The organism is Synechococcus sp. H55.8, assembly GCF_047462375.1.
Taxonomy (GTDB): Bacteria; Cyanobacteriota; Cyanobacteriia; order Thermostichales; family Thermostichaceae; genus Thermostichus.
This window is the reverse complement of the sequence record NZ_JANSJC010000002.1, coordinates 1-55,592: the sequence shown is the minus strand read 5'-3', so window position 1 is coordinate 55,592 and position 55,592 is coordinate 1. Positions and strand designations below refer to the sequence as shown.

Below are 55,592 nucleotides of genomic sequence, written 5' to 3'. Positions count from 1 at the left end.
AATCCGCGAGGCGGGGGCGCGGGTGAAGCTGATTACCGATGGCGACATCTCGGCGGCCCTCTCGGCAGGCTTCAACGGCACCGGCATCCACGCCCTGATGGGGATCGGGGCGGCTCCCGAAGGAGTGATCTCGGCAGCGGCGCTGCGTTGCCTGGGCGCCCACTTCCAGGGGCGGCTGATCTACGATCCCGAAGTGGTGCAGGCGGGCACCTACCTGCCGCCGGTGGAGGAAACGCGGCGGGAACTGAAAGAAAAGGGCATCGAGGATCCCGACAAGGTGTGGGAATGCGAAGAGCTGGCCAGCGGCAAGGAAGTGCTCTTTGCCGCCACCGGCATTACCGATGGCGACCTGATGCGGGGGGTGCGCTTCTTCGGCGGTGGGGCCCGCACCGAAACCCTGGTGATCTCCAGCCAGTCGCGCACGGTGCGCTTCGTGGATACCATCCACATGAAAGACGGCCAACAGCCCCGCAGCCTGCAACTGCGCTAAACAGATCCCCTGCCGAAAAGATGAGGGCGACTTTCCCTTGGCGAAGGTCGCTCTTCTCGTTGGTCGAACGTTAAAAAATCTATCAAGTTGCAACCCGAAAAAACGTAATAACTCTTCAGCAAAATCCTGCGAAACCGGTTCGATACTGGTCTTAGGGTTTAGGTAGGCTGAGAAAAGTTACCTAAGCTTGCTGGAACCGAGACAAGGAACTGCCTTGACACCGGTCTCAGCTCAACCTTCCCGAAAAGGGATGATTTGCTTTTGTTCAGAGATTTTGCTTTTAATAACTGTTGCTGTACAGACGACGGAGAGGCATGTTTATCGCGGTTGTCGGTCTTAGCCATCGCACAGCTCCTGTGGAGATCCGGGAGCGCCTCAGCATTTCCGAGGCCGAGGTGGGAGAGAGGATCCAGCAGCTCCGTGCCCACCCCCACATTGAGGAAGCGGCGATCCTCAGCACCTGTAACCGGCTGGAAGTCTACATTGTCACCCCAGAAATGGAAAGCGGTGTCCAGCAGACGATGCAGTTTTTGGCGGAGGCAAAAGGGATCCCGCTGCCCCAACTGCGCCCGCACCTGTTTACGCTGCTCTACCAAGATGCGGTGACGCACCTGGTGCGGGTGGCCGCCGGGCTGGACAGCTTGGTGTTGGGAGAGGGACAGATCCTGTCGCAAGTGAAAAAAGCGCAGCAACTGGGGCAAGCCTGCAACGGCATGGATCGCATCCTCAACCGCCTCTTCAAGGCGGCCATCACCGCCGGCAAGCGCATCCGCACCGAGACGGGGATCGGCACCGGCGCCATGTCCATCAGCTCGGCAGCGGTGGAGTTGGCCTTGCAGGAGCAAGGATCCCTTTCCCAGGGCAAGGTGACCGTGGTGGGAGCAGGGAGGATGGCCCGCCTGTTGGTGCAGCACCTCCTGGCCAAAGGGGCGGTGGATATTACCGTGGTCAACCGCTCCTTGGAGCGAGCCGAGGCCCTGGCCAAACAATTTGAGCAGCCGATCCAGGTGTTGCCCTGGGAGGCGCTGTTGAGCAGTGTGGCCGAGTCCAACCTGGTCTTCACCAGCACTGGCGCCACCCAGCCGATCCTCACCTACGAGCAACTGGCGGGGGTGCTGCAGACGAATCAGCCGCTGCTGTTGGTGGATATCTCGGTGCCCCGCAACATTGATCCCGACGTGGAAAAGCTAAGAGGGGTACAGGTGTTCAACGTGGATCACCTCTCCCGCATTGTGGAAGAAAACCGCGCCCAGCGGCAAAAGCTGGCCCGGGATGCCGAAGACTTGGTGGAAGAAGAGGTGGAGCAGTTTATGGAGTGGTGGCGCTCTCTGGAGACGGTGCCCACCATTTCCAGCCTGCGCCACAAGGTGGAGTCTATACGCGAGCAGGAGATGGAAAAAGCCCTCTCCCGCCTAGGCAAAGACTTTGCCGAAAAGCACCTGGAGGTGATCGACGCCCTCACCCGCGGCATCGTCAACAAGATCCTGCACGATCCCATGGTGCAGCTGCGGGCCAAGCGGGACATCGAGGCGCGGCGCAGGGCTATGCAAATCCTGCAGGAGCTGTTTAACCTCGATCCCATGCCGTTTCAGGCGCAGCAGGAACGCTAGGGATCCCTGGGCAGTGTCAAATATTAAAGAATTGTAACAGCTCTCTCATCTCAGGGGAAGGGCTGCCCTTAGGATACAAAACGTAAGCTCTGGGAGTTGGGGGTATGTTCGGACAGTACGAAGTGTTCGTGCAGTTGGCGCTGCTGGCCTTGATCGTTCTGGCAGGGCCGGCGGTTATCCTGCTGCTCTACCTACGCGGCGCGGATATGTAGGCAACCTAGGCCGGTTGCCGGCGCAGTTGACAGGATCCCCTGAGGAGGGCCTGTCGGCGTCGGTGGGGGAGTTCGCTCTGTTGCTCCCCTATCTCTTAATGTAACGCTTCTTTGCGCTACAGTTATAGAAGCAGCCCTAGGGCAAGCTCGCCTATAGGGCGTTACTTTATGAGTTGATTATTTCTTATGTCACTCCCCATCCGCAACGTCGCCATCATCGCCCACGTCGACCACGGCAAAACCACCCTTGTGGACGCCCTGCTGCGCCAGGCAGGCACCTTTCGGGAGGGAGAGGACATTCCCACCTGCGTGCTGGACTTCAATGCCCTGGAGCGAGAGCGGGGCATCACCATCCTGGCCAAGAACACAGCCGTCCGCTACGGCGAAACCCTGATCAATATTGTCGATACCCCCGGCCACGCCGACTTCGGCGGAGAGGTGGAGCGGGTGCTGGGCATGGTGGAGGGCTGCTTGTTGATCGTGGACGCCAACGAAGGCCCGATGCCGCAAACCCGCTTTGTGCTGCGCAAGGCGTTGGAAAAGGGCCTGCGCCCGATCGTGGTGGTCAACAAAATCGATCGGCCTCGTGCCGAGCCCTACAAGGCCATCGACAAGGTGCTGGATCTGTTTTTGGAGCTGGGGGCCGACGAAGACCAGTGCGACTTTCCCTACCTCTTTGCTTCGGGGCTGCGGGGCTTTGCCCTGGAAGAAGCTGACCTGAAAGCTTTTCTGGAAGGAAGGTACAGCGGCCCGCTGGACATGAAGCCCCTCTTTGAAGCCATCCTCAAGCATGTCCCGCCGCCGATTGGGGATCCGGCCAAGCCGTTACAACTGCAGGTTACCACGCTGGAGTACTCGGAATACCTGGGTCGGATCGTGATCGGCAAGATCCACAACGGCACCATCCGCCTTGGGGATCAGTTGGCGGTGGTCAAAGAAGATGGGTCGATCGTCAAGGGCAAGGTAACCAAGCTCTTTGGCTTCCAGGGCCTGCAGCGCGTCGAGCTCACCGAGGCTACTGCCGGCCACATCGTCGCCGTGGCGGGGTTTGCCGAGGCCAACATCGGCCACACCCTCACCTCTCCCGAGAACCCGCAGGCTTTGCCGCTGATCAAGGTGGATGAGCCGACGCTGCAGGTGATGATCTGCGTCAACGACTCTCCCTTTGCCGGCCAAGAGGGCACCTTTGTTACTTCGCGGCAATTGCGGGAGCGCCTGCTGCGGGAGCTGGAAACCAACGTGGCGCTGCGGGTGGAAGAGACAGATTCCCCGGATCGCTTTTTGGTGTCGGGGCGGGGCGAGCTGCACCTGGGCATTTTGCTGGAGACCATGCGGCGGGAGGGCTACGAGTTTCAGGTGGGGCAGCCGAAGGTGATCTTCCGCGAGGTCAACGGCCAGCCCTACGAGCCCTATGAGTGTTTGGTGCTGGATGTGCCGGAATCGACGGTGGGCGCCTGCATTGAACGGCTGGGGCAGCGGCGGGGGGAGATGCAGAACCTGATGGTGGGCGCGGACGGGCGGGCCCAGTTGGAGTTTGTCATCCCGGCCCGAGGGCTGATCGGCTTCCGTGGGGAGTTTATCCGCATCACCCGCGGCGAGGGGATCATGAGCCACAGCTTTTTGGAGTATCGCCCCCTGACCTCTGAAATGGAAATGCGCCGCAACGGGGTGCTGATCGCCTTTGAAGAAGGGGTGGCCACCAGCTACGCCCTGAAAAATGCGGAAGACCGCGGGGTGTTCTTCATTACGCCAGGTACCCGCGTCTACAAGGGCATGATCGTGGGCGAGCACAACCGTCCACAGGACTTGGAGTTGAACGTCTGCAAAACCAAGCAACTGACCAACCACCGGGCTGCCAGCGGGGAAGAGCTGGTGCATTTGCAGGCGCCGGTGGAGATGAACCTGGAGCGGGCGCTGGAGTACATCGGCGAGGACGAGCTGGTGGAGATCACGCCCCAGTCGGTGCGGCTGCGCAAGGCGCAGTTGACGGCCTCTCGTCGCTAGTGGTCGGCTACCACCGTCGCAGGTAGAAGCGCAGGTTGGGGAAATAGAAGGCCCCCCAAATCCCCAGCAAGACAACTCCCAAACCCAACAAAGCCAGCCACAGGCGGGGACGGCTGTGGAGCCAGTCGGATCCCACTTGCACATAGGCCAGATCCACCCAGGCGGTGTTGCCGCGGCGGAACCAGCCCACCACCTTGACCCGCCGGCCCATGAGGCCGCGGAGCCGCTTTAGGCCGGAAAAGACATTGCCCACCGGTCCCAGGGGAGAGGTAAAGCGCAGCGGGATCAGCCCGGTGGCATCTTGCAGCTTCGGCTCCGCCCCCAGTTGATAGCCGGCTTGTCCCAAGCCCAGCAGCTCTCCTTCCAGCTCCACCGGCTGGCCACGGCAGGGATCCGCCTCAGGGTCAGCCAGCAACTGGAGCACATCGGTCGGCTGGGGCAAAAAGGCTCCGCGGTACATCAGTCCTGCTTTGGCCCACAGTCCCACCCCATAGCCCACTACCGCTGCCGCAGCAATGACTTTGGGATCGAGGCGATCTTGCAGCAGCAGGTAGAGGATCAGCCCCACCAGCCAACCGACGAGGATCCCGACCACTTCGGCAGCGTAGATGGCCAGATCCAGCCAGAAGCGAGCTGGCAGAGGAGCTGCTCCCCCCTTTGGCCTGCCCAAGCTCAGCTCCGGCGCCAGGCGCAGCCGTTGCGCATATTCCGCCAAAACCTGGAAGCGGTGCCCCGGCAACGGATGGCTGGAGTTGACTTGCATCCAGCGGGCCCAGGGGTTGAGCTGATCCCAGAGAAAGACTTGGCCGGCCTGGGCGGGATCCCGGAGACGGCTGGCTGCACTGGCGGCGGTGGTGGTTTTGAAGTCCAGGAGGCTGAAGAGGCGGGTGCAGTGCAGCAGCGAAGAGGGGCGGCGGTCGTTTTTGTGGGCCTCCTGCAGGCCGGCAGCCGACTTGAGCAGGGCAGCCACCAGCCCGTTGGGGTTGCCCGTGGCCTCCACCGCAAAGTGATCGGCGTGGTAGGTGCCCAGGCGAGAGAGGAAAAACAGCGGGTAGGAAAGCACTGTGTAGATCAGGTAGAGCAGTGGGGCCACATGGCCGATGAGATCCCGCCGTTTGTTCCCCAGTTGGCTCACCTGCTCCAGAGCCAAGTAAACCAGTTGAAGGGGGGATCCCAGCAGGGTCATAACCAGGATGTCGCCGTTGACGATGCGCCCCAGGGCTTGGGCATAGACGGCGGCAATCTCATCCGGGGCAAGCTGCTGCAACAGGGCCTGGGTGACCACGATGCGGCCGCCGTCGGGAAGAGTGCCGTAAACAAAAGCCAGCGGCCCCCCTTCCGGGATCACCCCCAGGCGGGGTTGTTTCAGTTGTTTTTGGGCGCAGAGGCGCTGCAGCAGGCGGGCCGCCTCGGGACTGTGGCGCTCAATTTCCCCCAAGGTGGCCCAGCGCAGCTTGTGCAGCCGCCGGTGCAGGTGATCCATCAGCCAGGGGGCAAAAAACAAAAGGCCGACGCCAAAGTTGACCGCCAGGCTGCCGGCTACCAACCAGCGCAGGCCATTGCGCAGCCAGGGCAGCAACCCTTGCAAAAACCAAAGTTGCCGCGGAAAACTCAGCCATCCGAAATCTAGGTGAGCGCCCACCAACACAAAACTCAGCCACCAGAGGAAGAGGATGCCCACAGCCAGGGATCCCCACTTGGCCCAGCGTAGAGAGCCGGCCCGCTCCGGCAGGGGGATCTTCAGGCCCAGTTGACCGGCCCGTTGGCGGCTGGAGAGCGGCTGAGCTTCAGGAGCCGGTTCTGGGGAGGGCGGGGAAGCAGCGGGTTTTTCCACCGTTTGGGGCAGGCGGGGCAGGATTTTTTGGGCCCAGCCTCGCGCCTGGGGATCCGGGTGCTGCAGCAGTTCCAGACAAAGCGCCCGCGCCTTCTCCGCCTCGCCCGCCAGATGGTAGGCCCGCACCAGGTTCATCTGGGCCTCCAGGGCCTGGCTGTCGGATGCGTCTGCCGGGATCGCTGCTGCTTCGCCCTGCTGGCGGGACTGCGCCAAGTAGGCTTCTAGCAGTTGGACGGCTTCTTGGAAACGGCCCTGCTGCAGCGCCTCCCTGCCGGCCTGAAGGGCATCGGGGATCATCAGCCTGCTCCGAGATCTGCCTGCTCCCCCAGCTTACTCAAGGATCTGGCCTTGCTGAGGTGGATCCCCCGAAAGGGGGTAGCGGAGCAAGCGCCGCCGCAGGCAATCCAGCGCCGTCTGGGCGCTCCACCAGCGCACCCCCTCGCGGCCCCGCAAGCTGCCGAAGCGGTACTCGTGGACTTCCACGTTCCCCTCCGGGTCGGCCAAGCCCAGATACACAAGGCCAACCGGCTTGGTGGGGGTACCCCCGTCTGGCCCGGCAATGCCGGTGATGCTCAAGGCCCAGTCGGAGCCGAGGACTTGCTTGGCCCCCAGCGCCATCTGGGCCGCCACCGGCTCGCTCACGGCCCCCTGCTGCTGCAGCGCCGCGGGATCCACCCGCAAGAGCTGCTCCTTGATGCGGTTGTCGTAGGCAACGATCCCCCCAACAAAATAGCGGGAGCTGCCCGGGATCCCGGTTACCAACTGCCCCAGCAGGCCACCGGTGCAGGATTCCGCCACCGCCAGGGTTTGCCCCCGCTGCAGCAGCAACTCCCCCACCACGCTGGCCAAGGTGGCCTCGTCGCTGCCGAAGTAGTCTTCCCCGGAAATCTGTAAAATCTGCTCCACCACCGGGGCAATCAATGCTTCCGCCGCCTCACGCGTGGGGGCGCGTCCGGTAACCCGCAGGCGCACCTCCCCCTGGCTGGCGTAGGGAGCCACGGTGGGATTTTCCCCCGCCAGCAGGGATCCCACCCGTTCGGCCAAGGTCGATTCAGGAATGCCCCAGTAGCGCAACACGCGGCTGTAAAACACTTCCTTGCCCCAGCCCAGGGAGCGCAAATAGGGCACAGCCGTCTCCTGCCACATCTGCTGCATCTCCCGCGGCACGCCGGGGAAGGTGAGAATGTGCAGGTCGGGCCGGGGCTGCCAGATGAGGCCACAGGCGCTGCCCAGGGGGTTGGGCAGGACGGTTGCCCCCTGAGGCAAAAAGGCCTGCTTGCGGTTACTGGGCGAGGGCTCCATACCTCGCTGGCCGTACTTTCGCAGAATCTCCTCCCAAACCTGCGGGTGCTCCACCATCTCCACGCCGAAAAAAGAGGCCAGTGCCGCGTGGGTCAGATCATCCGGGGTTGGCCCCAGCCCTCCTGTAATTAAAAGCAGGCTGGAGCGGTTGCAGGCCACCTCCAAAGCATGGTGGATGCGGGCTTCGTTGTCCCCCACCACCGTTTGGTAGTAGTGCGGGATCCCCAGCTTGGCCAGCTCGGCTGCTAGGTATTGGGCGTTGGTGTTGGTAATCTCCCCCAAGAGTAGCTCTGTGCCAATGCAGAGGATCTCAGCCCCCTGGGGAGTGACGGTTTGCGTTGGGCTCATGCTCGGCTCAACCTCGGCTCAGCCGCTAAGTATAGAGGTCTGGATCCCCCTTTCGCGCAGGGATCCCTGGGATCTCTTGCTCAAGAGGGGTAGGGATCCTCGGCCAGCCGAGCCAAAGCTTCCAGCTCAGCACCCACCACGCGGTGCAGGATCCACTCCGGATGTGGCTTGGCACCCAGGCGCCGGTAGAACTCAATCGCCGGCTGGTTCCAGTCCAAAACCATCCACTCCAGCCGCCCATATCCTTTGGCCACTGCCTCCTGGGCCACCCGCGCCAAGAGCGCCTTGCCAATGCCCCTGCCGCGAAACTCCGGCAACACAAACAAGTCTTCCAGGTAGATCCCCGGTCGGGTGAGGAAGGTGGAAAAGTTGCGAAAGTAGAGGGCAAACCCCACCGCTTGCCCCCCCACTTCTGCCAACAAGGCCGAGGCAAAGGCTTCGGGGCCAAACAGATGCTGTTGCAGCAGCTCGGCGGATCCCGTTACCAGGTGGCTCAGGTGCTCGTACTCGGCCAAAGCGCAGATGAGATCAAACAGAACGGGCACATCCTCAGGCGTGGCAGGACGAATTTTAACTTGCATAACCAGTTAAGTCTAAGTCAACCGGCCCACCGATCCCGCCACTTGACCGTTCCCTCTGGGGCCAGCAACCAGCGGCGGGCTACCAAGTTTTCCCGAATCGGCGAACGACCCTCTCGCAGCAGAACATACTTGTAGGCAATGGCTTTACCGGCGCTTTCGTTGAACGGGATCTCCCCAAACCACGTGTTGGCGTTGATGTATTCCAGCGGGTAGCCACGGGCAATGTCCCAGTAGCCTAACTCCGGGCAATCGCCAATGACCACAATCCATTCCCCCGGCTGCGTGTTGACTCCGTTGAGCTGTGCCCGCACGATCACCTGGCCCTTGACCCGCTCTCCCACATGGCTGAGCACGATGACGCCGCGGGTGGGCAACTCCAAATCGCGGATCTTCCCCTCTCGAACCGTAAACTTCTGCCGCGTCAGAATACAGGTGTGCTCCCCATCGGGAAACTCCGTGTCCACTTCTTCCAGACGGGTGGCCTCGCCGCGGTTGAGGGCGACAAAACAGCGGCTGTCGCGATAGCGCCGCGTGTAACACCAAACTTCCTCGGTTAAGTACTTACGCCACTGGCTGCCCAACGAGACCGCCGGGTTGAGACGGCGCAACCCCGACAAGAGACGAATCTGCCGGTAGAGTGGAGAGTCCGGATCCCACTTTTCCATCATCGGGCGGTTGTAAGGATCGTTACCGCCATCGGTGTCGTTGTGCAGGTACTGCTCGGTGCCGTAGTAGATACAAGGGATCCCCCGGCTGGTCATGATGATGGCGACTGCCACCGCGAGCATCTCCGGATCCGGATTGAGCGTTTGGAAGCGGCACATGTCGTGGTTGTCGATGAAGGTGATCAGCTCAGTGGCCCCGTCGTAGCGATAGTCTTTGGCAATGATGTCGTCGATGAGGCGAAAGCCCTCGGCAGCCCCTTGCCCCAAAGCCGCCCGAATGGCCACGCACAGGCCGAAATCCAGGATCGTCATGCCGGAATGGTTGGCAAACTGCACCGAAGCCTCTACATCCGGGCCGCTGTAGATCCACTCTCCAAAAACAAAAACATCCGGCTTGTGGGTTTGGATATCGGCAATGAACTCCTGCCAAAACCAAATCGGCATGTGCTTGACGGTATCCACCCGCAGCGCATCCACCCCTCGATCCAGCCACTGCTTGATGGCGGACTTGATGTAGTGGCGATAGTCGGGATTGTTTTCGTTAAAGGTTGCCAGCCCGGCCAACTCACAATTTTGTACCTGCCACTCATCTTCCCAGTTCGTCACTTCGCCGTAGTGGTGGTACCAGTTGTTGACATCGTTGTTGAAATCGGCAATGAGCTTCCCATCGTCAAACAACTGACCTTTGACACCTCCTGTATCCGGGCTACTGTGATTGCAGACAATATCGAGCACCAGCTTCATTTTGCGCTTGTGCATCTCCGCAATAAGTCGATCGAAAGTGGTGGGGGCCGGATTGTTGAGAGAGGGATCCTCCCCTTTGCCGATGTAGCGTGGGTTGATGCGCTTAAAATCTTTTGTCCAGTAGCCGTGCATCGCTGCACTTTCAATAAACAATCGTTCCACTTGCTCGAACAAAGGCGTGAGCCAAATGGCTGTGATCCCCATCTGCTGCAGATAGTCCAGCTTGTCGATCACCCCTTGCAAATCCCCGCCCCAGTATTTGCCCCAATCTTGCTTTTGGGGATCGTAAAGTTCTGGGTTTGGCCCTTCGTTGTTTTCGGGATCCCCATCAAAAAAGCGATCCACCACCAAGAAGTAGATCGTTTCCTGACGAAATTCAATATCGCGGGTGTAGAGAAACTCTAGATCCCCAGAGGATGCTAAAGACTCTACAATATCCACCCCCAGATCCAGTGGATCCATAACGGCAGCCCTCCCACCTTAAAGCAGCTCAACAGACACAAACACAAACTTAAAAAGGCTAGAGGTTGCTGCAAACCCAGCTCTTACCTCTAGCCCATGAAGAGAATACTCCTAATCCTCAAACCTTAAAACATCCTTTATCAGAGTAAAACTGCGAAAAGTGCGCCCGCGTCAGAAGGCTTACTCTGGCTGAGCAACTCAGTCTGCTCAACCCAATCAACCCAAAAGGTTGTCTACACCTTCTTTCACCGCATCTTTCAGATCTTCCTTGGCGTGCTGAGCTGCAGCTTCCATTTGCTTGGCCTTGCCTTCCAGTTTTTGCTTTTCATCTCCCGTGAGCTCTCCCACCGCCTCTTGGATCTTGCCCTCAAGATTCTTAGCTGTGGCTTCAATCCGATCCTGAATACTCACAGATGTACCTCCTGGCGTCTTAACAACAGCGAGCAGCCCACGCACTCTTTTGAATTGAGAAGCCTGCAACAGACCTGCAATTCAATTGCGCAAGGGCTCACGACGCAGATGCTAGCACAGAACTTTTAGACTGGCCTTGCTCTCATTGGCAACGTTCCAACCTGTTGGGCTACAGCGGGCGCTTACCCACTCCAGCTTGTAACAAACTCCCCGATCCACCAATGGCCAGGCACTACCGATTGTCCGATAGCTGATGGGCGGAGTCCCTTGAGAGCGCGACGTAATGAGGGCAGCGACAGGGGCCCAGGGGGTTCACGGCACAGGGCAGATAGGGTGAGCGAGAAAAGTAGCGGCAGGAGGGATCCCAGGCCGAGGTGGGCTGCAGCTCGCGGGAGGGAGTGGGCTCATCCCAGCTTGAGGGGCGGCAGGAGCCTCTCTTTTCCAGCAGAGGGATCAACTGGGCCAAGAACGTCAGTCCCAACCACAAACCGACTCCCATGATCAGCGCTTGCACCATTGCCCTCCTCCGTCGGCCAACAGCCTTGTCTTCCAACCAGAGCCAGCCTAGGCCAGTCGGCTACAGAGGGCCAGGGTTGGCAGACAGTTTCGCAACTGTCCTGCCCAGCGGGCGAAGACCCTGGAGAAAAACCGATTAGAGTGAAAAATAGAGCCGTTACTTCATTTTTGATGCCATGACCACCTCCACCCTCGATGCTGCCGCCATCCTTGAGGCGTTGCGCCCGGTTCAAGATCCGGAGCTGCGCCGCAGCCTGGTGGAACTGAACATGATCCGCGACATTCGCGTCGAGCCGGAGCGGGTGGCCTTTACCCTGGTGCTGACGACACCGGCCTGCCCCTTGCGGGAATTCATCGTCGAGGAGTGCAAGGCTGCCATCCGCCGCCTGGCTCCCGTTGAAACCATCGAGGTCACCGTTACAGCAGAAACTCCCCGCTCGCCCTCCCTGCCGGATCGCCAGTCTGTCCCCGGCGTGCGCAACATCATCGCCATCTCCAGCGGCAAGGGGGGGGTGGGCAAAACCTCGGTATCGGTGAATGTGGCGGTTGCCCTGGCCCAGAGCGGAGCGCGGGTGGGGCTGCTGGATGCCGATATCTACGGCCCCAATGTGCCGCTGATGCTGGGGTTGCAGGATCAGTCTCTGTTGGTGCGCAAGCGGGAAGACGGCGGCGAGGACATCTTCCCCCTGGAGAACTACGGCGTCAAGATGGTGTCGATGGGTCTCTTGGTGGGGCGGGATCAGCCGGTGATCTGGCGGGGGCCGATGCTCAACGGCATCATCCGGCAATTCCTCTACCAGGTGCAGTGGGGGGAGCTGGACTATCTCATCGTGGACATGCCCCCCGGCACCGGGGATGCGCAACTGACCCTGGTGCAGGCGGTGCCGCTGGCGGGAGCTGTGATCGTCACTACGCCGCAGTCGGTGGCCCTGCTGGATAGCCGCAAGGGCTTGAACATGTTTCGCCAGTTAGGGGTGCCCATTCTCGGCATTGTAGAGAACATGAGCTACTTCATTCCACCTGACCTACCGGATCGCCAGTACGATATCTTCGGCTCAGCCGGCGGAGAAACTACGGCCCGCGAGCTGGGGATCCCACTGCTGGGGCGGATCCCGTTGGAGATTGCCCTGCGCCAAGGGGGAGATGCGGGTCAGCCGATTGTGGTCGGCCAGCCCGAGTCGGCTTCGGCCCAAGCCCTGCGGCAAATTGCCAAAACTTTGGCGGGCCGCGTCTCCATGCTGGCTTTGGGGGCCGGCTAGAAGCGCTCTGCTTCCACCAACGAGACCCCGAAGCTGCGTCCCCCCAGCACGATGCCCTCTTGGGCCTTGCCGCGCACGGTTACGGTGCTGTTCATGGCCGGCAGGCCCCTGTCGGTGATGACCCAGAGGGAGCCGCTGTTGTCTTGGATCTCGTACACGCCCTGGCCAAACACGCCTATTTGATTGACCACACGACCGCGGACGTACACATTGGTGTAGCGGGAAGGATTTTGTTCGATCTGGGCGATGGGGGTTGTGCCGATGCCCAGCCGCGCCAACGGCCCACACCCTGCCAGGGCTAGGCTGACGCAGAGCAAGAGTACCCAAGATCCGCCGCGGAACGATTGGCCAAGTTGCCGTTTCATCGGTTGCTTCCCTCACGAGCACTTGCTCCCACCATAGCAAGCCGGCAGCAGATCCACCGCCAAGCTAGAACTTCTCGCCAATGCCAAAGTGCAGTTGGGCCTGGCCGGCCTCCCCTTGCCCGATTGCGTAGTCGATGCGCAGCGGCCCCAAGGGAGATTGGATGCGGATACCGGCCCCCAGCCCCAAACCGCTGCCCGGCTTGTTGCGCACCGCCGCAGGATTGCCGATGACCGCCGCGCCGCTGCCCAGATCGGTGCCGTAGTCGGCGAAGACCACTGCCCCCACCGGGTCGAAAAGGGGAAAACGCAACTCCGCCGTCGCCGTGGCAAAGCTGCGACCGGAGCCGACGCCACCCTCAAAAAATCCCCGCACCGAGCTGCCCCCGCCGATGGGGAAAGCGTCGTAGGGAGCCAAGTCGCCAATCGTGGTGCCCGCCCGCACGTCAAAGGCCAGCACCTGCGGTCGTTCGCTGCGGGTCTCGAACAGCTTGACGGGAATGAACTGGCTGTAGCTGGTCTCGAGGCGGTTGGCGTTGAGGCCATTCTCGAATAGACGTACCGACTGTTCGCTGGAGATGCGAAAGACGGATCCCTGGCTGGGGCTGTTGGGGTTGTCGCGGCTGTCGTTGACGAGGCCGAGCCGCAGGGTGGTGTAGCTGTCTTGGCCGCTGGCGCTGAAGGTAATCGGGTTGCCCAGCACATCAAAGCGCTCCTGCTCGCCGTTGCTGTTGCGGGCTTCCACAAATTGGACGCGGGTGCCCAAGCTGGCCCGCCAATTGCCCCCAATGGGACGCGAGAAGGTGACGCTGCCGCCCAGCCGGTTGATGCGCACGGGATCCCCGTTGGGCAAGGTCAATCCCTCGTTGAAAACAAAGCTGGAGCTCTGCTGGTTGGAGATGTTGACGTTGTAGGAGGTGGGGATCTCCAGCGTGGCAATGCGCGGGTCGGTGAAGTTCAAATCAAACAGAGTTTCGTTGGTGCCCAACTGCACATTGAAGCTGGCGCTCTGGTTGTTGCCGCCCAAGTTTTCTTCCGAGACGCTGAGGCCGGCAAAGACCCCTGTGGCCGAGCTGACGCCGATGGTGCCGCTCAAGGTGCCGGTGCGGCGCTCTTCCACGTTCACCACCACCACCACCTTGTCGGGATCCTGGCCGGGGTTGAGCCCCACATTTACATCCTGAAAGAGGTTGAGGTTGAAAACCGCCTGCAGGTCTTCCTGGATTTGGTTGCGGTTGAACACATCCCCTGGCTTGGACTTCAGCTCGCGGGTGATGATGAAGTCGCGGGTTTTGGTGTTGCCCTGCACGCGAATATCCTCGATCTCCCCTTCGGCAATTTCCAGGGTGAGAGTGCCATCTTCGGAGGAGCGCACATCTGTCACTTTGGCCAGCACGTAGCCCTTGTCGGCATACCACTGCTCAATCTCGGCCACCGCCGCTTGCAACTTGCCAAAGTTGAGCACCCGCCCTTCCTGGTCGGCAAAGGCCTTTTGGAGCACCTCCGGATCCAAAACTTTTGCCCCTTCCGTGCGCACGGCTTTGAGGGTGGGGTTGGGCTTGACTTCAAAGGTAACTCGCACCCCCAGAGGCGTATCGGAAGGCACCGCCCGCACATCGGCAAAAAAACCGGTGGCAAACACGGCGTTGATGTCTTCCCGCAGTTGGGAACGAGTGGAGACCTCGCCGGCGCGGGTGCGAATAGCCTTGTAAACCTGCTCGATCAGCTCTGGGTCGTCGGTACCCTCGACCACCACTTCTGCCACCAAAACTTCAACTTCTGGCTCGCCGGCGGCGGGGGTAGGTGTGGGGGTGGGTTGGGCGGGGGCATCGCCACCGGTGCGCAGATCCAGGGTGCCGGGTTGGGGCTGTGCCCAAGCTGCAGCGGTGTGTAGCACCATCCCACAGGTCAGGGCTGAAGCTAGCCAAGGGCAGAGTTGCCTGGAACAATTCATAGGGATCCCTCGCACACCACAAAGATTGGAAAGCTGGGCCAAGATTGCGCTAAAACCCTCTGCCGCCCAGCGGTGGACAATTGCCCTGAATTATATCAACCCCCATCCCTGCGGATCCGAGCATTGCCGCGAGCCGGATTGCGGGCTTGGGCAGTCTGAAGTGCAAGCAGCCGCCTCTTCTTTACGGCAGGCGCAGGGATCCCTGGCAGCGCTGGCCACAGGTCTGCGGCTCGGCTGCCTCGGCGGACAGGTTGGCTTGGGAGTTGAGGATCAGGATTGTGATGGGGGCAGGGGGCGGTGAGGGGCTGCTGCGCCAACCCCACCTGCCAGCGTAGTGCTGCGTTGGGGCGTTGGGCACGACGAAGACGATGTTTTGTAGGACATTGCTTTGCAAAAGGGTGGCGCTGTCGTTTGGGAGTGCCGTCTGCTCAAGGTGGGGGATCTGGGCTAGGGCGGCTGGAGCAAACCCGAAGCTGAGCAGGGCTGCCATTGCAGCGACAAGTTGGGTGGGCAACATTGAGGATTCTCCACAAGACGCCAGGATGCCGACACTTTAGCCTGTTTTGTCCAGAAGGCTCTGTTGACTTGCCGCAAAAAAGCCTGCAAAGAGTGCTCCTTGCAGGCCCCTGTTGCTTATTTGACTGTACTTAACCGTTAGAAAACCCCCAAAGGAAATTAGCTCCCCGGCTCAAACACTTTCAGATCGACTACCTTCCCCCCTTGGAAAGTCCAGTGGGCAAAGGTTCCAGCCACATCCCCCTTCTCGTCGAAGTCCAGCGAGCCGGAAGCGCCGGTGTAGTTGATATCCTCCCCTTGCTTCAGCAGCTCCACCGCCTTGGCCCACTCGCCGGGCAAGATCTCGGTGCCGGGGGGATTGGCCACTTGGCGCAAGGCATCGCGAACGGCAGTGCCATCGGTGCTGCCGGCTTTTTGGATGGCCAAAGCTAAGAGGAAGGCGGCATCATAGGCGGTGTCGATGTAGGGGGTGGGAGGCAGCTCCCCGTAGGCAGCTTTGTAGGCGTCGGCAAAGATCTGGTAGGCTTTGCTGTCGGTGAGGGCCTGGGGCGAGGTGCCGATGGATCCCTCTAGCTTATCGGCTCCCACCTGGGCTGCCAGATCGGGAGAGCGCATGCCATCGGTGAAGACAAAGCGGTCGAATAGCCCTTCTTCCAAAGCTTGCCGCAGGATGACCACGCCGTTTTCGGGGTAGCCGATCAGCACCAACGCCTGGGGATCCCCTTCCTTCAGTTGGGTCAGCTCGCTGCGGTAGGAGGCCTTGCCGGGATCGTAGGGAACAGCTTTGGTGATCTTGCCGCCCTGCTTTTCAAAGGCCGCCTTAAAGCTGTCGGCCAGCCCCTTACCGTAGTCGTTGTTGATGTAGATGACCGCCAGCCGCTCTAGATTCTCTTCGCGGGTAACCTGGGCTAGGGCTACCCCTTGGAAAGCATCAGAAGGAACGGTGCGAAACAGAAAATCGCTGTCCTCTAGGGTGGTGATGGTGGGAGCGGTGGAAGCCGGGGAAATTTGCGGGATCTTGTTGGGAGCTGTCACCGTGGTGGCCACCGGGATGGTGATGCCGCTGCCCAGGGCACCGATAATACCGGCTACCTTCTCCACATTCACCAGCCGCTGAGCGGCGTCGATAGCCGGCTGGGCCGAGGTCTGGTCATCGGCCTCCACTACCTGAGCAGGGGATCCCAAAATGCCACCGGCAGCGTTGATCTGGTCGAGGGCCAGCTTGATGCCCTTGAGGCAATTTTCTCCATAGGCCTGCAGATCTCCTGTCAAAGACAGCAGAGCCCCAATCTTGACCGGCGTTTGAGCAGCCTGCTGGGCCGTGCCGGGCAGCAAAGTGGTGGCCAGAGCAGCCGCCGTCAGGGCAGCCGCCGCCGCAAAGGCGCGTCGGGTGAGTTTGTGCATGCGAGACATAACCAACAACCTCCTGTGAGGCAAGAGAAAGTAGAACTCAGATCCCAAAAGCCAAGTGTTGAATTGTAGCAGTTAGACGTTGGCTCGCCTCAAAGCGTTCCCCACTCCCTCAAAAAAGATGGCTCCAGAAAACAAGCGGGCCAGACTCAGTATCTCGCCCGTTCCCTAGCTGCCGCAGGGTTGGCTGCCACCTCCAAGGGCAGTTGCTCCCAGAGGGATCCGGGAAGGATAATAAGCAAACTCGGCAATTGGGCTCATTATATTGAAATACTGAACTCATCGGGCAGCGTGATTGTTATCGACGACATCTCCAAACGGTTTGGCGGCATCAGCGCGGTAGATCACTGTTCCTTCCGCATTGAAACCGGTCGGATCACGGGCTTGATCGGCCCCAATGGGGCCGGGAAAACCACGCTTTTCAACATCATCGCCGGGTTCGTTCGGCCCAGTAGCGGACGCATCTGGCTGGATGGGGAAGACATCACCGGCCTGCCCCCCCACCATCTGTTCCGGCGCGGCCTGGTGCGCACCTTTCAGATCCCGCGCGAGTTTGGCCGCATGACCGTCCTGGAGAACTTGATGGTCGTCCCGCCCCAACAGGTGGGGGAGAACCTGTTCAATGCCTGGTTCCGCTGGCGGCAGGTGCAACGACAAGAACGCAACCTGCAAGCTCGGGCCGAAGAGGTTTTGCAACGGCTCAACCTCATCCATCTGCGGGATCAACTGGCCGTCACCCTTTCCGGTGGGCAGAAGAAGCTGCTGGAACTGGGGCGCACCCTCATGGCCGATGCGCGGGTGATCCTACTGGACGAACCGGGGGCCGGCGTCAACCGCACGTTGCTGGCGGATCTGATGCGCTTTATCGAGTATCTCAACCGCGAGCGCGGCTGTACCTTCTGCATCATCGAGCACGACTTGGATCTGGTAACCCGTCTCTGCGACCACGTGGTAGTTATGGCCGCCGGCAGGGTGTTGACCCAGGGATCCATGGAGGAGATTAAACAAAACCCAGCCGTGCGGGAGGCCTATCTGGGATCGGTGGCGCTGGCCGACTCCCTGAGTCCATCCAAACCCTCTTCTCTGCCTTCGGAGGGATCCCTCTCATGACCCCTTTGCTGGACATCCAAGATCTCTACAGTGGCTACCGGGGGGTGGACATCCTCAAAGGGATCCACTTGAAGGTGAACCCTGGCCAAATCGTGGTGATCATCGGCCCCAACGGAGCGGGCAAATCGACGGTACTGAAATCTTTGTTTGGCCTAGCCACCATCCGCACAGGCCGGGTGCTGTTTCAGGGATCCGACATCACGCATCTCCCTGCCGAGCAACTGGTGCGACGGGGGATCGGCTTTGTGCCCCAAACCAACAACGTCTTTCCTTCCCTCACCGTGCAGGAAAACTTGGAGATGGGGGCCTTCATCCGACGCGATGGCTATGCCGCCCAACTGGAGCGGGTTTATGAGCTGTTTCCGCCCCTGCAAGAGAAGCGGCGCCAGGTGGCGGGATCCCTGTCGGGCGGACAGCGGCAGATGCTGGCTATGGGACGAGCGTTGATGGCAGAGCCACAGTTGTTGTTGCTGGATGAGCCGACAGCCGGCCTGTCGCCCCTGTACATCGAGCAGACCTTTGCCCTCCTGCGGCAGATCAACCGCCTTGGCGTCAGCATCCTCATGGTGGAGCAGAATGCTAAGCAGGCCCTGCAGATGGCGGACTGGGGCTACGTCTTATCTATGGGAGAAAACCGCTTCGAGGACACCGGCCCCAACCTGTTGAACAATCCCGAGGTGCTGGAGCTGTTTTTGGGCGGTTGAGGCCCTCACCCCCAGCCCCTCTCCCCGAGGGAGAGGGGAGCTAGGCGGGGCTGGCGCAGTTGAGCCGCTTGCTTGAGGAGAGCCTCTACAAAGGTCATCGCTTCTTGGGCGGAGTGGCCGGCGGCCAGTTGGGCCAATTCTTCGCGGCGTTCCCGTTCTCCTAGCAGTTCCACCCGCACAGAAGTTCGTTTTTGCTGCACCACCTTGTAAACCCGCAGGTGGTGATCTGCCAAGGCAGCGATCAGGGGCTGGTGGGTGACGCAGAGGATCTGGTGATCTTGGGCGATGCTGTGCAACTGGGTGGCGATGGCTTGGGCCACTTTGCCGGACACACCGGCATCGATCTCGTCAAAAACCATGGTGGTCACCGGATCGATGCGGCTGAATACGGCTTTCAGGGCCAGCAAAAAACGGCTCATCTCGCCGCCGGAGGCGATGCTGGCCAGAGGCTGTAGGGGCTCACCCGGGTTGGGGCTGAACCAGAAGCTCACCTGATCCACCCCTTCTGCCGTCGGGGGGCCGGGTTGGATCCGCACCTGGAATTGCACTGCGCCCATCCCCAGCAGCTTGAGCTCCTCAAGAAGGGCCTCTTCCAGTTGGCGGGCCGCCTGGTGGCGCAGTTGGGAGAGCACTCGGCAATGGCACTCCAAGTCTTGGGCAGCTTTGTCCAGCCGTGCCTGCCATTCCTCCAGGTCGGTGTTGTCGCCTCGCAGTTGGGCCAACTCGGCCTGCACCCGCTCCGCATGGGCCATCACCTCGGCCAAGGTGGGGCCGTATTTGCGGCAGGCTTGTCGGAGTTGGGCAAGGCGCCGTTCAATTTTATTCAACCGACCGGGATCCGCCTCCAGCGTCTCGCCGTAGCGCAGCAGCTCTCGCCCCACCTCCTCTACCTGAATGAGGGCGCTGCTGAGCATTTCGGCCAGAGGGGCCAGGTCGGGATCCCGCTGGGTCATAGCTTGCAGTAACCGTTCGGCCTGGCCCAACAGGTCGGCGATGGCCGGTGAGCCGCTGTCATTTTGGTAGAGCAGTTGGTGGGCTGCGTAACTTTGCTGCTGCAGCTCCACCCGGTGGGCCAGGCGATCCCGCTCCCGCTCCAGTTTGGCCAGCTCGTCGGGATCCTCCAGCCGCAGGGCGAGCAGTTCTTGCGCTTGCAACTGCAGCAGGTCTAGCCGTTGCAGGCGCAGTTGCTGGTTTTGCCGGCGGGATTCTGTCTCTGTTTTCAGATAGTTCCAAGTTTGGTAGAGGGCGGCCACTTCTGCGCGTGTTCGCAGCAGCTTTTCGCCGCCAAAATCGTCCAGCCAACGGCGCTGGGTTTGCGGAGATTGGATTTGAACCGTTTGCCCCTGGGCGGTGATCTCCACCAATTGGGAGCGCAGGCTGAGCATCTGGGCTTTGTTCACCAGCACCCCATTCACCCGCGAACGACTGGTGAGTTTGCCGTTGCGCAACAGCAGTTCGCGGCTACAGACCAAGCCCTCCTCTAGGGGGTCGATTTGTTCTTGTTCTAGCCAGGCTGCCAGCTCGGGATTGAGATGGAAAACCGCTTCCACCAGACCTCGCTCGCTGCCGCTGCGCAGGGCTCGCGCCGGCCCGCCTAGGGCGGCATCCAGGGCGTCGAGAATGATGGACTTGCCCGCGCCCGTTTCTCCGGTCAGCACGTTCAGCCCCGCCCGAAAGGGAATCTCCAAGTGCTCGATCAGGGCAAAGTTCTCGATCCGCAGCAGGCGCAACATAGGGATCCCGTGTGCTCAGTTGGCAGTTTTGAGGATTCTGTCTCACGTTAGCGTACCTGCCATCCCTCGCAGCGAGACGGAGTTCTCTGGTTTCCCCGCAATGGGTTTCGCGGCACTCCCCCTGCCGTTGCAACGGATCCCTTGGCTTTGGGTGGCCCAGGGGTTTGATCAACAACTTCCCCCATCGCAATGCCGTTCTCGGTCGCCCCTCTACAGCCGCAGAGCTGGATTTTCTACAACAGCCGGGGTCTTTTGTCTGAGGGGGGGGCGATAGCGGCCAGAGGGTAGCGCTCCATCAAGTAGCAGAGGCAGTCTTGGCGGATGATGCGGCTGTTGAGGGTGAGCATGCTCGGCATAATGGGCACGCGGGTGCGAATTTCGCCATCTTGGGCGTAGAAGAAGCGATCGGCCACATTTTGGCCCTGCTCGTCTTGCACGTCGAGGTGAAAGCCGTTGCTCGTCCAGCCGATGCGGGTGTGGGGAGGGAGCTCCCGGAAATTGAAGAGATCCAAATCGGGGGGAAAGCGCAGGTGTGGGTCGTCCGCCTCTTCCCCAAAGCTGAAGCTCACCTCGTCTGGGATCTTGACGATGGCAACGCTGTGGAACAGGTCGATATCCTGGCTAAGGACGGGGCGCTGAGGGATTGCTGACAGGTGCAGGCAGGCTTCCAGAAATTCGCGGGCATGTTGGGTGCCGTGGGGCTGATCCGGCTTGCCACATTCCAGGGTTACCGCCGGCCAGAAGCGACCAAAGGCCATGCTCTGTACCCCTTCCGGTTTGGTGAAGTAGAGGACGGTGCGCCCAAACAGGGTGGCCAGGTGCAGGGTAGAAGCATCTAAGTAGTTGACACAGGCGTAGTGGGGGTTGGTGCCGGTGTTGTTGTGAATATCGACGCTGGCAAACACGCCCCGCTGCTGCATCTGCTGCAGGACGGCCTGGGCCATGGCGTGTTCGGGGGTGGAGCCGGGGCCCCAGATGCGGTTGTAGTCCGGTTGGCCGTCTAGCCGCCGTTGTCCTTGGCGAGCAGCCCACACATTGCCGATGAAAAGGGACAGGGAACGGGGCAGTTCCCGCTGGACGTAGCGGCGCAGAAGCTGTCGCACCGCCTGCCAGCCGGTGACCTCGTTGCCGTGCAGCAGGACGGACACAAACAAGGGGGGATCCCGTCGTCCCGCCAGATGGATGAGGGTTGGCCCGCCCAATCGGTCGTAGAGTTGATGGGCTTCTAAATCTAGGAGTTGCTCCGGCAGGTGATCGAGAACAGTGAGCATACGGTTTTTTGGGCAAGCACCTCAACGCAAACCTTTTGGCTGCTTAAGGACAAAGGGGATCCGGGAAATAGGCCCTCACCCCCAGCCCCTCTCCCAATGGGAGAGGGGAGATGGAGATTGGGGTAGCGAACTGTCTCATCCTTAGCTGGAGGTAAACAACTGGCTGTCGTGCTTGTGGCTTAGGTCGCCGCCCTGACCTTTGAGAAGGCATCCCTTCCGATGCAGGCATGCCCAAGCGGTGACCTATCCCCCCCGCCGGCAACTATGGGGAGACGGCTTCCCTAGCCGAGATCCCAGGTGTGTACCGGCTGACCTTGCCGCTGCCGTTCCCAGTAGGCACAGGTCAATTGTTGCATATCTTTACCATGCCGAGCCACGTAGCGGCGCTGCCAGGTGGCCCCATTCTGCCCCGACTCGACACGGCCGCGGAGAATGCCCAGGTACTCCTGGATGTCCTGGGGCGCCAAGTCCAGTTGCGCCAAGCCCGCCTCTGCTTGCGGGAGCAGCTCTTGCAGCAACAATTGGCGCAGGGATCCCTGCCAACCGTTGAGCCAGGTGATGGGGGCCTCGAGGCCGAAGCGGGCGGCCGTATAAAAATTGGCGCGGCACTGGGCAAAGCTCAGCTCCTGCTCCGGGGGAAGAGGTCGGGATCCCAGAGCTTGCACCAGGCCAAAGTAAAAGGCCGCATTGGCGATCATGTCCGGCAGGGTGGGGCCTGCTGCAGCCACCCGCTGTTCGATGCGCAGGTGGGGAACGGGATCCAAGCCGATGAGGGGGCGGTTCCAGCGCCAGATGGTGCCGTTGTGCAGACGCAGGTGGGCCAGCTCCGAGGGGGCAGCGGCTAACCTTTGCGGCAACACCACCGGGTAGCGGTGCAGATTTTCCCAGAACAGCTCCATTAGGGATCCCTGGACATAGCCTTGCCCGAAGGTAACGCGAGCTTGGTGGGTGGGGGCGAGGGGGGGTGGGCCATCCAAGGCTTGCTCAAACACCGGGATGCGGGTTTCCGCCCACAGGTCGTGCCCAAACAGATAGGGAGAATTGGCTGCCAGGGCTACCAAGGGGGCCGATACGAGCAGGGAAGCGTTGAAGTAGCGGGCTGCCTGGTGGGGCGACACCTGCAGATGGATTTGAAAAGAGGTGGTGGCTGCCTCCAGCATGACGTTTGGGTGGGTGACGCGTAGCCGGGCGGCAGGCCCTGCGATCGCCAGCCCCAGGGGCGGGATCCCCGAGGGTTGCTCGCGCCGGTGCAGGTTTAGGATCTGCTCGTTGAGGGCCAGGTAGCGCTTGCGGGGGGAGATCATCTCCAAAGTGAGCTGCTGCTGCTGCAGCGTGGGCAAAATGCCGATCATCATCAGCCCCGCCTGCAGTTGCTCGGCCACTCGGCAGCAGCGATCCCAGGTCTGTTCCAGCTCTTGGCGGAGCTGCTGCAGAGCGGATGCAGCCAAAACCTGGGGCCGGCTGTTGAGCTCGATGTTGAAGCGGGCCAGTTCCGGCACCACCAGCGGGTCGTTGACAGCCTCCAGGTAGGCTGAGTTGATCGGGGCCGGATCCCCCTGAGGAGTCACCAGCCAAGCCTCCAGCTCGAACCCTCCCACCGGGGATCCCTGGGCAAAAGGCTGACAGGCGGGATCCAGCCCCGGCGCGGCGGCCAGCCAGCGGTCCAGCAGATCTGTCTCCTGCTGCAGCCGAGCTTTGAACTCGGCAAAGTCCTCTGCGCCAAAGCTGAAGGAGGCAATCTCCTGGCCCATCGAGACAACTCCGCGGCTCCCCTGGATGAGAACATCGTAACTACTCTTGTCAGCCCCGACTTGAGCACGAGAAGGAAAGAACTTCGTGATAGTTAAGCCACAAGATCACCCCGACCTAGGGCAAGATGGAGCGGCGCTCCGTCACGCGGTCGCTCTGCTGCTGGCGATCCGGGCTGACGGCCCAAGCCTCGAAGATCAGCTCGGGGACGCCAGGAGGGATCGTCAGGCGGGTGAGGGCTTGCCACTGCCCTTGGTCGTCGCGGGAGAAGTCCAGCAACCAACGGGGCCCATCCACCAAAGAGCGGGTGCGGCCATGCTTCACCCAAAACTTGATCCAAAAAGGAGCTTGATGGGGCGATCCGGCAGGGTCGGCCATGGGGGGCAAGCGCAACACCACATCGAAGTTGTCTCCGGCTCGGAGTTGCTCCGGCACCACCAGTTGAGGAGTGGGACAAAGCGAGTTTGAGGACTCCGTTCCGCTTACGCGACCAGAGCCCTCCGGGATCCCAGCCCGTGCCTGCGTTGGCAGGACGGACTCTAGGCAGGGTGGCTCAGCTTGGGCAGGTGAGGGAGGCAACTCTGCCGTCTCCGCTGGGGACTCCGTCCAAGGGTCGCGAACAGACAGAGGTTGAGCAGATTGCAGGGGATCGTCCTCGGGAGAGGGGGTCTCGCGCTCCCGTCGCAGGGTGGAGTCTTCTTCTGGGGCGCTGTGCTGCCAGATGCGCAACAACTTTTGCAGGGTGCGTTCCGGAGACAGCAAGGTTGGCGTCGGGGCGGGACTGCTGCTTGCAGCTTGGGGGGAGGCTTCCCGCAACTGTGGGATCCCCGAAGAGGAGGCAGGCAGCTCTCCACCTTGGCTTCGGCAGCGGATGGAAAAAGGAATGGTCAAGGGTTGCCGGTTGGGATCCCCCCACGAGGAAGGGGTGAGGCGCAGTTCTCCCTGCAAAGGCTGGAGCCAAGCGTGGCTCGGCAGAGTGATGGGGATGCTGAACACCGCCGTCCGAGCTTCTGCCGGAAATTGGATCAGCCGTTGCCCTTGGAAAATTGGGTTCTCTCCCCCTTCTTGCCAAACCCGTACCCGTAGCTCGCCGCTGCAGCCGATCCGCCCCGTCAACACCAGCACCTCATCGGGGGATCCCTCCAATTCGCTGTGCATCAGGGAAAACAGCTCTGGTGGGACGGCAGCCGCTTTGGTCTGGGCAGAGGGTTCGGGCCCCGTTGGCTGGGCCGCCAAAGGTGCTGCGGGTTCCGGCTGAGCCGAGACGGGCACAACCTGGAAACGCAGGCAGTTGTTCAGCTCTGTCTCACCGAACAGCTCGGCGATCAAATCGGCATCGCGACAGTGCAATTCCCAAAAGCCAGGGGTGAGGTGGGTGGCCGGCAAAATGATGCCGATCCCTTCCTCGTTGGTGCGCACTGAACGGGTTTGGATTTGCGCAGGAGTGGCAGCAGTGGATCCTGGATTCTGTCGGACTTCCACCGTAATGGTGAAGTGGGGCTGGGGGGAACGGGCAACGATGGTGTAGGTGTCCTCTTCTAGAACGGCCCCCTCGGCTGGTACCGGCTGCCACTCTTCTTGGCCGTTGCGCCGCACCCAAAAACTCAACATCGCTCATCACCTCTGGGACGCCAAATACTTCACCAGGTCAGCTTGCAAGAGGGTTTGCTGCTGCCCCGTGGGCAAGTGCTTGAGCTGCACTTCTCCGGCCCCAGCTTCTGCATCTCCCAGCACAACAGCCCAAGTGGCGCCGCCGCGGCTGGCCCGTTTGAACTGCTTGCTGAAGGCGCTGCCGCTGAGATCCAGCTCGGTGCAAAAACCGGCCTGGCGCAGGGCTTGGGCAATTTGAAGGGATTGAGCCTCGGCTTTGGCTCCGCGGGAGATCACGTAGATGTCCAGCGGCCTTACCACCCCCTCTGGCTGCTTCTTTTGCAACAGCAACACCAGCCGCTCCAGGCCAATGGCCCAGCCCACTGCCGGGGTGGGAGGGCCGCCCAGCTCTTCCACCAGGCCGTCGTAGCGACCGCCCCCGCAGACGGTGCTCTGGGATCCCAGCTCCGGCGAGATGATCTCAAAGGCGGTGTGGGTGTAGTAGTCCAAGCCGCGCACCAGGTAGGGATCCAGCTCAAAGGGGATGTCTAGGGCTTGGAGATGGGCCTGCACTTGCTCAAAGAAGGCCCGCGAGTCGGCGCTGAGGTAATCCGGCAGCTTGGGGGCCCTCTCGGCAATGGCACGGGTGCGGGGATCCTTGCTATCCAGGATGCGCAGCGGGTTGCGGCCAAGGCGCTCCTGCGAGTCGGGATCCAGCTCCTCCTTCAGGGGGGTGAGGTAGTCCACCAAGGCTTGGCGGTAGGCCCGCCGATCCTGCAGATCCCCAAGGGAGTTGAGCTGCAAGGTGAGGTTCTCCGCCCCCACCGCCCGCAGCAGATCCCAGGCCAAGGCGATGACCTCAGCATCGGCGCGGGGATCGCGGCTGCCCAGCAGCTCCACCCCCAACTGGTGGAACTGACGCTGCCGCCCTGCCTGGGGACGCTCGTAGCGAAACATGGGCCCACAGTACCAGAGGCGCTGCACATCGCCCGCCACCTGCAACCCGTGTTGGATGTAGGCCCGCACCACGCCGGCGGTGTTTTCGGGGCGCAGGCTCACCTCCTGCTCGCCGCGGGTGCTAAAGGAAAACATCTCCTTGCCCACCACGTCGGTGGCGCTGCCAATGCTACGGGCAAAGAGTTCCGTCAGCTCCAGAATCGGGGTGCGGATCTCCTGGTAGTTGGCCCGCCCCAAGATCTCGCGGGCGCTGGCCTCCACGCGCTGCCACAGCCTCACCTCCGGCGGCAGGATATCGCGGGTGCCCCGCACCGCCTGGATCATCTCCATGCCTGCTCTCCCTTTTTGGAGCCGCGCCAATGGCGATTGTTGTTATCCATCCATCAATTATCGACGACAGCGCTCCGCACTGCTAACAAGACAGGCTAAGCTCGCCCAGAGCGAGGATGCCGTTCGAGGAGCGGAAGCAGATCCCAGCCCAGGTAGGGGGTAGCAATTTGGCTGGCGGCAACAACAGCGGCGGTGGTGGCCCGCAAAATGGTGGGGCCGAGAGAGACCGGTACTCCCCCATGTTCCTCGGCCTGCCGACGTTCGGCAACTGTCCAGCCCCCCTCTGGGCCGATGGCCATAGCCAGGACGAGCTCCTTCTGCGGCATCCCCAGCTTCGGCAGGGCTTGCACCAGCAGGGGGACGTTCTCTCGAGCGACGGCTATACCCCACCAGTCGGCCCTGAGCTCGGCCAGCCAACTTGTCCAAGGGGTCGGGGGATCAACCTGGGGCCAGCGCAGCCGCTCACATTGTTCGGCGGCCTCCTGCACAATTTTCTGCCAGCGTTCCCGCCGGCCAGATCCCGGCTCCACCACGGTGCGCTCCGTCAGCAGAGGAGTAATGCGTGCTGCCCCCAGCTCGGTGACCTGGCGAAACACCTCATCAAACCCCGGCCCCTTGACCACCGCCAAGCCCAGATGCAGGTAAACGGGCAACTCCCGCGGCAGCGTCTCCACCTCGCCCGCAATTTGGGATCCCTGCGGCTGCCAATGGGCCAGCCACAGCTTGCCGGAGCCATCCAACACCAAGAACGGATCCCCCGGCTTGAGGCGGCGCACCCGCTGTAGGTAGTGCCGCTGCGGGCCGGTCAAATGCAGCCCACCAGCGGGATCCCGCTGCGCCGGGTCGATGGCCAGGCGGGGCAGGGAACTCAGGTCGTGCGTGCGTTCAGACAGCACCACTCCCCCCGTCGCCAGAGGGCTGCCACCACCCATTCATTGGCCTCCAACATCTCCGCCACCAACTTGGCCTGCTCGATGAGGATACCGCTGAGGATCAGCCATCCCCCCTTTTTCACCACCAGGCCAAACTCCGGGATCATATCCAAGATCACGTCCGTCAAGATGTTGCACACCAGCCCGTCCACCACCTCGGGAATATGCTCCAGGCTGCCTTGAGCCACCACAATGCGATCCGTCAGGCCGTTGAGATCCCGGTTCTGGAGCGTGGCCTGCACCGCCAGCGGGTCGATGTCCACCGCAAACACCCGCTTTGCCCCCAAAAGAGCCGCCGCCACCGACAAAATGCCCGAGCCACAGCCTACATCGGCCACCGTCACCGCCAGGGGATCCCCGCTCTCCAGGCGCATCTCCAAAGACTCCAGACAGAGCTGGGTGGTGGGGTGCGTGCCCGTGCCAAAGGCCATGCCCGGATCCAGCCGCAGCAAGAGACGACCGGGGTGGGGGGGTGGATCCAGCCAGGCCGGACAGATGAGCAGCTTGTCCCCGACCGGTTCGGGCTGCCAGTGCTGCTTCCAACTGTTGCTCCAATCCTCTGCCTCTATGCGTTCCCAGCGCAGTTTGGGAAGGGGCTGGCCGGCAACAAGGGCGTCTTGCCGCAGGCGCAGCGCCAGAGCCGCCAAATCCAGAAGCGTGGCGCGGAACCAGGGCAAATAGGCGTGAATGCTGATTCGATCTTCGCCGTAGGCCTGGCTGGCCATGCCCTGACAGCCAAAGCTCTCCAGCCGCCAAAAGATCTGATCCTCCTGGGCAGGGGCAGCAATGATGTTGAGATCCCACCAGGCCCCAGCCGGATCCGGCCCTTGGGCAGGCGAGAGCGGGCTGAGGTTGGCAACGGTCGTGCTCACTAGGGATCCCTTCAACAAACCTAAGGAAAACCGAAATGTTGGCTAACAGAATAGTGATCCAAGTCGCCAGCAGGCTAGCACTTAATACAGCACTCTACATCAGAAATTGGAGCCCTCCCCTCAATTCATCGTTTAGGCTTTAAGAGCCTGCCCCATTGTTCCTGGTTAATCTGGGATTTGAAGGCGCACGCTGTTGGCTCAGCAGCGACGCAGGGATCAACTCCCCCCAATTGGGGGATGGCCCTCAGCGGTTCCTTGGATGTCCAGCTCAGCCTTATGAGATAGATTAAATCCAAAAGTATTGAACAAGAATTGGGTACAGCGTTGACGTTCACTTCGAGCCCCAGTGATTTTACGGATAGATGGGGTTGGGTTAGGGCGTGTTGAGGAACGATGGAGAAGGAGCAATGCAGGTGGCAAGGCCGATGTCAACCGAGCAGTCAGCGCAGCAGCCGAAGGTGGCTCCTCTTGCCAGAGGGGAAAGGGCTGCCCATGAGGATCCCCAGCCGCTCAAAGTCAGCACTCACAAGGACTCCGTCCCGCTGACGCGAACGGCTCTCATGCAGCGCTTCAACCAGAGCTTTCCGCCTTTTTATAGCCAGTTTGTCAGCAGCGAGGTGCAGGCCCAAAATCTGCGCTTGGCCTATGCCCTCTACCAAACCCGCAAGGCCGTGGTACAGATGCAGGACGAGCGCGGCAAGACGGTGGTTTGTCTGGCCTATCGCAACCGACCTTCTCTGCTCAGCGACCTGTTTGGGGTGCTCACCGCTTTCAATCTTGCGGTGCATGGCATTCACCTTTACGGGCAGATCTACGCACCGCACTTGGTGTTTATCCGCGTCACCGTCTCCCGCGATGGCCACAGCCTTTCTGCCCAAACCAAGCTCAACCTAGAACGGGCTATTCACGAGTGCTTGGCAGGGGTGTTTCCCGTTCATGAAACCTTGGCGCTGGAGTTTGATCTCAAGGCCAGCTTGAAAGACACCCAGGTTTCTTTTTATTTTGACCCGGTGTTTCATCTGCCCACGCTGTTGGTGGATGTGGACAACCAGCCGGGCGTGTTTTACCGGGTGATGACCGCTCTAGCGCAGGAGGACTTGACTGTGGTTAACCTCAATCTGATGCTCCGCCGCAAACGGGCGCGCTTCATTTTCTACTTGCTGGGGCCGGATGCAACTCCAACCATGCCAGAGTTCCTAGGGCAAAAATTGGCGTTGAGCATCCGGCAGCGGCTGCAAGGGGATCCCGTCTAGAAAGGACTCCGTTCGAGTAGCGCGAACGGCACTAGATGGGCATAGGACTGGGGGGCAAGTCAAAAAGGACGGTGCTCATGTAGCGCTCGGCCCAGGCGGGGCCAAAAGCTTTTTCTAGAACGCGGCGGGTGCGGTCGTTTTGCTGTTGCTGGCTGCAGTAGCGCTGCTGCCCTTGGTAGTGGGCCAGGATCTGTGCGGGATCCGTCTGCGGGGGGAGCTGTTGCGCCAGCCGGCAGTGGATTTCCAGATAACGGCAGGCGAAATCCAAAAAGCGGTCGGCTTCCGCCTCATCGCCGGGCCGGATAAACAGACAGTAAGGGGAAAAAATCGTCCCCCACGGCGGCAACTGGCGCCGGTTTTGGAAAGGGGCGAGATGAGCTCCCAAAGCTTCCAGCTCTTGGACATAGGGATCCGGCAAAGTGGGGGTGACCGGCGAGAGATCGACGATGGCGGCGCTCACCTGGCCGCGGCCGGCCACAATATCACAGCCAAACAGCGGCAGCGGGTACTGCGGCTGCGGAAACATGACGCAGTGGAGAATATCCAGGCTTTGCCCGGCCTGGGCCAGCTCCAGGTGCAGCTTGCGAAAGGGATCCCCTTGGTAGCAGCGGTTTTCGATCTGCAATTTCTCCCCCTCTAGGCGGCCCTCCACATAGCCCAGATCCTCCGGCAGGGCATAGGGAGCCAAGGTGAGGTGGGATCCCCAGATCTCTAGGATCGCCTCGCAGAGACGCCGGATAAGGGGGTGCAGTTGGGTTTGCAGAGCAGGGGCGGTGAACATGGGAGCCAAGAAGACCGGTTAAGCGACAAGTCCTCGGAAGCCCCGCCGGGCCAATCCCCAAAGGTGCCTTCCTGAAACCCAGGTTTCAGTAAGCTGAGGTGGGACTTAACAAAGCAAGGGATCCCAGCCAGTCCAGGGCTGCCGGGGGCTTTGGCGGAGGTTGAGAGGGCCGGGTGCTGACCCTACCAGGCGTTGGCAGCGTTGAGCGCCATTGGATTGCTCGAAGACGGAAGGGGTGGGATTCGAACCCACGGTGACCTTGCAGTCACAACGCTTTTCGAGAGCGTCACAATCAACCACTCTGTCACCCTTCCAGTCTGCATAGGGCTTTACCATCTTAGCGGCAAACCGGATATCCTGCTCAAATCCCCCGCAGGATGCAGTTGATGGGAAAGTGCTCCGCACCGGCGGAGCCCAGATGAGATCATGAGGATATGGTTGCTCTATCCATTCACCACTTTCGCCAGGCCAAACAGGCGGGCCAACCCTTGGTGGCCCTTACGGCTGCCGACTACGCCACGGCGCGGATTTTGGATCAGGCCGGCATCGACTTGATCTTGGTGGGCGACAGCCTGGCCATGACCAACTTGGGGTATACCAGCACTCTGCCCCTGACCCTGGAACAGATGATCCACCACGCCCAGGCGGTGCGTCGCGGGGTGGAACGGGCCTTTTTGGTGGCCGACTTGCCCTTTTTGACCTATCAAGTCCACAAAGAACAAGCTCTCCTCTCGGCAGGGCGGCTGATGAAGGAGGCAGGGGTAAACGGGGTCAAGCTGGAGGGGGGCTACCCCGACATGGTGGAAACGGTGGCCTTTCTCGTACAGCGAGGGATCCCAGTTTTGGGCCATATCGGCCTCACCCCGCAGGCCAAACATCAACTGGGGGGCTATCGCCAGCAGGGCAAAACCACTCCAGAGGCCGAGCGCCTGCGGCAGGAAGCCCTCAGCCTGGAGCAAGCCGGAGCCTTTGCCCTGGTTCTGGAACACATGCCGGCGGAATTGGCTGCCCAAATCTCGGCCCAGGTGGGGATCCCGACCCTGGGTATTGGGGCCGGGCCAGCCTGCGACGGCCAGATTCTGGTCACCCACGACCTGCTGGGGCTGAGCGAGCGGATCCCACCTTTTGCCAAGGCTTATGCCAACTTGAGGCAGGCGATCCAAGAAGCAGTGGAAGCGTTCGCCGAGGATGTCCACAACAAAGCGTTTCCCCCCCCCTGAAGAGATCCCCTGCAAACTTGGGGCGGCCGCTGGCAGCCTCTGTCAGGGATCCCTCACCAGCACCGTCCCGCTCACCACAGCACTTTGCCCCAACCGGTCGAAGACCCGCAAACTGAGCAGGTAGGAGCCGGGCGTCAAGCTCAGGGGGGGGCGAATGCGGAAGCGGGTTGTACAGGACACCTCTCCAGACACACAATTGACTTGGGCTGCCGATAGCGTCTGAACCTCGATCCCCGACCAGGACACCTGAAACGCCAGCTCCGCCGGGATCCGACCCGGCACCGACACGGAAACCCCCAGCTCCAAAAAACCGCCCCGGCTGACTACAGACGGAATGTCGCTGCTGGTAATTAGAGGTGGCAGAGGAGTGTTGGCGGTGATCGCGTCGGCACCGCAACTAGCCAGGGTTGTCCCCAGCAAACCCAGCAGCAGTAGCCAAGGTTTGGATCCCAGCTTCATCACAAGGTTCAGCCCGAAAACTCATCTCCCCAGTATAGAAGCGGCGGCAACAGGCTTAGCGTCAGTTTTGGAAAAAGCTAAAAATTTACGCCACATATAGTGCCAAGCTGGATTTTCGCCCAGGCCATCTGCTACAGTAAGGCCCATAACCTGTCGAGCAGTGGTCATGGAAGGGGAAGAGGAGCTAAAGGCTTTGCGGGCGCGGGTGCGCAGCCTGGAGCGATCCCTGGCAGAATCGGAGGCGCTGTCGTTGCAGCAGATTGAGTGTACCCATCGCTTGGAACGTCAACTGCTGGAAGCGCAGGCCCAGATTCAAGAGCGGGATCAAGCTTTGCAGGCGTGTCAAGAAGAGCGAGAGCGGCTGGCACAACGTCCTACCCTAGAGGCTTTTCAACTGCAGCAACAGCACATCGAAGAACTGCAGAATCTCCTGTGGGAAATGGAGCGCCGTCCAACGCTGGAGCACTACCACATTCTGCAGCAGCAGTTGCAAACCAGCCAGACGGAAATCGAAACCCTCAAGACAGAATTGCAGCGGCGCGTCGATCCGGCCCGCTTTTACCAACTGCAGCAGGAGCTCCTGGAGCTGAAACAGCAGGCCGGCCAATTGGCGGAATACGCCGTCAAGTTGCCGCAGGTGCAGCTTTTACAAGCCCAATTGCAGCTCCGTGTACAAGAGCTGGAAGAGGAAAAGGCGCAGTTGCAGGCGCAAATCCAGGAGCTGGCCGGTCGGCCTTCTGCCCAGGAATTGGAAACCCTGCGGACGGAGCTGGAAGCTGCCCACCGCCAGGCCGAAGCGGAGTGGCAACGTCTGCAAACCCATCTGGAGGGCGAAAAAGCCCACCTCGAGGCCGAGCTGGCCACGGCCCGGCAGCAGATTTGCCAGTTGGAGGAACGCCCTACCCCGGAGCAGTGGGCGCGCCTGCAAGCGGAGCTGGAGCACCTGCGCCAACAAGCCTCTTTTGCCAAAGCGGAGCGGGCCACTCTCCTGGAAGAGTTACAGCAGAGCCAGCAGCGGCAGGCGGAGCAGGCCCAGCAAATTGCCAGGCTGGAAGCAGAACTCCAGGCCTTGCGCCAAGAGCCACCCTCGGCAGCAGCCCCGGTGGATCCCAGCGGCGAGGTAGAGCCTCTGCAGGCCCAGCGGATCCTAACCCTAGAAGAGCAGGTGCGGGCTCTCACCCGTGAGCTCGACGCCCTGCGGGCCGAGCGGGATCAGCTTATGCAAGAGCTGGACCAGCGACCCACCCGAGAAACCCTGGAGGAACTCCGGCGAGGGCGGGAACTGGCCGAGGCCCACCATCTGGTCAGCCAAAAACAGATCGAGAAGTTGCAGCAGCAGGTGATGGCTTTGAAAACCGAGTGTGTGCAGGCCCACGCCTACGCGCAAACTCAGGAAAAAGAGGTGGCCCTATTGCTGCAGCGTAACCAGGAGCTGGAGGAGCAACTGGCCGCCCTGCGGCAGTCGGCTCCCTCTCAACCTGCGGCTGTCGAGGCCAGGTCTGGCCGTCCGGTTGGTGCTGCGCACCGCTGGCCCGACCAGGAACGGGCGCCTGAGCAGCCTGCTCCCTCCCCAACCACCGTCCGCCCCACAACTGGGAGAACGCCCGCCGGCGGGATCCCGACTCTGACCCTCGAGGAACGGCAGGATCGGGCGGAAAAGCTCCTAAGACGCTCCGCCTTGGCCTCTGCACGGGCCGGGGGAGAAGGGGGTAGTCGCAGCCGCATCGAGTTGCCGGCTTTTGTGCAGCGGCGGCTCTACTAAGCGCTCCATTCTCGGGGATGCAGCGGCTCTCCCGCCTGAAAACGGGGCCAGGCCCAGCGCAGCAGGGATCCCAGTTGGGCATGGAATCGCTGCGGGGCAAATTGCAGGGCGTGGGCGCGAATCTGTTGCGGATCCCATTCCCGACGATCTGCCTGGCGCAGCCCTTCCACCAACGCTTCCACGCTAGCCTCGGGAACGAGGATCCCAGTTTGGCCGTGGACGACGGTCTCGCGGGTGCCGCCTCGGTCGAGAGCGACCACGGGGCGGCCACAGGCTTGTGCCTCCACCGGCACCAGGCCAAAATCTTCCTCCCACGGGAACAGCAGCACCCGGCAGTGGGCCAGCAGCTCCTGCAGACGGTCTTGGGGCTGGTGGGGTAAAAACTCGACTCGTGGCCCTGCCAGTTGCTGAAGTCGCGGCAGCTCCGGCCCTTCCCCCACGATCAGCAGGCGGCGGCCCAGCCGTTCACAGGCCGCAATGGCCAGATCCACCCGTTTGTAGGGCACCAACCGCCCCGCCACCAGGTCGTAGTCGGCTCTGGGATCCGCCACCGGCTCGAACCCCTGCAGCGGCACCGGCGGATAGATAACGACCGCCTCGCGGCGGTAGAGCTTGGCGATGCGGCGGCGGATGTGCTGCGAGTTGGCGATCAACAGATCTGGCCGTTGGGCCGCCACAAAATCCCACTGGCGCAAGCGGTGCAAAAGCCATTGGCTGATCGCATAAGTAGGACGTAGGGCCCGCATCCCCGCCCGTTCCAGGTAGAGTTCCCGGTTTTCCCAGAGATAGCGGGTGGGGCTGTGGATGTAGCTCAGGTGCAGCGTTGAGGCCCCTGTCAGGATCCCTTTGGCAAAGGCATGGCTGCTGGAGATCACACAGTCATAGGCGGAGAAATCGAAGCTCTCGTAGGCCAAGGGCATCCAGGGCAGCAGATACTTGAGGCGACCATGGTAGTTGCGGCGCAGCACCCCCAGCCACCTGGCCCAGCCCTGCAGAAAAGAAGTGTGAATCGACAGCTTCTGCCAAGTCGGCGGCAAAGTGTGAGCCGAAAAAAGGCTGACGTACAGAGGTGCCTGCGGAGCAAAGGTCAGCAGCTCCTGCAAAACCTTTTCCGATCCTCCTGGCCAGATCAGGTACTCGTGCACCAGCGCCAGGCGCTCAGGCCAGGCAGGATCCCGGCTTGGGAGAGTGGGGACGACGGCCACGGGAAGGGATAGGCACGGTCAGGACTTGACAAGACGGCGTTTTTGGCCAATCGGGCCGCTCACCTGCTTGGCTTTTTCGTCGATCCGCTCGTTGATATAGTTGTAAATTTCGCGGAAGCGAGGCAGGGCCCGCATCTCCAAGCGGCTGCCATCCTTGAGGGTGAGCACCATATCTCCCCAGACGCCCAAGCCCCGTGGCACGATGACCACCTTGGCGATCTCGCTGTAGATCACGTCAGAGCGCTCCTTGCCGCCCCAGCCGCCGATCACCGTGATGCGGCGACTGGTAATCCGGTAGTGTACCCAGAGCTTGCGCACCAGTGCTCCCACAAACAAAGGCAGGCCGACCAGCGTGGCCCCGATGAAGGAGTTCAACACCAAATCGCCACTGTGAGGGCCACCCTCAAAAAAAACCTCTTCTTTTATAGCCATGTCCAGCTCACTTGCTGCCCCGCGTCAACCCGAACGATCCTAAAAACAATCGTGACATTCTCCCGTCACCGACTGCAAGCGGTACGGCGCCGGCTTTCCCACATCCCTGTTGGGCTTTTCCGGCCATTGCCAACGATGGAGTTTCCCTTAGCTGTCCCGGGGCACTTCCCAACCCGCCCAATCCCACCATTCGAGCCGCCGCCCGCCGGGTTGGCGAGCAGGGGAAGCAAGTAAACTACCCGCACTCTAGGCGTCAGCATGAGTGCGGGCTTTGGGTAGCCCCGCAGTTGGTAAACCAACGGCCCCTCACCCCTAGCCCCTCTCCCAGAGGGACACCCTCACCCCCAGCCTCTCTCCCAGAGGGAGAGGGGAGCTGCGCGTTCGCGACAGCGTTGCGCGGCAGTAACGACGTAGAGAAAGGTTTCATTGCTATTTGAATGACTATGTAGTCTGGCTCAACCCCTTTGTTGGCCTAGCGTGCCAGGGGGAATGCCAGAGTCCAGGTATCTCGACGTTCACTGTTTGGGCAGAGCGCGGGACTTGGAGCTCCCCGCTGAACTCCTCGAAGGTTAAACAACAGGCGGAAAGCTCAGAAAGGGCAGGCGGGTGAGGATCCCTGGCACAGGGCCTACTTCCACTGGCAAGCCTTCGGCAGGCTCGAACTTGGTGCGCACATATCCCAATCCCAGGGATCCCGCTGCAGCGGGGCCGGCACTGGTCAGCAGCCCAATCTTTTCCCCCTGCCGCAAAATCGCTGTGCCGGGCAGGACTTCTCCTTGGACGCGGATCCCCCACAGAGTTTGGCGGATGCGTTTGTAGGTCACTTGCTTGGCCAAGACTTCCTGGCCGATGTAGCACCCTTTGGAGAGGGAAATGGCGTGCCACAGACCAGCTTCCAAGGGGTTGTAGTCGGGGGTGAGTTCTCGGTCGGCGGCGGGGCGACCGGCCTCCAGGCGCAGGACTTCCCAAAGTTCAGGTGGGGCCAGCTCCGCTCCGGCTTGGAGCAGGCGCTCGGCAAGGGCAGCTTTGTGTTCGCTAGCCCCCCAGAGGGTAAATCCCGGCTGGGCAAGGCCCGTGCCACAAGCCAGATGGACAGGGATCCCTTGGATCTCCACGCGGCGGTGCTCATAAGGTCTGGTTGGGATCCCTTCTGGGCCCACCACCTGCTCCAAGAGGGCCTGGCTCTGCGGGCCGATTAACCCAAAGCCAAAGGTCTGGTCGGTCTCATCTTCCAACTTTGCCCCCCGCACAAAGGGCAACAGACGCCCCAAATTCTGCATCAGCAGGCTGCGCCGCTGGGGTGAAGTCCAGATCCAGCAGTCTGCTTCTTCCACGTACACCGTTGCCAAATCCAGAATGCCGGCGGTGGAGGTCACGAAAACCGTATCCGCCCCTTGGCCGGGCTTAAGGGCTTTCAGATCTTGCGTGCTCTGGCTGTGCAAATAATCCAAGCCCGGGGATCCTTGCAGGCGCAGGCGGCCCCAGTCAGAGCGATCCAACAGCAGGGATCCCGTCCGTGTGACAGACATCGCTCACCCCAAAGATAGGATTTGGCTTTCTTTCCTACCCTAGAATAGGCTAGTTCACCCTATCGTCTGTGGCAGACCCCCGGTGTACTGATTGTGATCGAAGTTGAGGTTCACCAACAGTTGCGGCAGCTTTTGCGGCAGTCTCCCGAAGCTGTGTGGCCCCATCAGTTGACGATGGCCCGCATGGTGGCGCGGGGGCTGCGGTTGGGTCGCAGCACCTTGATTCAGGTGCCTGCTGGGGGCCAGCACCGCCTCAGTTATCTGCTGCCGGCTCTGATGTGGCCGGATGCCACGTTGCTCTGCGCTCCGGCGCCCGTGCAGGCGCAAATCTTGGGGGAAGAGATCCCCTGGCTACAACAGACCCTGCAGTTGCACAAGCCCGTCCTGCAAAAAGACCGCTGGCCGGAGCCCGATTTTCGGGGGCTGCTGTTGGTGGATCCCCTGGATTGGCTGCAGGCTCGCCTGAGAAAAGATACCTCGGAAGTGCCAACGGGGATCCCTCTGATCCTCGATGGAGCCGAAGACTTGGAAGATTGGGCCTACCAAGCGCTGACGGTGACCCTGGAAGCCAGCCACTGGCAGCAGCTCCGGCAGATCTTCCCCGCCGAAGCTGAGCAGCTTTCTCAGGCGCAGGTCAATTTGGCTCTGCGGCTTTTGCGGCGACCGCTTTGCCGCTGCCTGCTGCATGCGGATGAACAGGTTCACCTGGATGCTGCGCTGTCTTTGCTGGTGGGCTACCCCGGCTGGTTGCCGGATCCTTGGGATCAGATCCGCCGGCGGCTCAGGGATCCTGTTTCCAGTTGGATCTGGTGGGCGGAAACCGACCGAGAAACCGGTCGCCTCACCCTTCACCACAGCCCGACAGCTCTGCACGATCGGCTGGCACCCATTTGGGCCACACAGCCGGTGGTCATTATTGGGGAAGCGCTGGATCTGGATCGTCAGGCAGCAACCTATCGGCAACGGTTGGGCTTGCCGGATCTGACGCCGTTGCGATTTGCCTCAGGCGAAAGTTGGTCACGTTCCGGCGAGGCGGAGCTTTGCCTCTACTTGCCGCGCCTGCCTTTGCCCAACAACCCTCTATTTCGAGATCACCTGCTGCAAGAGCTGAAAAAGCTGATCCCTCAGACGCAAGGCTTTGTGGCGGTGTTGGTATCGGATCGGCCCCTGCAGGCACAGGTGGGTGCGGCTTTGGCCGCCGAATTCGGCTCGCGGGTGCGGGTGAACAGCCTATCTCCGGGAGAAAGAGGGATCTTGGTCTGCGACTGGCTCCACTGGCTGCACCACAAGGCCAGCCTGCCCTGCCCGGAGCTGCTGGCCATCGTCACCTTGCCTTTTCCCTCTGTGGAAGATCCCAGGGTGGCCGGACGGGTGCACCATCTGCAACGCACTCAGCAGGACTGGTTCCGTCAGTACCTTTTGCCGGTGGCCGCTGCCCAGTTGCAACGGGCCGTCGCGCCCCTGCGGCAAAACCTGCATGCGGGCCAAGACTCCAGCTCGCCGACCCGATGGGTGGCCATTTTGGATAGCCGCATCATTACCCGTAGCTACGGCGTCTCGCTGCTCAATGCCTTGGGGCCAACTTTGCGGGTCGAACAGCGCAGCCAATTGTTTGTTTAGGGATCCCTGGGCTTGTGGGCTCTTTGCCCTCACCCCCAGCCCCTCTCCCAGAGGGATGACCCAAGCGCTCCGCGCCGCTAGCGCGAACACCCCCGGCCCCTCTCCCAGAGGGATGACCCTCACCCCCGGCCCCTCTCCCAGAGGGAGAGGGGAGATTTGTATCCTAGGTAGCCAAAGCCAACCGGGATCCAAGCTATTCTGAAGGTGAATCACTCCTGTTCACCCTCTTCTCTTTCCTCTCATGACCAGTTCTACTCTCAGACCCGATGCAGCCCTGCGCGAGCAAGCCGTCTGGAAGCCGTTGCGGCAGGCCATTGTGGAAAGCTCAGGGTTTCGAGGATGGCTGCAGGGGCGGGAGCTGCCCAGCCAGGAGGCGGAGCTGGATCGTCTGGTGCATCGCTACCTGGAGCAGACCCTCTCTCACTTGGCCTACTAGAATCCCCATAACCACAGCCAAAGGGGCAAGGTGAACAGAGCCGCCAAGTAGCCCACGGCCAAGGCGGCTACGGTGAGCTCCCGATCCAGATTGTATTCTTCCGTAAGCACCAGGGTGGCGATAGCGGGGGGCATGCCCGCCTGCAGGGTCAGCACCAGCTTGGCCAAGGATGGATAAGGGGTAAAGGCGAGGCCGATCCCTACCAAAAGAGGCACGAGCAGGATTTTGATCGAGAGGGCCACTGCGGCAGGGAAAAAGGATCCCCAGCGCTTCACTTGAGCCAGCCGCATTCCCAAGATGATCAGACTCAGGGGAATCGTGCTCCAGGCAAAGGCAACCAAGCCTTGAGAGAGCCACCCCGGCAGGGGTTGGCGAGCCAGGGCCAAGCCGACAAAGAAGGCCCAAAGGGTGGGGCTGCTCAGCAGTCGGATCGCTGTTTGCCGGGGACGAGGGCGAGAGGGACTGTGGCGGCTGGCCACCCACACCCCCAGCCCATAGGCCGTAAAGAGCGTACCCAACAAATCGTAGAACAAAGCCCAGCCGAAGTAGGCGCTCCCGGCCACCGCCAGACAGATGGGGTAACCCAAATAGCCGCTATTCCCCAAGGTGGCCGCCAGATAAAAACTTCCTCGCCGTGCTCTGCTCCAAAGCCAGGGATCCCGCTCGTTCTTTCCCTGCCAGGCATGGTGTTGCCATCTTAGCCAGGCGTTGGCCAGGGCAAACCCCAGCCCGGTTGCCAGCCAGCAGACCAAAGGGGCCACCCAGATCTGGCCGGAGAGATCCGCCTTCTGGATAAATCCAATTGTGCCCAGGGGCACCCCCACCCAGAACATGAACCGGCCCAGAACGTGGGGATCCAGCCAACGCTTCCAGCCGGTGGGCAGCCTTTTCTGGAGGACAAACCCCAGCAGCGTCCAGCCCAGCAGGGGGAGATAAACCTGAAAAAGGGTGGTGAGCACGCCAAAGTGGCTCTAGGGGGAAGAGGAAAGGGATCCCGTCATCACACAGTTAGCTAGGGATCCGCTGGGGTTCTTCACGTAGGGCAAAGATGCGCAGAATCACCGCTTCCACAACCCGGTCTGGGGTAGAGGCGCCAGACGTGATGCCGATCTGCACCGGCCCATCGGGTAACCAACCCTCGGTAACAATTGGGTCTTGGTGGAGGGGCTTGTGGCGGATGCGGTTGGGGGGTTGGATGCAGTCGGGGCCATCGATATGGAAAGAGGGCAGCCCCTTGGCCAGGGCAATTTCCTGCAGGTGGGTGGTATTGGAGGAATTGAACCCGCCGATCACCACCACCACGTCCAAGGGCCGCTCCAGCAGCTCGAACATGGCGTCCTGCCGTTCTTGGGTGGCGTTGCAGATGGTGTTGAAGCTCATGAAGTGGTTGTCCAGCTCCTGGGGGCCATATTTGCGCAGCATGGTGGTCTCAAACAGCTTGGCAATGGCGCGGGTTTCCCCTTCCAGCATCGTGGTTTGGTTGGCGATGCCAATCCGCTCCAGATCCCGATCCGGATCGAAGCCGGGAGAGGTGGCCTTGCCGAAGCGCCGCCGAAATTCTGCCGCATCTCCGCCTTGCAAAATGTAGCGGGCGACCCATTGCGCTTCTTCCAGGTTCAGCACCACCAGATATTTTTGGGCAAAGGAGCTGGTGGCCACGGTTTCTTCGTGGTTGTACTTGCCGTGGATGACAGAGGTGAATTGGGCGGCGCGGTGCTTGTCCACCTGGTTCCAGACGCGGGACACCCAGGGGCAGGTGGTATCGACGATCTCATTGCCCTGCGACCGGAAAAACGCCATCTCCGATACGCTGGCCCCAAAGGCAGGCCAGATCACCACGTCCTCGGGCCGGATCTGGGAAAAGTCCTTGTTGCCGTCGGGGCCTTTTTCCACAAAGCGGATCCCCATCTCCTGCAGGTGGCGGTTGACCAGAGGGTTGTGGATGATCTCGTTGGTGATCCAGATCTGGCGATCCGGAAAGCGGCGCCGCGCCTCGTAGGCATATTCCACCGCCCGTTCCACCCCCCAGCAGAAGCCAAACGCCTTGGCCAGATGGATGGTGATATCCCCCTGTTGATAGCGGTAAGACTGGGCGCGGATCTGCTCCACCAGAGGGCTTTTGTAGGTGGTTTGCAGCTCCCGTTGGGCCTGGTCTTTGTGCTCCTCAAACCCCTTGGCAAAGTAGGTGCTGGAGCTGCGCAGAGCCTTGCGCAGGGCGCGGGGATCTTCGGGGAAGGTGTTCGGAGAAGAAGCTTGAGAATGAGGCATGGTGGTTACTCGTGCTTGCGCCGCTGGTGCCATAAGGATCCTTTCTCAGCTTACGCCCTATCTTAAAGGCGTGCGCCAACCCGGCAGCCGGATAACCTACCCAAATCGGACAGGATCCCGGACTCAAACCCCAAAGGCCAGGGCAACTCCCGCAAGATGGCGCTCTAGGCAGGCGGCTGATCCTGCCTTTCCAGTTGCTGCAGCCGTTCCTGGAGCTGGCGGGCAGTCAGAGAAAAACTGCGCCCCGGCCAAAGAAGAGAGCCCAGCCCCGCCGTCAACAGCCCCAGGCCGATGGCCGCGGCGATGAGCAATCCCAGCGGCAGCTCCACCGAGCGCCACATTAAAAAATGGACGGTCAGGGGAGTGGGGTTTTGTCCGGCCAGGACTGCCACTCCCAAAGCCAGCAGCACCGTCAAGACCAAGTGGAACAGCAGCAACATGAGGGATCCCGTCGCAACAGTTCTATTCTGCCTTGCTGGCCGACGGAGCAGGCCAGGGCCGCACTGTGCCATCGGGCAGGATGGCGCCGCTTAGGTCGGCACCGGTCAGCACCGCTCCGCCTATTTTTGCCCCGCTCAGGTCGGATCCCTGCAGTTGCGCACGGGTTAACTTGGCTTCCCACAGGTAGGCCCCGTGCAAGTTGGCTTCCCGCAAATCGGCAAAGCTGAGATCGGCGCCAATGAGGTTGGCTTCCCAAAGGTTGGCACCGCGCAGGTTGGCCCCCATCAGGTTGGCGGAGCTGAGATCGGCTCCACGCAGATCCGCCTCCTGCAAGTTAACCCCGCTCAGCTTGCCAAAGGAAAGGTTGGCCCCTCTCAGATTCACCCCCTGCAGGGTGGCGCGTACCAGATCCACGCCCACCAGGTTGGATTCTTGAAAGTTGCGCTCGCCGGCGGCATAGTTTGCCAGCAGCTCATCTGCAGTGGTCATTCGGGGCATGGCCGGGTACCCCCAATCGCCGAGTTTATTCAGCAACCCTTGATTGCCAAACGAGGTGCTGATGACTCAATGCTAGATGTTGGCCATTATACCGTCTATCTACAGCCGCTCGCGGCTCACGGCGGGCAAGAAGGGATCCCCGCCGTTGTCTCATCTGCCCTCTGGGGAGAGGGCGGGGTTGCTTCTGCCACCTTTTGGATGTGCAGCTCCAAGTAGCCGGTGGCCGGATCCGGCTGACGGGAGAAGCGGTACTCCAGGCTGTCGGCAAGGACAATCTCGGCGGTGGTGTAGATGAGGCAGCCAGGGCGCAGGTGCCCTCCCCAAGTTCGGCCTTGGGCATCGGCAACAGCCAGATGGAGATGGACGCCGTCCGGGCACAGGGATCCGCTCAGGGACAGGATCTCCAGGCATTCCGACAAGAGGTGATCCTCTGTTTGGTCAGCCAGGCGCAGGGTGGCTTGGCTGAGGCTGCCGACGGCGCTGAGGACAAAGGCTGCCTGCAAAGGTTGTTGGCGGGCAAAGCGCTCCAGCTCCTGCTTGAGGTCTTGGCCGGGCAGCAGGCGTAGGGGGTAGATCTTGAGGGATCCCGTGGGTAGAGGCTGTTGGCGCTCAGCAGCAGCGCTCCCCGGTCGCCAGCCGGGCTTGACCACCGGGTAGGCACGGGCAATCACCAGGCAGTCGTCAGGCACAGGGTAGCGGGCAGGAATGGTGGAGCCGGCGGCAATGGTGACATCGGATCCCACCTTGAGGGGGGCCACCAGCACCGAGTTGGCGCCGGTCTTGCTGCGATCGCCGATTTCTGTGAAGTGCTTCTGCTGGCCGTCGTAGTTGGCGATGATCGTGCCGGCGCCGATGTTGACCTGGGATCCCAGCTTGGCGTCACCCAGGTAGGCCAGGTGGGCGGCGTTGGTGTGGGAGCCAATCTGGGTGTTTTTAACTTCCACAAAGTTGCCGATGCGGCAGCCGTCGCCAATCTGGCTGTGGGGACGCACATGGGCGTAGGGGCCTACCCAGACGCGATCCCCAATCTGGCTGTGGCTGACCACCGAGTAGAGAATGTGGCAATCGGAGCCGATGGTGCTGGACTCGATCCAACTGCCCGGCCCCAGGCGGGTGCGCGGCCCGATGCGGCACCTCCCGCGCAGGTGGGTTTGGGCTTCGATCACCACATCGGGGGCCAATTCCACCGTCTCTTCCAGGCTGCTGCTCTCGGGATCCACAAAGGTGACCCCGGCTTCCATCCAAGCTTCCTTGAGGCGATCCTGCAAAATCTGGTGGGCCTGGGCCAGTTGGCGGCGGTCGTTGATGCCCACAATTTCTTGCGGGTCGGCAACATCCAGGGCGATGGCTTTGCTCACCCGCTTGACGGCATCGGTTAAGTAGTACTCCTGCTGGGCGTTGTTCCGCTCCAAACTCGGCAGCACCCGGGCCAGGGCCGGCCAATGGAAACAGTAGACGCCGCTGTTGATGCGGCGATTTTGCCGTTGGGCCGGGGTGCAGTCCCGCTCTTCCACCAACTCCAGGATCCGCTGTTGAGCATCGCAAAACACCCGCCCATAGCCATAGGGATCCACCACCTGAGCCGAGAGCAAGGTCACATCCGGCTGGACTTGGCGGTGGCGTTCCACCAGCGCCTGCAGGGTTTCCACCCGCAACAGAGGCACATCCCCGTTGACCACCAGCAGATCCCCCTGAAAATCGTCCAGGACGGGTAGAAGCTGCTGCACCGCGTGTCCGGTGCCCAGTTGCTGGGCCTGCTCCACAAATTCGACCGGGTACTCCCGCAGGGTCTGTCGCACCTGCTCCTGCCCGTAACCCACGATCACCAAACAGCGCTGGGGCTTTAAGGTCAGCACCGTGCGCAGCAGCCGCTCGATCAAAGACAGGGATCCCAGCTTGTGCAGCACCTTGGGCAATTGCGACCGCATGCGGGTGCCCTTGCCCGCTGCCAGGATCGCCACCGCCAGCTCCCGCTCTGCCATCTTTGCCCTCCGATCTGCCCCCATCAAGTATACGCGGCAGTTGCTTGCCCAACCTGGAGCTGGTGTTCCCTCCCCCTCTGCCAAGCCCTGGGAAACTGCGCTAGCCTGGTGGCACGTGTAGGTGGGGCAGGGTATGGCCGAGAGCGAGGGCTCCGATACCCCTCTTCAAAAACGTCAGCGCTTGGTTCGCGAGGCAGCCGGCTGGCTGGCAGTGCTGGGGGTGCTGATCCCAGGGCTGCAGCGTTTTTACATGGGCCACAAGCGCTGGGGCTGGGTGTACTTGCTGGTGGGGCTGATGGTGTTGGTTCCCTCTATTCCCCTGCAGATCCTCAGCTATGGGCTACGAGCGCTCTGCCTGCTGGAAGGGCTATGGTTGCTCACCATGACCAATGAGGACTTCGATTTTCGCTTCAACCGGGATCTCATCGAGCTGGACTGGACCAGTGCGCAAGATCGGGAAGTCCGGGATCCCGAGCAGCAGTTGCAAAGTCAGTTGCAGCAAGGCTTGATCACCCGCGCTGAATATGAGGAGCGCCGCCGACAAATCCGCAGGATCTCCTAGGTCGAGCATTCCAGCTTCTGCTCAGGCCGCAAGTCCGATAGGATAATCGTCTGGGTGTTATTTTTCTCAGCAGTAGCCCCTACCCAAGTCGGGCTTTTTCCACTCTTCTGCCTGTCTGTATGTTGCCAAGTCTTCCTCTCGCAGCCGTTCCCCTCTTCTCCATCGCGGCAGCCATGCTCTTGGTCTACTTGCCCATGGGGGTGGTGGGCTATGCGCGGGCCCGCGTCGGCTACGACCTGCATGCGCCTCGGGCTATGTTCGATAGGCTACCCCCCTACGGCCAGCGGGCCACCTGGGCCCATGCCAACGGGTTTGAGACTTTTGGGATGTTTGCCTCAGCGGCGTTGATCGCCTACATCACCGGCCCTCACCCGGATCCCTGGTCTTTTGGCCTCAGCGGCGACGAAGGGGTAGCTGTGCTGTGTGGGGTGTTTCTGCTGGCACGGCTGCTCTACAACTTCTTCTACATCGCTGACATCCCCATCGGGCGATCCCTCTCCTTTTTGGCCGGATCCCTGGCCACCTTGGGCCTGTTGCTGATCAGCCTGCTGCCTTTTCTCGGCGGGAGCTTGGCCTAAGCTGGCGAGGGAAGTTCCCCCGTCATTTTTTGATCCTGCCGGTACCCTGGCTCAACCTGCAATACTGGAAAAGGATGGCGTCCCCTATCCACGGCCCACTACGCAACGGTCAGCCATGTATACTCTGGAATTGCTTCTGAAAGGGAACCCTGCCCCCATCGTTGTCCACCAAAAAGAGGAGGAAGCGGCCAACCGGGCCTACCAAAGCATAGTCAATGCTTTGCAGAACGGCTCCCCTCAGAGCTTGGAGCTGACCTGCGACCGCACCGGCAAAAAGGTGTTCCTGCTCACCGGCGAGCTGTGTGGTGTGCAAATGACCTCTAAGTCGGGTGGCGCCAGCCCCATGGGAGCCCGTCCCGGTTTTTTGGCCCAGTTGCAAGGCTGAGGACGGCTCTTTTCTCTCTACCGCCAGGGATCCCCATGTCTGAGGTGGCCATTCGGGTGGAGAGCTTGACCTTTGCCTGGCCGGAACGTCCGCCGGTCTTGCAGGGGTGCAGTTTTGCCATTCCCAAGGGCCAGTTGTGGATGCTGTTGGGGCCCAATGGCAGCGGCAAGTCCACCCTGTTACAACTGTTGTCCGGATCCCTGACCCATCCCCAGCCTCTTTCAGGTCACCTGGAAATTTGTGGTCGGCTGGGCTATGTGTTTCAAAACCCGGATCACCAACTGTTCATGCCCACAGTGGGGGCCGATGTGGCCTTTGGCTTGGGGGCAGAGGCTCTGGCTTGGGCGGAAATTCACCGGCGGGTGGAAACAGCCTTGGAACAGGTGGGACTCAAGCACCTGATCCGCCGGCCCATCCACGGCCTCAGCGGCGGACAGAAGCAACGGGTGGCGGTGGCGGGGGCCTTGGCCCGACGCAGCGAAGTGCTGCTTTTGGACGAGCCGACCGCTCTGTTGGATCCCGATAGCCAGGCGGAGTTGCTGCGCTGCATCCGTCAACTGGTGGATCAAGAGGGCATCACCGCCCTCTGGGTCACCCATCGGCTGGCGGAACTGGAGTGGGCGGACGGAGTAATTTTCCTCTCCGAAGGACGGGTGCGCTATCAGGGATCCCCAGAGCAGGTGCGGCAACAAATCGGGCAACTGTTTGACGCCTAAGGGATCCCTGCGATCCCAAAGAGATCGCAAAAGGGTGGCTGCACCTCGCCGGCGCCCCTGTCTAGAATAGGTAATGTATGCACGTGTTCAATTCGATTGACACAGGGTCATTATCCTGGACTCATTCCCCACTTGGATTGGCTGGTTCCCACCAGTTGATCCTCAGCCACATCCGATCCCTGCTGACCTGCGTCAATCGGCTATCCAGCGGGCCATCGGCCCCATCTAGTCTAAAGGAGCCTTGAGACCATGGGACTGTCTGAAGTCATCGCCAAAGAACTGGAAAATGCTCGCAACGTCTGCTCTGAGTACGGCGAAGGGGATCCCCACTGCCGTGCCGCTTGGGATGCCGTTGAGGAGGTGCTGGCAGCCCGCAGCCACCAGCCCAAAACTCCCAGCAGCCTGGAGCAGCACTGCGCCGAAAACCCAGATGCCGTCGAGTGCCGGGTTTACGACACCTAGTTCCTGGGAGCCCTGCAGATGATCTCGGTTGATTGCGTAGCGATCGACGGGGCTTGCTGCTGGGGATCCCTAGCCAGATTCACCAGCCTGCCGGATCCTTGCCGGTAGGCTTTGCCCTTCGCGGCTAGAAGGCCACTTTTGGCTGCCATCCATCGAAGCTAGGATCGGAACTCTCCAGAAGGTCGATGGGATCCCCACCGCCTTTGCAGGAGCGTCTTTTCACGAAGAAAGTTTTTGGGCCGAATGAGCCCGAACCCACAAGACAAAGGCTAGCGCCAGCAGCACCAGTTGGGGGAGCAGCGTCTGCCAAGTGGGATACAGGCCCAGCCAGCGCAACTTTGGGATCCCGATGAGAGGGGTGACCGGCAGCCAGTCCGCCACCTGCAAAGCGTGCAGGCCACTACCCAGAAACTTAAAGCCCAAATAGAAAACCAGCAGACTGAGGCCCCGGAAAAAAGCTCGCAGCGGCAATCTCAGCCCCACCTGCAGCAGCAGGATCGCCACCCCCACCAACATCAGGGATCCCAGTCCGATCCCCAGCCAAAATTCTTTTGCCGGCAGGGCGGGGGCCAACCCCACATAAAACAACACCGTTTCCGCCCCCTCGCGAAACACCGCCATAAACGCCAGGGAAGCCAAAGAAAAAACCTGGCCGGTGGCCAGTGCCGCCTGCGCTTGTTCTTGCACAAAGGTTTGCCAAGAAGCCACTGCAGCCCGGCGGTGCAACCAAAGGCTGACCGAAAACAACAAGCCTGCCGCCACCAGCCCAGTGATCCCCTCCAGCACCTCTTGCCGCGTGTGGGTGAGCAACTGCTGGAAAAACAGCTTCACCAGCAGACCCAGCATCACCGCTGCCAGCAAGCCTGCGGATCCTCCCAGCCACACCCAGCGCTGCTGAGCCGACTGCCCGCTCTTGCCCAAAAGCGCCAGCAGCGCCACCAACACCAGGAGAGCCTCCAGGCCCTCCCGCAGCAAAATCGAAGCGGCATCCAGGAAGGTGTAGTCGGACATCAGTTCACCCAGACAGGCGGCTCAATTCTGTCCGGAGCCAAGAGGGTTTCTAGGTGGTGGCCGGAATGAACTTGAGGGCAGCAGAGTTCATGCAGTAGCGCAAACCCGTGGGCGGGGGGCCATCCCGAAACACATGCCCCAGATGCCCACCGCAGTTAGAGCAGTGCACTTCTGTGCGGGGCACGAACAACTTCCAATCCGTCTTGGTACCGATCACATGGGGAGCAATCGGCTCCCAAAAGCTGGGCCAACCGGTGCCACTGTCGTACTTGGCTGCCGAGGAAAACAGCTCCTGCCCACAGCCGGCACAGACGTAAATGCCTGCGGCCTTGTTGTCGTAGTAGGCATTGCGGAAAGGAGGCTCCGTGCCCTCCTGGCGCAGCACATAGTACTGCTCTTCGGTGAGCAGTTGCCGCCATTCGGCATCGGTTTTGGTGACGGGATAGGTCTGTTGAGCCATTGCTCGTTGCTCTCCTACCAAGCTAAGGGATCCTGGGATGAACCCAGCCACGGTCAAAGTCAATAGCTTGCGTCGTCGCATGAGAGGTTCATCCATCCTCACCGTCTAAACAGCGGAAGGAGCCATCGCCAACCCGTTCTCTACTTGGCTGAGGGGGATCCGTCCGCTTTTGTCCGCTGGCTGTTGTTGGAGGATTGCCAGCAGATTGTCTTTATCTTAACTCTTCTTCTTTACGAACAGCCGCGTAAAGCCTCCGGTTTCCAACCGGGGGAGTGTCCAGTCCTTTTCCCCTCTTCCCGAAAGCTGAGCAGGTATCCATCTATGGGTTCTATCGGCAGCTTTTATCCTCAGCCTGAGGCGTAATCCCGTTACAATTAAGCTCGAGCAAGCTGCTTGTCCAACTCTAGACGAGTAATGGAGTTCTTCCTATGCTGCTGGTCGGCTCAGGCGCACGGTTTGTGCAGCAACTGGAGCAATCTGGGGCTCTGGCCATCTTTGTGACCCCAGAAGGGGGATCCGAAGGGCATTACCTGCGGCGGCTGCGCGGAGCCGGGTATGAGGTGGTCACGCTCTCCAGCAAAGGAATCGGAGATCTGGCGAGCTATTTGACGTGCAGTCATGGGGTACGGCCTGCCACGCTGGGCAAATCGGAGCGGCGCACCTATTTTTTCCCGGCGTTGATCGAGCAGTATCGAGCCACCTTGCCCGCGAAGGCGAAAGGATTGGTGTTTTGGTTTTACGAGGGGCATGTGCTCAGCCAACAGGAACTCTCTTACCTGGTGAAGCTGAGCCGGGAAGACAAGGGGGTCAAATTTGTCGTGGAGCTGGGCCGAGAGCGCTCCATTCGCTGGCAACCTCTGCAAAGCGCCTGAGCATCTTCTCAGGATCCTGGAAAATTCTCTGCTACCATCTCAGATAGATGGCCTGCAGCTCAGAACCATCCTGCTAGCGGCTTCTCTCACCTGTGACCTTGCCAACCGCCTCGCTGCAACAGGGTACTTGGTTTAAGCTGATCTGTGGCGCAAGTTTTCACCACTTGCCCTCGGTTCGCGAGCTGGCTTTTCTCTACACGCTGGCTGGGGCAGATTGCATTGACGTCGCTGCCGATCCCGCCATTGTGCGGGCTGCTCAACAAGGGATCCAATGGGCCCAAGCCGAAGATCCCCGGGCGCGCTCCCCTTGGGTGATGGTCAGTGTCAATGACGGGGAAGATGTGCACTTCCGTAAGGCGGTGCTGACGGCTCCGGTCTGTCCTGCCGACTGCCCCCAGCCGTGTCTGGCCGTCTGTCCTCCCCATGCTTTGACACAGGCAGCCCTTCCTGCCCAAGTCCACATTCAGGCAGAGCTGTGCTATGGCTGTGGGCGCTGTGAGCCGGTTTGCCCCCACCGGCGCATTGCCACCTGCGGCTATCAAGTTGCTTTGGCAGAGGTGTTGCCGCCTTTGCTCGAGTTGGGCATTCAGGCAGTGGAGATCCACACCTGCATCGGTCGTCAGAGGTCATTCGAGCAACTGTGGGGATCCCTGAAGCCCTGGCTACCTCACCTCCAGGCAATCTCGATTAGCTTTAACGATGGCCCGGGCCTGGAGGCCTACTTGAGGGATCTGCTGGCCCTGATGGATCCCTTGCCGGAGGTGTTGATCTGGCAGGTGGATGGCCGGCCCATGAGTGGCGATATTGGCGCTGGCACCGGCAAAGCCACCCTGAAGTTGGCCCAAAAGGTGCTGGCCATGGGTTTGCCCGGCTATGTGCAACTGGCGGGCGGAACCAATGCCCAAACGGTGTCGCTGTTGGATCCCGATTGGCCGGTGGCGGGGGTGGCCTTTGGCAGCTACGCACGACAGTTGGTAGCGGCCCATCTGGAAGGGCCGAGCCCAGCGGAGCCAGGATGCAATCCTGGATTGGCGGCGGGGATCCCGTTGGCCAAGCAGTTGGTGCAGCAAGTGAAGCGGCGATCCATTGCTTGCAAACAAACCTGTTTTTCCTGCGTTTAGTGACCTTGCTCAGCCATGAGTTTTCCCGCACAGCCCTCAACCCCAAATCCGTTGGCGGATCCGCACCGCTTACGCGAACACACTGGCTTTCCCGGCCAGGTTCAATACAGCGACGACTTGAGCAAACTTCTGGATATCCTGCCGGCTCCGATTCGCGAGCGCCTAGAGCAGCATCCCCACCTGGATCGATTGGTAGAAGTGGTGATGGATTTGGGTCGCCGCCCCGAAGCCCGCTTCCTTGGCTTTGCCGATTACCTCTCAGAAGAGGTGATCACCCGAGCCGACTTGGATCAAGTGATCAGTCGGGTTGGAGAGTTCAGCGGTGACAACCGGGCGGGCATCGCCTCTACCCTGCATCGCATCAGTGCCATTCGCAACCGCCAAGGCACGATCATCGGTCTCACCTGTCGGGTGGGTCGCTGCGTTATCGGCGTCATCAGCATGATCCGCGACTTGGTGGAGCAGGGTCGCTCCATGCTGTTGCTGGGCCGACCGGGGGTGGGTAAAACCACGGCTTTGCGGGAAATTGCCCGCGTGCTGGCGGATGAGCTGGGCAAACGAGTGGTTATTATCGACACCTCCAATGAGATCGCCGGCGATGGCGACGTGCCCCACCCGGGTATTGGCCGAGCCAGACGGATGCAGGTGGCCAGCCCAGAGCTGCAGCACAAGGTGATGATCGAGGCTGTGGAAAACCACATGCCCGAGGTGGTGGTCATCGACGAGATCGGCACCGAATTGGAAGCCTTGGCCTCTCGCACCATCGCCGAACGGGGGGTACAACTGGTGGCCACCGCCCACGGCAACCGCATCGACAACCTGATCAAAAATCCCACCCTCTCGGACTTGGTAGGCGGGATCCAATCCGTCACCTTGGGAGATGAGGAGGCACGGCGACGGGGCTCTCAAAAGAGTGTCTTGGAGCGCAAAGCCCCACCCACGTTTGAGATTGCCGTCGAAATGCTGGAGCGATCCCGCTGGGTCATCCATGAAGATGTGGCCGCCACCGTGGATCGCCTCCTGCGCAACCGCGAGCCCCTGACCCAAACGCGCAGCCTGGACGAACACGGCCAGGTGGTGATCGAGCGCCCGGCTCTAGCCGGCCCCCAATGGCCCCCTGCAGGTGCAGCACGGGAGCGAGGTGGATGGCGGCGCTCTGGACGGATGGAAGCTCTGCCCAAGGACTCCGTCCCGCTAACGCGATCAGAACCGCTCGAAGGTTGTTCGCGACAGCGAGGAGAGCCAAGCCTGCTCTTGGACAAGCGGGAGGACGCTGTCCCGCCGACGCCGGCGGGATCCCATCCTGCGGTTCAGGTCGTGGCTGAATCCGGAGCAGCCGAAGAGGAAGAAGATTTGGACTGGGAGGGATCCGCTCTGGCTCCAGCAGAGCGGCAGTGGGATCCGGATGAGCCGCTGATGATCTACCCCTACGGAGTGAGCCGCTTCCATCTGGAGCAGGTGATCCAGACTTTGAAACTGCCGGCGGAGGTCACCAAAGACCTGGATGGGGCAGATATTGTCTTGGCTTTGCGATCCCAGGTGCGCAGCCGCTCCAAGATCCAGCAACTGGCCCACTCCCGCCAGATCCCGATTCATACTGTTAAGGCCAATACTTTGATCGCCCTGGCCCGCGCCCTGCGCCACATCCTCAACATCGAAAGCGAAGACGGATCTGATTCCGACCTGGAGCTGTTCATTCGCGCCAGCTCGGGCGACGAAACGGAAGCTCTGGAAGAGGCCCGCCTGGCAGTGGAGCAGATCGTCATTCCCAAGTCTCAGCCGGTGGAACTTTTGCCCCGTTCGCCTCTGATCCGCAAGCTCCAACACCAGTTGGTGGAACATTATCACCTGCGGGCCCAAAGCTTTGGGGAAGAGCCCAACCGCCGCTTGCGCATTTATCCCAACTAGAGCAACTCGACAACTTAGCCGGCTAGCCCAAGCGCTCTGCGCCGCTGCCCTCACCCCCGGCCCCTCTCCCTGAGGAACGACCCAAGCGCTCCGCGCCGCTAGCGCGAACACCCCCGGCCCCTCTCCCTGAGGAACGACCCTCACCCCCGGCCCCTCTCCCTGAGGGAGAGGGGAGTTAGGGATCGACGTAACCAACCATTGGATGCCAGGATAAGCGGGTGCCAAGCCTTGGCGATGTCTCCTCAGTCCTCTCCCGGCCAGTCTCCTGGGGTGGCAAGTGGTCTGCCCGATCCCTTGCCCCCTCTTTCGACGCGACTAAAGGAAATTGCTGCGGTGTTCTTGCGGCTGGGATCCCTGGGGTTTGGCGGCCCACAAGCTCACATTGCCATGCAACACGATGAGGCGGTGATCCGGCGGGGCTGGATGAGCCAGGAGCAATTTGCCGAAGGGGTGGGCCTGTGTGAACTGTTGCCGGGGCCGGCTTCTACCCAGATGGGGATCTATGTTGGCTATGTGCGGGCAGGCTGGTTGGGGGCGGTGCTGGCGGGCTTTTGCTTCATCGCGCCGGCTTTTGTGATCGAGGTGATTTTTTCTTGGCTTTATTTTCGCTTTCAGGGGGTGCCACAGCTAGAGGGGCTATTTTTTGGGGTGGCCCCGGTGGTAATCGCCATTGTCTTGGCCTTTTGCTGGAAGCTGGGCCGCAAGGCGGTGCAAGACTGGAGCCGGGGGCTGATCGCGGTGGCGGCTTTTGCTCTGCTGCTAAGAGGGGTGAACATCCTGGTGTTGTTTGGGCTGGCGGCGCTGGTGGGGTTGGTGCTCTACGGGCCAAGGAGCCCTTTGCCAGGGATCCCAGCTCTGCTGCCGGGGCCGGTGTTGATGTTGGCCCAGACGGTGGGGGCCGCGGTTCCGCCAGAAACCCTAGCCGTGAGCAGCTTTTGGGGGCTGGAGCGCATTGGCACTTACTTCTGGCCTTTGACGCTGTTTTTTTTCAAGGTGGGCAGTGCCATCTTCGGGGGAGGGTTGGTGATCATTCCCTTCATCGCCGACGAAGTGGTGGATCAGTTGGGCTGGTTGACGCCAGCGGAGTTTTTGGATGGGGTGGCCATTGGGCAGTTTACCCCCGGCCCGGTGGTGCTGACGGCAGCTTTCATCGGCTACAAGGTGGCGGGGGTGTTGGGGGCGCTGACGGCGACGGTGGCGATCTTTGCCCCTTCTTTTGCCTTTATTTTGCTGGCAGCACCGCTGTTGCTGCGCATACGGCGCAACGCTTGGGTGAAGGGATTCCTGCAAGCCATCACCCCAACCGCGCTGGGGGCGGTTGCCGCAGCCACAGTGCCTCTGGCCCAAAAGGCGCTGCTACAAGAAACAACAGCAGCCTCGTTGATGGCCTTGGGGATCGGTGGGGCGGCCTTGATCGCCCTGCTGCGCTTCCGGCAGCCCACGTGGCTGTTGGTGATGGCTGGAGCGGGGTTGGGCTTGCTGGCCCGCAGCCTGTTGGCCTAGGTGCTTTTGCTTTGGATTCCTGGATCCCCTCTCTATTATGAAGAGAGCCTAACTCGCGCTTGCTGGGATTGACAGCGCTAACTTGCCTGGGGAAGCCCTTCTCCAGCGGGATCCCGGCCTTCCAGACGGCAGAACAGTTGCCGTATCAACAGCTCCCGTTGGCCCAGCGAGAGATGGGGGGCAAGGGTGCTTGGAAAGTGGGGCATGGCCAGAGTAACGCGATCCAGCAAGTCGGCGCGGCGGTGCTTTTGCTGGATGGCCCAAGCCCGCTGCACAAGATCTGCGGCTGTTCCCAGCTCCAGCCCTGCTCGTTCGGCCAGCCAAGCGGCCAATTGCTCCAAATCGGGGTCGAAGCGCAGCCGGTACATGTAGATCAGCATGCCAATCCCAAGCACTAGGCCTACAGCGCTGGCCACATAGGCAGCCTTGATGGAGGTTCCCGGCAGATAGGCCACCGCCGAGACGCGCAAGATTTCATAGGGGATGCGAATTAAGCTGTAGCCGACGACATAGGTCCAAACCCAGGTGCCATCTTTGAGTTTGGGAAAGCGCCAGAACATCCCCATCAAGAGGGCAAACAGAACCAGGTTGAGGACGCTTTCGTAGAAAAAGATGGGGTGAAAAAACTCAAACTGGCTGTATTGCGGCTCGCGGGCTTGGGGCGGGATGTACACCCGCAAGGGCCATCTGCTGTCGGGGAGAATGGGGGCCCCGTAGGCCTCGGAGTTAAAAAAATTGCCCCAGCGCCCGATGGCTTGGCCCAAAATTAACCCTGGCGTGAGCACATCGGCGTACTTCCAGCCGTTGATCCCGGTGGCGCGGCAATAGAGGTAAAGAGCAAGCGCGCCGGCCAGCACGCCACCGTGAATGATGATGCCTCCCCGCCAGATGGCGAAGGCCGAGAGGGGATCGTCCCTGAACTCCGACCAGTGGGTGAGGACGTAGTAGAGGCGGGCGCCCAGAAACCCGGACACCACCAGCCACAGGGCTAGGATCTCGACCCGTTCGCTGGCCTTGCCGGGCTCTTTCTCCAAATGGCGAGCCTCTGCCAGGGCTTTGGTCAGGAGCAGGCCGACCAACACGGCAATAGCCATCAGCAGGCCGTACCAGCGCAGCCCCAGCCCACCTACCAGAGGGGTTTCGGGGGGAAAACGGAAGACAAACTCTCCCGGTGAGCTGAAGGTAAGGCCCAGCAGACCTGCACTCCATGGATTCATCGACAACACCCTCTGCACCCCAAAATCCCCCAATTCAGTTCCAGCAGTCGGCTTCCATCAACCTCACCTGCCAGCAGGACGAAATCCTCTCCGGGTTCTTTGCTCCAGTTTTGAGCAGCCGTTCCCGCACCTCGATAGGGATCCATTCTTCCCGATCTTGCCACAGCAGCGATCCCCCTCAGGCTGCCCAGGCCATTCTTCTGGGGGATGTCGGCCTCAGTCGCGCTTCTAGTCCCGCAACACGTAGCCTACCCCGCGCACCGTCTGGATGAGGCGCTTCTCTCCTGGGCCTTCGATCTTGAGACGCAAGTAGCGGATATAGACCTCGATGATGTTGGAATCGCCCGTAAAGTCATAGCCCCACACATGCTCCAAAATCTGTTGGCGGCTGAGCACCTGGCGGGGGTGTTCCATCAAGTAGCGCAGCAGGTCGTATTCCTTGGCCGTCAGCTCCACCTGCCGCCCTCCCCGGCTCGCCTGCCGCGTCACTGGATCCAGCGTCAAATCCATAAACACCAACCGACCGTCACGGGATCCCTTGGGGTGCTGCAAATAGATCCGTATCCGCGCCAGCAACTCCTGAAGGCTAAAGGGTTTCACTACGTAATCATCCGCGCCGGCATCCAGCCCTGCCACCCGATCTGCCACCTCATCACCGGCGGTCATCAGTACCACGGGCACGCGGCTGCCCATCAAGCGCAGTTGCCGACAAACTTCCAACCCCGAGATCCCGGGCAACAGCCAGTCCAGCAGCACCAAGTCGGGGTTCTGGTCGCGGGCTGCCGCCAACCCTGCCGTGCCATCGCCGACCACACTGACCCGATACCCCTCATAGGTCAGCTCAGTTTCCAGGAAACGGGCCAGTTTGGCCTCATCTTCGATCACCAGAATGTGGGCTGAGGAGGATTCCGGTTCCGGCATATTCTCTCCTCAAAAGAAGAGGTGGGAAACTTGCTCACTGCCCACCAGCATACCCTAGCCGT

At 61.2% G+C, this 55,592-nt stretch carries 53 protein-coding genes, 1 tRNA gene and 1 pseudogene (1 of these 55 running past the window's edge); 22 read left to right on the top strand and 33 right to left on the bottom strand.

Annotated elements, in window-relative coordinates; translation table 11 throughout:
• From glpX to typA, 4 genes are all read left to right on the top strand, one after another.
• Window positions 1-490, top strand: partial view of a class II fructose-bisphosphatase gene (gene glpX, locus NW862_RS01325; RefSeq protein ID WP_414334404.1) — the end only. The gene continues 554 nt to the left of window position 1, outside the view; only the last 490 of its 1,044 coding nucleotides appear in the window; its start codon lies beyond the left edge, outside the window; the stop codon is at window positions 488-490.
• 314 nt (window positions 491-804) lie between these two features.
• Window positions 805-2,100 (top strand): glutamyl-tRNA reductase, encoded by a 1,296-nt coding sequence (locus NW862_RS01320; RefSeq protein ID WP_414334406.1) that lies wholly within the window; start codon window positions 805-807, stop codon window positions 2,098-2,100.
• Between the two features lie 104 nt (window positions 2,101-2,204).
• Entirely contained in the window at window positions 2,205-2,312 is a 108-nt protein-coding gene (psb30, locus tag NW862_RS01315) for a photosystem II reaction center protein Ycf12/Psb30 (RefSeq protein WP_011433833.1), read from the top strand.
• 186 nt (window positions 2,313-2,498) lie between these two features.
• A complete protein-coding gene (typA, locus tag NW862_RS01310) occupies window positions 2,499-4,316 on the top strand; it encodes a translational GTPase TypA (RefSeq protein ID WP_414334407.1) in 1,818 nt (605 codons plus the stop codon).
• A gap of 7 nt (window positions 4,317-4,323) precedes the next feature.
• On the opposite strand, the gene NW862_RS01305 is transcribed toward typA, so the two are convergent.
• From NW862_RS01305 to NW862_RS01280, 6 genes are all read right to left on the bottom strand, one after another.
• The gene (locus tag NW862_RS01305) at window positions 4,324-6,447 is read right to left on the bottom strand and encodes a M48 family metalloprotease (RefSeq protein WP_414426848.1); all 2,124 of its coding nucleotides are present in this window, start codon (window positions 6,445-6,447) and stop codon (window positions 4,324-4,326) included.
• 33 nt (window positions 6,448-6,480) lie between these two features.
• Window positions 6,481-7,800, bottom strand: coding sequence for a competence/damage-inducible protein A (locus NW862_RS01300; RefSeq protein WP_414334410.1), 1,320 nt, complete (start codon window positions 7,798-7,800; stop codon window positions 6,481-6,483).
• An 80-nt stretch (window positions 7,801-7,880) separates the two neighbouring features.
• Window positions 7,881-8,381, bottom strand: coding sequence for an N-acetyltransferase family protein (locus NW862_RS01295; protein WP_414426847.1), 501 nt, complete (start codon window positions 8,379-8,381; stop codon window positions 7,881-7,883).
• 17 nt (window positions 8,382-8,398) lie between these two features.
• A complete protein-coding gene (locus tag NW862_RS01290) occupies window positions 8,399-10,252 on the bottom strand; it encodes an alpha-amylase family glycosyl hydrolase (protein WP_414347923.1) in 1,854 nt (617 codons plus the stop codon).
• 216 nt (window positions 10,253-10,468) lie between these two features.
• Window positions 10,469-10,732: a CsbD family protein gene (locus tag NW862_RS01285; protein ID WP_414347920.1), complete on the bottom strand. Its 264-nt coding sequence runs from the start codon at window positions 10,730-10,732 to the stop codon at window positions 10,469-10,471.
• A gap of 163 nt (window positions 10,733-10,895) precedes the next feature.
• Window positions 10,896-11,180 (bottom strand): DUF6464 family protein, encoded by a 285-nt coding sequence (locus NW862_RS01280; RefSeq protein ID WP_414347918.1) that lies wholly within the window; start codon window positions 11,178-11,180, stop codon window positions 10,896-10,898.
• 175 nt (window positions 11,181-11,355) lie between these two features.
• On the opposite strand from NW862_RS01280, the gene NW862_RS01275 reads away from it, so the two are divergent.
• On the top strand, window positions 11,356-12,438 hold the full coding sequence (locus NW862_RS01275) for an Mrp/NBP35 family ATP-binding protein (protein WP_414336074.1): 1,083 nt from the start codon (window positions 11,356-11,358) through the stop codon (window positions 12,436-12,438).
• Here the strand turns inward: NW862_RS01275 and NW862_RS01270 are convergent.
• The 4 genes from NW862_RS01270 to NW862_RS01255 form a co-directional block, all read right to left on the bottom strand.
• On the bottom strand, window positions 12,435-12,803 hold the full coding sequence (locus tag NW862_RS01270) for a hypothetical protein (RefSeq protein WP_414336073.1): 369 nt from the start codon (window positions 12,801-12,803) through the stop codon (window positions 12,435-12,437). The two genes, NW862_RS01275 and NW862_RS01270, sit on opposite strands and share 4 nt — an antisense overlap.
• Window positions 12,804-12,867: 64 nt before the next feature.
• The gene (locus NW862_RS01265; protein ID WP_414338083.1) at window positions 12,868-14,754 is read right to left on the bottom strand and encodes a BamA/TamA family outer membrane protein; all 1,887 of its coding nucleotides are present in this window, start codon (window positions 14,752-14,754) and stop codon (window positions 12,868-12,870) included.
• A 181-nt stretch (window positions 14,755-14,935) separates the two neighbouring features.
• Window positions 14,936-15,271, bottom strand: coding sequence for a hypothetical protein (locus NW862_RS01260; RefSeq protein WP_414335647.1), 336 nt, complete (start codon window positions 15,269-15,271; stop codon window positions 14,936-14,938).
• Window positions 15,272-15,429: 158 nt separating this feature from the next.
• Window positions 15,430-16,683, bottom strand: a complete 1,254-nt coding sequence (locus NW862_RS01255; protein WP_414335648.1) for an ABC transporter substrate-binding protein — start codon at window positions 16,681-16,683, stop codon at window positions 15,430-15,432.
• Window positions 16,684-16,971: 288 nt separating this feature from the next.
• Here NW862_RS01255 and NW862_RS01250 point away from each other — a divergent pair, with 288 nt between their 5' ends.
• Window positions 16,972-17,790 (top strand): ABC transporter ATP-binding protein, encoded by an 819-nt coding sequence (locus NW862_RS01250; protein WP_414335650.1) that lies wholly within the window; start codon window positions 16,972-16,974, stop codon window positions 17,788-17,790.
• Window positions 17,787-18,494 (top strand): ABC transporter ATP-binding protein, encoded by a 708-nt coding sequence (locus NW862_RS01245; protein ID WP_414335651.1) that lies wholly within the window; start codon window positions 17,787-17,789, stop codon window positions 18,492-18,494. Before NW862_RS01250 ends, NW862_RS01245 begins: the two co-directional genes overlap by 4 nt.
• 5 nt (window positions 18,495-18,499) lie before the next feature.
• Here NW862_RS01245 and recN read toward each other — a convergent pair whose 3' ends face one another.
• On the bottom strand, window positions 18,500-20,227 hold the full coding sequence (recN, locus tag NW862_RS01240; protein WP_414335653.1) for a DNA repair protein RecN: 1,728 nt from the start codon (window positions 20,225-20,227) through the stop codon (window positions 18,500-18,502).
• Between the two features lie 164 nt (window positions 20,228-20,391).
• On the opposite strand from recN, the gene NW862_RS01235 reads away from it, so the two are divergent.
• Window positions 20,392-20,487 (top strand): DUF924 family protein, encoded by a 96-nt coding sequence (locus tag NW862_RS01235; RefSeq protein ID WP_414335655.1) that lies wholly within the window; start codon window positions 20,392-20,394, stop codon window positions 20,485-20,487.
• Here NW862_RS01235 and NW862_RS01230 read toward each other — a convergent pair.
• The 6 genes from NW862_RS01230 to prmA all read right to left on the bottom strand — a co-directional run bounded on the left by NW862_RS01230 (window position 20,461) and on the right by prmA (window position 27,928).
• The gene (locus NW862_RS01230; protein WP_414335657.1) at window positions 20,461-21,498 is read right to left on the bottom strand and encodes a M14 family metallopeptidase; all 1,038 of its coding nucleotides are present in this window, start codon (window positions 21,496-21,498) and stop codon (window positions 20,461-20,463) included. The two genes, NW862_RS01235 and NW862_RS01230, sit on opposite strands and share 27 nt — an antisense overlap.
• 281 nt (window positions 21,499-21,779) lie before the next feature.
• Window positions 21,780-23,249, bottom strand: a complete 1,470-nt coding sequence (locus NW862_RS01225; protein ID WP_414426846.1) for a glutamate-cysteine ligase family protein — start codon at window positions 23,247-23,249, stop codon at window positions 21,780-21,782.
• A gap of 115 nt (window positions 23,250-23,364) precedes the next feature.
• Entirely contained in the window at window positions 23,365-24,858 is a 1,494-nt protein-coding gene (locus NW862_RS01220; RefSeq protein WP_414333603.1) for a hypothetical protein, read from the bottom strand.
• 6 nt (window positions 24,859-24,864) lie between these two features.
• Window positions 24,865-26,124, bottom strand: a complete 1,260-nt coding sequence (hisS, locus tag NW862_RS01215; protein ID WP_414333605.1) for a histidine--tRNA ligase — start codon at window positions 26,122-26,124, stop codon at window positions 24,865-24,867.
• Window positions 26,125-26,219: 95 nt separating this feature from the next.
• Window positions 26,220-27,020 (bottom strand): 16S rRNA (uracil(1498)-N(3))-methyltransferase, encoded by an 801-nt coding sequence (locus NW862_RS01210; RefSeq protein WP_414333607.1) that lies wholly within the window; start codon window positions 27,018-27,020, stop codon window positions 26,220-26,222.
• On the bottom strand, window positions 26,993-27,928 hold the full coding sequence (gene prmA / locus NW862_RS01205; protein WP_414337713.1) for a 50S ribosomal protein L11 methyltransferase: 936 nt from the start codon (window positions 27,926-27,928) through the stop codon (window positions 26,993-26,995). Before prmA ends, NW862_RS01210 begins: the two co-directional genes overlap by 28 nt.
• Before the next feature lie 425 nt (window positions 27,929-28,353).
• On the opposite strand from prmA, the gene NW862_RS01200 reads away from it, so the two are divergent.
• The gene (locus NW862_RS01200; RefSeq protein WP_414426845.1) at window positions 28,354-29,181 is read left to right on the top strand and encodes a hypothetical protein; all 828 of its coding nucleotides are present in this window, start codon (window positions 28,354-28,356) and stop codon (window positions 29,179-29,181) included.
• Between the two features lie 31 nt (window positions 29,182-29,212).
• Here the strand turns inward: NW862_RS01200 and NW862_RS01195 are convergent, their stop codons facing one another.
• Together NW862_RS01195 and NW862_RS01190 are read right to left on the bottom strand one after the other, a co-directional pair.
• Entirely contained in the window at window positions 29,213-29,962 is a 750-nt protein-coding gene (locus tag NW862_RS01195) for a phycocyanobilin:ferredoxin oxidoreductase (protein ID WP_414333613.1), read from the bottom strand.
• Window positions 29,963-30,189: 227 nt separating this feature from the next.
• Window positions 30,190-30,276, bottom strand: a tRNA-Ser gene (locus tag NW862_RS01190).
• 120 nt (window positions 30,277-30,396) lie between these two features.
• Here NW862_RS01190 and panB point away from each other — a divergent pair.
• Complete coding sequence (gene panB, locus NW862_RS01185) at window positions 30,397-31,182, top strand: 3-methyl-2-oxobutanoate hydroxymethyltransferase (protein WP_414333614.1); 786 nt, start codon at window positions 30,397-30,399, stop codon at window positions 31,180-31,182.
• A 42-nt stretch (window positions 31,183-31,224) separates the two neighbouring features.
• On the opposite strand, the gene NW862_RS01180 is transcribed toward panB, so the two are convergent.
• Window positions 31,225-31,641 (bottom strand): hypothetical protein, encoded by a 417-nt coding sequence (locus tag NW862_RS01180; RefSeq protein WP_414333616.1) that lies wholly within the window; start codon window positions 31,639-31,641, stop codon window positions 31,225-31,227.
• Window positions 31,642-31,807: 166 nt separating this feature from the next.
• On the opposite strand from NW862_RS01180, the gene NW862_RS01175 reads away from it, so the two are divergent.
• Complete coding sequence (locus NW862_RS01175) at window positions 31,808-33,403, top strand: hypothetical protein (protein WP_414337705.1); 1,596 nt, start codon at window positions 31,808-31,810, stop codon at window positions 33,401-33,403.
• Here the strand turns inward: NW862_RS01175 and NW862_RS01170 are convergent.
• From NW862_RS01170 to NW862_RS01160, 3 genes are all read right to left on the bottom strand, one after another.
• Window positions 33,400-34,608 (bottom strand): glycosyltransferase, encoded by a 1,209-nt coding sequence (locus tag NW862_RS01170; RefSeq protein WP_414333620.1) that lies wholly within the window; start codon window positions 34,606-34,608, stop codon window positions 33,400-33,402. The genes NW862_RS01175 and NW862_RS01170 overlap by 4 nt on opposite strands.
• 18 nt (window positions 34,609-34,626) lie before the next feature.
• A complete protein-coding gene (locus NW862_RS01165) occupies window positions 34,627-35,040 on the bottom strand; it encodes a PH domain-containing protein (protein ID WP_414333622.1) in 414 nt (137 codons plus the stop codon).
• 569 nt (window positions 35,041-35,609) lie between these two features.
• Window positions 35,610-36,569 carry a YgfZ/GcvT domain-containing protein gene (locus NW862_RS01160; protein WP_414333624.1) on the bottom strand — a complete coding sequence of 320 codons (960 nt, stop codon included), beginning with the start codon at window positions 36,567-36,569 and terminating at the stop codon, window positions 35,610-35,612.
• A gap of 93 nt (window positions 36,570-36,662) precedes the next feature.
• On the opposite strand from NW862_RS01160, the gene NW862_RS01155 reads away from it, so the two are divergent.
• Window positions 36,663-38,189 (top strand): hypothetical protein, encoded by a 1,527-nt coding sequence (locus NW862_RS01155; protein ID WP_414333626.1) that lies wholly within the window; start codon window positions 36,663-36,665, stop codon window positions 38,187-38,189.
• Window positions 38,190-38,430: 241 nt separating this feature from the next.
• Window positions 38,431-38,625, top strand: coding sequence for a hypothetical protein (locus NW862_RS01150; protein WP_414333628.1), 195 nt, complete (start codon window positions 38,431-38,433; stop codon window positions 38,623-38,625).
• Here the strand turns inward: NW862_RS01150 and NW862_RS01145 are convergent.
• The 6 genes and pseudogenes from NW862_RS01145 to glmU all read right to left on the bottom strand — a co-directional run.
• Window positions 38,622-39,584, bottom strand: coding sequence for an AEC family transporter (locus tag NW862_RS01145; RefSeq protein ID WP_414333630.1), 963 nt, complete (start codon window positions 39,582-39,584; stop codon window positions 38,622-38,624). The genes NW862_RS01150 and NW862_RS01145 overlap by 4 nt on opposite strands.
• A gap of 49 nt (window positions 39,585-39,633) precedes the next feature.
• Entirely contained in the window at window positions 39,634-40,893 is a 1,260-nt protein-coding gene (locus NW862_RS01140) for a 4-hydroxy-3-methylbut-2-enyl diphosphate reductase (RefSeq protein ID WP_414333632.1), read from the bottom strand.
• Window positions 40,894-41,057: 164 nt separating this feature from the next.
• Window positions 41,058-41,333 (bottom strand): lipopolysaccharide assembly protein LapA domain-containing protein, encoded by a 276-nt coding sequence (locus tag NW862_RS01135; protein ID WP_414333634.1) that lies wholly within the window; start codon window positions 41,331-41,333, stop codon window positions 41,058-41,060.
• 22 nt (window positions 41,334-41,355) lie between these two features.
• The gene (locus NW862_RS01130) at window positions 41,356-41,823 is read right to left on the bottom strand and encodes a pentapeptide repeat-containing protein (protein WP_414333636.1); all 468 of its coding nucleotides are present in this window, start codon (window positions 41,821-41,823) and stop codon (window positions 41,356-41,358) included.
• Window positions 41,824-41,948: 125 nt separating this feature from the next.
• The gene (locus tag NW862_RS01125) at window positions 41,949-42,482 is read right to left on the bottom strand and encodes a PPC domain-containing DNA-binding protein (protein WP_414333659.1); all 534 of its coding nucleotides are present in this window, start codon (window positions 42,480-42,482) and stop codon (window positions 41,949-41,951) included.
• Window positions 42,465-43,814: pseudogene (gene glmU / locus NW862_RS01120) on the bottom strand (bifunctional UDP-N-acetylglucosamine diphosphorylase/glucosamine-1-phosphate N-acetyltransferase GlmU); the annotation flags it as partial. The gene NW862_RS01125 and the pseudogene glmU, both read right to left, overlap by 18 nt.
• Before the next feature lie 133 nt (window positions 43,815-43,947).
• On the opposite strand from glmU, the gene NW862_RS01115 reads away from it, so the two are divergent.
• The 5 genes from NW862_RS01115 to NW862_RS01095 all read left to right on the top strand — a co-directional run bounded on the left by NW862_RS01115 (window position 43,948) and on the right by NW862_RS01095 (window position 46,517).
• Complete coding sequence (locus NW862_RS01115; protein ID WP_414336251.1) at window positions 43,948-44,376, top strand: SHOCT domain-containing protein; 429 nt, start codon at window positions 43,948-43,950, stop codon at window positions 44,374-44,376.
• Window positions 44,377-44,495: 119 nt separating this feature from the next.
• Window positions 44,496-44,954 (top strand): MAPEG family protein, encoded by a 459-nt coding sequence (locus NW862_RS01110; protein WP_414337694.1) that lies wholly within the window; start codon window positions 44,496-44,498, stop codon window positions 44,952-44,954.
• Between the two features lie 115 nt (window positions 44,955-45,069).
• Window positions 45,070-45,339 carry a hypothetical protein gene (locus tag NW862_RS01105; protein ID WP_414333639.1) on the top strand — a complete coding sequence of 90 codons (270 nt, stop codon included), beginning with the start codon at window positions 45,070-45,072 and terminating at the stop codon, window positions 45,337-45,339.
• 35 nt (window positions 45,340-45,374) lie between these two features.
• Entirely contained in the window at window positions 45,375-46,055 is a 681-nt protein-coding gene (locus NW862_RS01100; protein ID WP_414333641.1) for an energy-coupling factor ABC transporter ATP-binding protein, read from the top strand.
• Window positions 46,056-46,304: 249 nt separating this feature from the next.
• Complete coding sequence (locus NW862_RS01095; RefSeq protein WP_414333643.1) at window positions 46,305-46,517, top strand: CP12 domain-containing protein; 213 nt, start codon at window positions 46,305-46,307, stop codon at window positions 46,515-46,517.
• 219 nt (window positions 46,518-46,736) lie between these two features.
• On the opposite strand, the gene NW862_RS01090 is transcribed toward NW862_RS01095, so the two are convergent.
• Both NW862_RS01090 and msrB read right to left on the bottom strand, forming a co-directional pair.
• Window positions 46,737-47,528: an FTR1 family iron permease gene (locus NW862_RS01090; protein ID WP_414333644.1), complete on the bottom strand. Its 792-nt coding sequence runs from the start codon at window positions 47,526-47,528 to the stop codon at window positions 46,737-46,739.
• 49 nt (window positions 47,529-47,577) lie between these two features.
• Complete coding sequence (msrB, locus tag NW862_RS01085; protein WP_414333661.1) at window positions 47,578-47,988, bottom strand: peptide-methionine (R)-S-oxide reductase MsrB; 411 nt, start codon at window positions 47,986-47,988, stop codon at window positions 47,578-47,580.
• 428 nt (window positions 47,989-48,416) lie between these two features.
• Between msrB and ndhN the strand changes: the two genes are divergently transcribed.
• The 4 genes from ndhN (at window position 48,417) to chrA (ending at window position 53,392) form a co-directional block, all read left to right on the top strand.
• Window positions 48,417-48,860, top strand: coding sequence for an NAD(P)H-quinone oxidoreductase subunit N (ndhN, locus tag NW862_RS01080; RefSeq protein WP_414333646.1), 444 nt, complete (start codon window positions 48,417-48,419; stop codon window positions 48,858-48,860).
• 92 nt (window positions 48,861-48,952) lie between these two features.
• Window positions 48,953-49,981, top strand: coding sequence for an LdpA C-terminal domain-containing domain (locus NW862_RS01075; protein ID WP_414349114.1), 1,029 nt, complete (start codon window positions 48,953-48,955; stop codon window positions 49,979-49,981).
• A gap of 15 nt (window positions 49,982-49,996) precedes the next feature.
• Entirely contained in the window at window positions 49,997-51,889 is a 1,893-nt protein-coding gene (locus NW862_RS01070; protein WP_414333649.1) for a R3H domain-containing nucleic acid-binding protein, read from the top strand.
• 234 nt (window positions 51,890-52,123) lie between these two features.
• Window positions 52,124-53,392, top strand: a complete 1,269-nt coding sequence (gene chrA / locus NW862_RS01065; RefSeq protein ID WP_414426844.1) for a chromate efflux transporter — start codon at window positions 52,124-52,126, stop codon at window positions 53,390-53,392.
• Window positions 53,393-53,469: 77 nt separating this feature from the next.
• Here the strand turns inward: chrA and lgt are convergent, their stop codons facing one another.
• Both lgt and NW862_RS01055 read right to left on the bottom strand, forming a co-directional pair.
• Window positions 53,470-54,609, bottom strand: coding sequence for a prolipoprotein diacylglyceryl transferase (lgt, locus tag NW862_RS01060; protein WP_414333653.1), 1,140 nt, complete (start codon window positions 54,607-54,609; stop codon window positions 53,470-53,472).
• A 228-nt stretch (window positions 54,610-54,837) separates the two neighbouring features.
• Window positions 54,838-55,530: a response regulator transcription factor gene (locus NW862_RS01055; RefSeq protein WP_414333655.1), complete on the bottom strand. Its 693-nt coding sequence runs from the start codon at window positions 55,528-55,530 to the stop codon at window positions 54,838-54,840.
• Window positions 55,531-55,592: the final 62 nt, after the last annotated feature.

What these genes read in the sequence shown, in the direction of transcription:
- NW862_RS01320 (WP_414334406.1), top strand. Translation starts at nt 805, where the DNA reads ATGTTTATCGCGGTTGTCGGTCTTAGCCATCGCACAGCTCCTGTGGAG.
- psb30 (WP_011433833.1), top strand. Translation starts at nt 2,205, where the DNA reads ATGTTCGGACAGTACGAAGTGTTCGTGCAGTTGGCGCTGCTGGCCTTG.
- typA (WP_414334407.1), top strand. Translation starts at nt 2,499, where the DNA reads ATGTCACTCCCCATCCGCAACGTCGCCATCATCGCCCACGTCGACCAC.
- NW862_RS01305 (WP_414426848.1), bottom strand. Translation starts at nt 6,447, where the DNA reads ATGATCCCCGATGCCCTTCAGGCCGGCAGGGAGGCGCTGCAGCAGGGC.
- NW862_RS01300 (WP_414334410.1), bottom strand. Translation starts at nt 7,800, where the DNA reads ATGAGCCCAACGCAAACCGTCACTCCCCAGGGGGCTGAGATCCTCTGC.
- NW862_RS01295 (WP_414426847.1), bottom strand. Translation starts at nt 8,381, where the DNA reads ATGCAAGTTAAAATTCGTCCTGCCACGCCTGAGGATGTGCCCGTTCTG.
- NW862_RS01290 (WP_414347923.1), bottom strand. Translation starts at nt 10,252, where the DNA reads ATGGATCCACTGGATCTGGGGGTGGATATTGTAGAGTCTTTAGCATCC.
- NW862_RS01280 (WP_414347918.1), bottom strand. Translation starts at nt 11,180, where the DNA reads ATGGTGCAAGCGCTGATCATGGGAGTCGGTTTGTGGTTGGGACTGACG.
- NW862_RS01275 (WP_414336074.1), top strand. Translation starts at nt 11,356, where the DNA reads ATGACCACCTCCACCCTCGATGCTGCCGCCATCCTTGAGGCGTTGCGC.
- NW862_RS01270 (WP_414336073.1), bottom strand. Translation starts at nt 12,803, where the DNA reads ATGAAACGGCAACTTGGCCAATCGTTCCGCGGCGGATCTTGGGTACTC.
- NW862_RS01265 (WP_414338083.1), bottom strand. Translation starts at nt 14,754, where the DNA reads ATGAATTGTTCCAGGCAACTCTGCCCTTGGCTAGCTTCAGCCCTGACC.
- NW862_RS01260 (WP_414335647.1), bottom strand. Translation starts at nt 15,271, where the DNA reads ATGTTGCCCACCCAACTTGTCGCTGCAATGGCAGCCCTGCTCAGCTTC.
- NW862_RS01255 (WP_414335648.1), bottom strand. Translation starts at nt 16,683, where the DNA reads ATGTCTCGCATGCACAAACTCACCCGACGCGCCTTTGCGGCGGCGGCT.
- NW862_RS01245 (WP_414335651.1), top strand. Translation starts at nt 17,787, where the DNA reads ATGACCCCTTTGCTGGACATCCAAGATCTCTACAGTGGCTACCGGGGG.
- recN (WP_414335653.1), bottom strand. Translation starts at nt 20,227, where the DNA reads ATGTTGCGCCTGCTGCGGATCGAGAACTTTGCCCTGATCGAGCACTTG.
- NW862_RS01230 (WP_414335657.1), bottom strand. Translation starts at nt 21,498, where the DNA reads ATGCTCACTGTTCTCGATCACCTGCCGGAGCAACTCCTAGATTTAGAA.
- NW862_RS01225 (WP_414426846.1), bottom strand. Translation starts at nt 23,249, where the DNA reads ATGGGCCAGGAGATTGCCTCCTTCAGCTTTGGCGCAGAGGACTTTGCC.
- NW862_RS01220 (WP_414333603.1), bottom strand. Translation starts at nt 24,858, where the DNA reads ATGTTGAGTTTTTGGGTGCGGCGCAACGGCCAAGAAGAGTGGCAGCCG.
- hisS (WP_414333605.1), bottom strand. Translation starts at nt 26,124, where the DNA reads ATGGAGATGATCCAGGCGGTGCGGGGCACCCGCGATATCCTGCCGCCG.
- NW862_RS01200 (WP_414426845.1), top strand. Translation starts at nt 28,354, where the DNA reads ATGTCAACCGAGCAGTCAGCGCAGCAGCCGAAGGTGGCTCCTCTTGCC.
- NW862_RS01195 (WP_414333613.1), bottom strand. Translation starts at nt 29,962, where the DNA reads ATGTTCACCGCCCCTGCTCTGCAAACCCAACTGCACCCCCTTATCCGG.
- panB (WP_414333614.1), top strand. Translation starts at nt 30,397, where the DNA reads ATGGTTGCTCTATCCATTCACCACTTTCGCCAGGCCAAACAGGCGGGC.
- NW862_RS01180 (WP_414333616.1), bottom strand. Translation starts at nt 31,641, where the DNA reads ATGAAGCTGGGATCCAAACCTTGGCTACTGCTGCTGGGTTTGCTGGGG.
- NW862_RS01175 (WP_414337705.1), top strand. Translation starts at nt 31,808, where the DNA reads ATGGAAGGGGAAGAGGAGCTAAAGGCTTTGCGGGCGCGGGTGCGCAGC.
- NW862_RS01165 (WP_414333622.1), bottom strand. Translation starts at nt 35,040, where the DNA reads ATGGCTATAAAAGAAGAGGTTTTTTTTGAGGGTGGCCCTCACAGTGGC.
- NW862_RS01160 (WP_414333624.1), bottom strand. Translation starts at nt 36,569, where the DNA reads ATGTCTGTCACACGGACGGGATCCCTGCTGTTGGATCGCTCTGACTGG.
- NW862_RS01150 (WP_414333628.1), top strand. Translation starts at nt 38,431, where the DNA reads ATGACCAGTTCTACTCTCAGACCCGATGCAGCCCTGCGCGAGCAAGCC.
- NW862_RS01140 (WP_414333632.1), bottom strand. Translation starts at nt 40,893, where the DNA reads ATGCCTCATTCTCAAGCTTCTTCTCCGAACACCTTCCCCGAAGATCCC.
- NW862_RS01135 (WP_414333634.1), bottom strand. Translation starts at nt 41,333, where the DNA reads ATGTTGCTGCTGTTCCACTTGGTCTTGACGGTGCTGCTGGCTTTGGGA.
- NW862_RS01130 (WP_414333636.1), bottom strand. Translation starts at nt 41,823, where the DNA reads ATGACCACTGCAGATGAGCTGCTGGCAAACTATGCCGCCGGCGAGCGC.
- NW862_RS01115 (WP_414336251.1), top strand. Translation starts at nt 43,948, where the DNA reads ATGGCCGAGAGCGAGGGCTCCGATACCCCTCTTCAAAAACGTCAGCGC.
- NW862_RS01110 (WP_414337694.1), top strand. Translation starts at nt 44,496, where the DNA reads ATGTTGCCAAGTCTTCCTCTCGCAGCCGTTCCCCTCTTCTCCATCGCG.
- NW862_RS01105 (WP_414333639.1), top strand. Translation starts at nt 45,070, where the DNA reads ATGTATACTCTGGAATTGCTTCTGAAAGGGAACCCTGCCCCCATCGTT.
- NW862_RS01100 (WP_414333641.1), top strand. Translation starts at nt 45,375, where the DNA reads ATGTCTGAGGTGGCCATTCGGGTGGAGAGCTTGACCTTTGCCTGGCCG.
- NW862_RS01095 (WP_414333643.1), top strand. Translation starts at nt 46,305, where the DNA reads ATGGGACTGTCTGAAGTCATCGCCAAAGAACTGGAAAATGCTCGCAAC.
- NW862_RS01090 (WP_414333644.1), bottom strand. Translation starts at nt 47,528, where the DNA reads ATGTCCGACTACACCTTCCTGGATGCCGCTTCGATTTTGCTGCGGGAG.
- msrB (WP_414333661.1), bottom strand. Translation starts at nt 47,988, where the DNA reads ATGGCTCAACAGACCTATCCCGTCACCAAAACCGATGCCGAATGGCGG.
- ndhN (WP_414333646.1), top strand. Translation starts at nt 48,417, where the DNA reads ATGCTGCTGGTCGGCTCAGGCGCACGGTTTGTGCAGCAACTGGAGCAA.
- NW862_RS01070 (WP_414333649.1), top strand. Translation starts at nt 49,997, where the DNA reads ATGAGTTTTCCCGCACAGCCCTCAACCCCAAATCCGTTGGCGGATCCG.
- chrA (WP_414426844.1), top strand. Translation starts at nt 52,124, where the DNA reads ATGTCTCCTCAGTCCTCTCCCGGCCAGTCTCCTGGGGTGGCAAGTGGT.
- lgt (WP_414333653.1), bottom strand. Translation starts at nt 54,609, where the DNA reads ATGAATCCATGGAGTGCAGGTCTGCTGGGCCTTACCTTCAGCTCACCG.
- NW862_RS01055 (WP_414333655.1), bottom strand. Translation starts at nt 55,530, where the DNA reads ATGCCGGAACCGGAATCCTCCTCAGCCCACATTCTGGTGATCGAAGAT.